Here is a 57671-nt window from a genome sequence, read left to right on the forward strand (position 1 = left end):
TGTCCCTGTGAGAGTAGGACATTGCCAGGCTGTTTTATTTTTTATAAAGTGTGTACTTTTTACTTGTTTTACATATACTATATTAGTGCACATAAACTTATAATTTTTATTGTCGCGGGGTGGAGCACGTTCGAATAATCTTCTTCGAATACTCTACAGCGCACCGATTGAGCCACATCTTGAATAGTCCTTATGAAATCGGGGCGGTCTTTCAAGCATAGGGCATGGTCAAAATAGTTTCTTTTTTATTGTCGCGGGGTGGAGCAGTCTGGTAGCTCGTCGGGCTCATAACCCGAAGGTCGCAGGTTCAAATCCTGTCCCCGCAATTAAGGTAAGTTATTTTCAAGAAAATCACTTGAAAAAACTCCGGTCTGGTAGTTCAGTTGGTTAGAATGCCTGCCTGTCACGCAGGAGGTCGCGGGTTCGAGTCCCGTCCAGACCGCCATCTATTTTTTAGAAGATACGAAACATTGTTTCGTTTTTTTTTATGCCCTTTTTGCTTATATAGCTAAAATTAGGTAAAATACATAATGAATGGACATCCTTAGGAGCTATCCTAAGGTTTTTTTTTACAAAAATAAGGTAGAATGTAGATAGTGATAAGCTATGTTAGAATAAAAGGTGATTATATGAGTCAGTTTGAAAAAAATACGATAGATCCCAGTGAAACGTTTGAACTTGCTTCTAAACTTGCTGTGTTGTTGCAGCCTGGAGATGTTATCTGTCTAGAAGGAGATTTAGGTGCAGGTAAAACCACTTTTACAAAAGGGTTAGCAAAGGGATTGGATATTAAGAAAACCGTTAACAGTCCTACCTTTACGATAATAAAAGAATATAAGGGCAGGCTGCCTTTGTATCATATGGATGTCTATCGGGTTGCCGATTCCTACGAGGATTTAGGTTTTGATGAATACTTTGAAGGTGAAGGGGTAACGGTTGTAGAATGGGCACACTTGATTGAGGAGCAGCTTCCGACGGAGTTGTTAACCATTTATTTGTATCACGAGGGTTCAGAAAAAAGAAAAATAGTATTCGTTCCTAAAGGGAAAAGATATGAGCAATTATGTAAGGAGATTTTTCTAAATGACCATATTAGCGATTGATACTTCTAATTATCCATTAGGGGTAGCGCTTATTGAAGAGAATCAAGTTCTTGGTGAATATATTACCAACTTAAAAAAGAACCATTCGGTCCGAATTATGCCAGCCATCCAGACCTTAATGAAAGATTGTGAAAGAGTACCGGCACAACTAACCAAAATTGTGGTTGCGAAAGGCCCAGGCTCCTATACAGGAGTCCGCATTGGTGTTTCTATTGCAAAGACGCTTGCCTGGTCCTTAAAGATACCTCTTGTAGGAATCTCAAGCCTTGAAATCATAGCTGCTGGCGCAGGAAGATACTTTGATGGTTATGTTTCACCCCTTATCGATGCAAGGAGAGGACAAGTCTATACGGGGCTTTATCAGTATCAAAATGGGCAATTTACTACCGTTAAAGAGGACCGTTTAGTTTTGTCAGCGGATTGGGCTGCTGCATTGAAGGAAGAACAGAAACCTATTTTATTTGTTGGTAATGACCTTGCTCTTCATCAAACTGTATTAGAGGATACACTAGGCTCAAAGGCTGTATTTGCCGCAATCACAGAGCATAATCCCCGTCCGTCAGAGCTTGCATTACTGGGCCGAGAGAAACAAGGGGAAGACATACATTCTTTCGTTCCTAATTATATCCGCTTAGCCGAGGCAGAAGCGAAGTGGTTAGAGGCGAATGGTAAAATCTAAAATGGATAGGATTAGAGAGATATGGTAGATTCTTTTGTTTTTCGCTATATGAGGGAAGAGGATATCGACCAAATATTAGAGGTTGAACATGCCTCTTTTGCTACCCCTTGGAGCAGAGAAGCTTTTTATAATGAAATATCTAATAACAAGTTTGCAGTATATATCGTGTTAGAAGAGGATCATAAAATAATTGGATATTGTGGTGCCTGGGTGGTCATTGATGAGGCCCATGTAACAAATGTGGCTATATTGCCATTCTACAGAGGCAAGAAGCTTGGGGAAGCATTGCTTCGGAAAATGATGACCGTTGCGAAGGAAATGGGTGCAAGGAGCATGACTCTTGAAGTCCGCGTGACGAACCATGTAGCACAATCACTTTACCGTAAATTAGGATTTCAAAATGGCGGCATTCGGAAAAATTATTATTCAGATAATCAAGAAGATGCCCTAGTGATGTGGGTGAATATATGAGCAAAGATCAGTGGATAATGGGAATTGAAACAAGCTGTGATGAAACAGCAGTTGCAATAATTAAAAATGGCAGGGAGATTGCAGCCAATGTCGTTGCTTCACAAATTGAAAGCCATAAGCGATTTGGCGGAGTCGTTCCAGAAATTGCCTCGCGTCATCATGTTGAACAGATAACGCTGGTAATTGAAGAAGCATTGGAGCAGGCGAATCTTACAATCCCTGAGCTGGATGCCATTGCTGTAACGGAAGGACCAGGATTAGTAGGAGCTTTATTAATAGGTGTAAATGCGGCCAAGGCTCTAGCGTTTGCGCATAATATTCCACTAGTTCCTGTTCATCACATTGCAGGACATATCTATGCAAATCGGCTGGTGACAGAGTTAAAGTTCCCTCTTCTCTCCTTAGTGGTGTCAGGGGGGCATACGGAATTAGTTTATATGAAAGAACAGGGCCATTTCGAGGTCATTGGCGAAACGAGAGATGACGCAGCTGGAGAAGCTTATGATAAGGTTGCAAGGACACTAAAATTGCCTTATCCTGGTGGTCCTCATATTGATAGACTCGCTCAGGAAGGCAGTGATACCCTTAAATTGCCTAGAGCCTGGCTAGAAGAAGGATCGTATGATTTTAGCTTTAGCGGCTTAAAATCTGCGGTTATTAATACGGTCCACAATGCAGAACAACGTGGTGAAACCATCGCTCCGGAGGATCTTGCAGCAAGCTTTCAGGAAAGCGTTATTGAGGTTCTGGTGAAAAAGACAGTAAAGGCTACAGAGGAATATGATGTTAAACAAGTACTGCTGGCTGGCGGTGTGGCTGCAAATAAAGGGCTTCGAAAGGCACTGGAAAAAGCGTACGCTGACAAAGCAGGTATTGAATTAGTGATTCCGCCTTTAAACTTATGTACGGATAATGCAGCGATGATTGCAGCAGCAGGAAGTATCATGTTTGATAAAGGAATTAGAGCAGATCTAACCTTGAATGCAAATCCAGGATTAGATATTGAGTTATATAATTAGAAGTCCTTCTGAGAAAGAAGGGCTTTTTTTGTGGATAACTTTTTTTGAAAAATTGGACTTCACAGAAAAATGTGGGTAAGTGCCTTTTAATTGTTGATAATGTGGATAAGTCGATCGTTTTTTGTGGATAATGTGGAAAAGTATCTGGATAGTTGAATCAATCAGTTCTAATATGTGTATAAGGCTGTGGAAAAGGGGGGCATCTATCATTGAAGTCGAAATTTATAGCATTTTGTCGATTCATAGATGAAAATGTAAGGGTAGATACTATATAGAATGGACGAATACATGAATATAATTAATAAACAGGAATTGTATAAATGGAGGATAAGAATGAGTAAAAAATTATGGATAAGCGTGTTAATGGGACTTTTTCTTGTACTTGCTGCATGCAGCCTACAGCCTGACACGTCACAAGGTGAAAAAGAGCCTAATGTGGTAAAGGAAGATGACAATCTAGACAAGGAACCTGATGTGGTAAATAAGGAAGACAATCAAGATGAAGAATCTGATGGTGTAGAAGGTGAGAACAAGCAATATGGAAATGAAGTATTTAATGAAGTAACCGTATTAAAAACAGGTGATCAGGTAGTAGTAAAAGGAAAGGCAAGAGTTTTTGAAGGTGTTTTTCAATATGCCGTCATTTCTGGAACAGAGATATTACGAGCAAACCATTATCAAACGGATGGTGCCCCGGCTTGGGGGAATTTTGAGATTACGATTGAAAAGGAGCTATTAGCAAAAGACAATGTTTCGATGGAGCTTTTCGTTTATTCAGCTAAAGATGGATCAAAAACAAACATTCTAACGATTCCTATTAAATAGTAAAGGGGCTTGGACATAATCATCAAGCCCCTTTTTTATTATTCCGCCAGTTCGGCCCATTCATCCATTAACTGTTCGAGTTCAGCTTTTGCTTTTTCATTTTTCAAGTTAATTTCCAAGACCTTCTCATGGTCCTGGAATACTTCTGGTTCACATAACTTTTCCTCGAAATCTTGAATGAGTGTTTCCAGTTCTTCTATACGAATTTCTATTTCTTCTAATTTTCTTTTCCGCTGCCGCTCGAGCTTTTTGGTTTCTTTATCCTGATGATAGTTATTTTTCTCTAGTACTTCCATTTGTGTCTGCCTTTTATTCACACTTGCAGCTTCTAAAGCCTTTAGCTCTTCCTGCTCAAGCTTTTTTTCCACATAATAGTCATAATCCCCGAGATATTCAGTACTGCCATGGGCGCTAAGCTCCACTACCTTAGTTGCAATTCGGTTAATGAAGTAACGATCATGTGATACAAAAATAATCGTTCCGGGGTAGTCGACTAAGGCATTTTCAAGAACTTCCTTACTGTCTAGGTCCAAATGGTTGGTTGGCTCGTCCAATATCAGGACATTTGCTTTCTCAAGCATTAGTTTGGCGAGGGCTAGCCTTGCTTTTTCACCACCGCTCAGGGTGGAGACAATTTTTAATACATCATCACCCGAAAAGAGGAAGTTGCCTAAGACAGTACGTATTTCCTTTTCACTAATTAACGCCCATTCATCCCAAAGCTCGTTGAGAACGCGCTTATTTGAGGTCAATTCAGCTTGCTCCTGGTCATAGTAGCCAATGGCTAAATTTGCACCATATAGAACCTTCCCGGAAAGAGCAGGGAGTTTTTTGATAATGGTTTTTAGAAGAGTAGACTTCCCAACTCCGTTTGGACCTACTAAAGCAATACTTTCACCACGGTAAGCCCGCATGGAAATATTCTCAGATACCTTTTGTCCATCATAACCAACCGCAAGGGAATCCACTGTTAGAACATCATTTCCGGTCTGTTTCTCAATTTCAAAAGAGAAGGTTGCAGATTTCTCATCCCCTAATGGGCGATCCATCAGATCCATTTTCTCAAGCTTTTTGCGCCGGCTTTGTGCTCGTTTCGTAGTGGAGGCACGGGCTAGATTGCGCTGGATAAAATCTTGAAGGTTGGCTACCTCTTGTTGCTGCTTCTCGTATAACTTCAAATCACGTTCGTAACTGGCTGCTTTTTGATCGAGATACGCACTATAGTTCCCGATAAATTTTTGAATTTGTTTACGCGAAATTTCATAAACCTGCGTAACTACTTTGTCTAAGAAATAACGGTCATGTGAAACGATTAAGATGGCTCCGTCATACCCTTGAAGATATTGTTCCAGCCAAGTAAGCGTATCAATATCAAGGTGGTTTGTCGGTTCATCCAGGATTAAAATATCAGGCTTTGATAAAAGCAATTTTCCTAACGCTAAACGCGTCTTTTGCCCGCCGCTTAGGCTGGAAATCATTAATGAGCTATCGTGAAAATTTAATCCATGTAAGATGGAGCGAATATCTGCTTCATATTGATAGCCGCCTTGTTCCTTGAATTTCACTTGCAGCTCGTCATATTCTTTTAGAATGCGCTCATAGCTGCTTGTATTCTCGATAGCAGCAGGGTCTGACATCTGCACCTCTAGTTGCCTGATGGCGGCTTCCATACGTCTTAATGATTCAAATACGGACAGCATTTCATCCCAAATTGATAAATGTGATTCTAAACCGGTATTCTGAGCTAAATAACCAATACTTACACCCTTTGGCTTAATAATCTCCCCGCCATCATGGGATAAATGCCCGGCAATGATTTTCAATAATGTCGATTTACCAGCACCGTTTCGTCCAACAAGTGCCACACGATCACGGGTTTGTAATTCTAGTTTTATATTCGATAAAATAAGGTCTGCACCATAGTATTTTGCTAATTGATTAACCTGTAATAATATCATTGTTTTCACCTCAATTACTCTAATAAGTGTACCTCATTCGGGGATTGTCGGCAATAAACTGCCTTGTTGTTGGGGAAAGTAAGGGGATAATCAAACATGAAATCATGTAATTTTTTATCATGAGTTCAAAGTTTCACAGACAAATTGTGAAAAATATAGTATGATTTTTGGTGGGAGGATACTGTTTATGTCTGAATTTACTCATTTTAACGAAGAAGGAAGAGCGAAGATGGTGGATGTTAGCGATAAGCCAGAAACCACTCGTACGGCACTTGCTCATTCCAGCATTACTGTTAGTAAAGAAATTTACGAAAAAATAACCAATAATGAAATGAAAAAAGGCGATGTTCTTGCAGTAGCTCAAGTTGCTGCGGTAATGGCAGCAAAAAAGACGTGGGATATCATCCCGATGTGCCATCCTATTCCTTTGACGGGGGTAAATATATCTTTCTCATGGGAAAAGGAACATGATATGGCTTTTACATTAAATATTGCAGCTTCTGTCAAAACAAAAGGAAATACAGGTGTGGAAATGGAAGCGTTAACAGCTGCTTCCACATGTGCTTTAACTGTTTATGATATGTGTAAGGCAGTGGATAAAGGTATGGTAATTGGAAAGACCTATTTGGTTGAAAAAACCGGAGGGAAAAACGGAGACTTCCATAGAACGGAATCAGTAAGGTAACAATTATTAACTATAGGGGGTGGGAGAATATGAGTAATGAAACAATGAAAATACCACAAGCGACAGCAAAGCGGCTGCCCTTATATTATCGATTCTTAAAGAATCTACATTCTTCCGGTAAACAGAGGGTATCGTCAGCAGAACTAAGTGAGGCAGTAAAGGTAGATTCGGCAACCATTCGCAGAGACTTTTCCTACTTTGGTGCCTTAGGGAAAAAGGGATATGGCTATAATGTCAATTATTTATTAACATTTTTCCGGAAAACGCTGGACCAAGATGAATTAACAAAAGTAGCGCTAATAGGTGTTGGTAATCTCGGTACAGCATTTTTAAATTATAACTTTTTAAAAAATAATAATACAAGAATTGAATGTGCCTTTGATGTCGATCCAAACAAGATGGGAACAACTATCCGGGATGTTCCCATCTATCCGATGGATGATTTAGAAGAGTACTTAAAGAATGATGATATTCATGTAGCCATTCTAACAGTGCCAGCACCTGTGGCGCAGATGATTACCGACCGCCTGGTAAATTCAAATATAAAGGCGATATTAAATTTTACACCTGCAAGATTAAATGTACCTCCATCTATTCGCGTGCATCATATAGACTTAGCAGTTGAACTGCAATCTCTAATCTATTTCCTAAAGCACTATCCAACTGATGATACAGAAGAATAAGAGTAAGGACCTTTTCAGCAGCCGAAAAGGTCTTTTTTGTCGAGAAAAAATAGAGAGTGTGAACTTTACTCGCGTAACAGTGTTATGTTACACTATATTTGGAAAGGGGTTATAAAGATGAATGAGGAGTTAATTTCAAAAAAAGATTTATTAGACTTGACCGGAATCTCTTATGGACAATTATATAGATGGAAAAGAAAAGACTTAATACCAGAAGATTGGTTTATTCGCAAATCAACGTTTACCGGACAGGAGACCTTTTTTCCTAAACAAAAGATTTTAGAGAGAATTGATAAAATTCAAACGATGAAAGAAAATCTATCCTTAGATGAATTGGCAGATATGTTTTCCCCAAATGTAAGCGATATAAAACTTGAAGCAGATGAATTAGTGAGACGTAACATTGTTTCTCGTCCTGTGATGGATTTCTATCTAGAAAATGAAAAGGGGAATCTTTCCTTTCCTTTTTCAAGGATCCTGGAAGTATTCATTTTAGAAAAGCTGCTGCAGTCAGGAGAAATTAATTTGGATGAAGGGAAAATGCTCTTGCAGGTATTGATTGAAAACAGGGATCAAATCAAGCAAAAAAGAACGGACTTGGTAATGACAAGAAAATTAGGGGTTACACAATGCCTACTGCTAATGAATACGGAAGGCTATCATTTTGATTCAGGAACGAAACTGGTTTCACATATTTCAATAAATGCATGTATGGAAGAAATCAAAGCGAGATTCGTATAAAGGGGAATGAACGATGGAAACGAAAAAACGAGGAGACCTCATCATCAATGGGCTTGGGTCATCTAATGGGGGACAATTTGAACGTGTTACCTTAAATGGTAAAGGAACGATTAATACTGATGTAGAATGTACCCAGTTTGAATGCAGTGGATTAGGGACAGTAAATGGGAATGTGGCAGCCGCTACAGCAAAGATTAGCGGGAATGGGAAAATAAACGGATCAATAGAAGGAGAATTCCTTTCGATTGATGGCACTGCAAAGGTTAAAAATCATGTGGCTGTAAAAAATTTAAAGGTATCAGGGAAAGCTTCTGTTGGCGGAAAAATCAAATGTGATGAGATAAAAATAAAAGGTAGAATGACGGTGGGAGAAGATTGTGAAGCGGAAACCTTTAAGGCAGAATCACAATTTACGATAGGCGGTTTGTTAAATGCTGATCTGATCGACATCACGATTTTTGCTGAGTGCAGAGCAAAAGAGATTGGCGGTCAAACGATTCTTATTAGACAAAAATCGCCATTTTTTTGTTTATTAAAAGCGTTCATTCCAACCCAACTAGAAACAGAATTAATTGAAGGCGATAGGATTGAAATTGAAAATACGAAGGCTGCTGTTGTCCGAGGAAACAACGTTACGATAGGTCCGAATTGCCTTATTGGTGTTGTAGAATATTCGGGAGAATTTTCGATGGATGAAAAAGCAGTGGTCAAAGAAGTCCGAAAGGCTTAAGGGGGGAAGAGAAATGGCAAAAATGCAAAATTTAACGATTAATGGGTCTGGCAGTTATCCTGGCGGTCAATATGACAAAATCAGCATTCGAGGAGAAGGCACGATTGTGAATGATATCGAATGCTCCGTTATTCATGTGTATGGAACAAGTGAGGCATTAGAAAGTGTTAAAACAGGGTCGATCAAAGTATACGGCGAGGCAGAGGTAAAAGGGAATTTACAGTCAGATGAAACGCTGATTATGGGATCAATGGAGGTTGGCGGCCGAGCTGGTTTAAAAAGAATTAAAATCCTTGGGATGCTGGAAGTGGGCGAGGATTTAACGGGAGAAGAAGCGAATATAAAAGGCAGTATATCTGTAAATGGGGACGTCGAATATGAAACCTTTGAATCAACAGGAGGGTTTGAAATCAAAGGTCTTCTTAATGCCGATAAGATAAAAATCTCATTGCGTTTTGGGCAAAGTTCAGCGGAGGAAATTGGCGGAGGGGTCATAAGTGTTAAGAAAAAAAGTTCTTTTCTTCCCTTTAGCAAAGATACAGGAACTCTAACCGCTAAAGTAATCGAGGGTGATGACATTTACCTGGAAAATACAAAAGCTGACATCGTTCGCGGTAAACGAGTAAAAATCGGCACTGGCTGCCAAATTGGGACAGTGGAGTATACGACGGAATTAGCACATGATCAAAGTTCCACGGTTAAAACAAAGATAAAGCTTTAGAGGAAGGGCTTTGTTAAAGACTGATGTGGAGTATTTTTCGAAAATACTTTATGAAGGACAAAACTCGTNNGACAAAACTCGTTGAGAAATTGCCTGATATGTCTTTCATCCTGGTTATGAAGGACAAAACTCGTTGAGGAAACTGTTGAAATGTCCTTCATCCTGGTTATGAGGGACAATTCTCATTGAGGAATCTCCTGAAATGTCCCTCATCCTGGTTATGAGGGACAATTCTCATTGAGAAATCTCCTGAAATGTCCTTCATCCTGGTTATGAAGGACAATTCTCATTGAGAAATCTCCTGAAATGTCCTTCATCCTGGTGATGAAGGACAAAATTCGTTGAGGAAACTGTTGAAATGTCCTTCATCCTGGTGATGAAGGACAAAACTCGTTGAGGAAACTGTTGAAATGTCCTTCATCCTGGTGATGAAGGACAAAACTCGATAAGGAAACTCCTGAAATGTCCTTCATCCTGGTCATGAAGGACAAATCTCATTGAAGAATCTCCTGATATGTCCTTAATCAATCTTTTATATCGCTATACAGATAATCAACAATGAACAATAAAACAGCCAAAGAAAAAGGCCTTTTCACCCACAATGTGAAAAGGCTGGTTTGTTATTTTTTTGGTTTTTCCTTATATCTATTGTGAAGGAAGATCATTCGTATACCTGAACCAAAGTCAAAGGTAGCCAATAAAACGAGCAGGTAGCTGAAAAATCCCCAGCCGTTTTGCTGAACATCCTCAATGGCAAAATAGGTAAACAAACCTCCTAAAACAAAATAGATAATCCCGGAAAACATAGGTGAACGTCTCATAGAAAGCCTCCGATAAAGTTTTGAATCGATTCTGCCTCACGAATGAATTCGTCTATCTCATCTTTGTAAACAGATTGAATCACGACAACCAATGTATTCATGGCGACATGGGCGAAAATCGGTACAATGATGTGTTTTGTTTTTACATAGAGAAAAGCAAAGGTAAAGCCCATTGCAGAATAAAGAAGAATATGCTGCGGTTCCATATGGGCAAGGGCAAAGATGACCGAGCTGATTAATGCTGAGAAAAAAAAGTTCAACCGTTTATGAAGAGAACCGAAAATAATTTTGCGAAAAACGATTTCCTCCAGAATGGGACCGATTACTGAACTGACCACCATAGCAAGGGGAAAGGATTCAATAATGGCAAGAATTTGCTGTGTGTTTTCTGAGCCCATTTCAACACCAATAAGCTGTTCAATATTAGCAGCAAGGGCTTGGGCGAATAAGGCGAGGAAAACACCAGATACAGCCCATACAGCAGAAAATCCAAATGAACCGCTTCTTTCATTCAGGCTAGGACTCTTAATTTCCTTTCGTAATAGGAAAAGAATAATAAGCAAGGCAATGGTAAAGCTGAAAATTAACCAGTAGGGGACAACTAAGCCTTGATTTATCCCTAAATAGCCAAATAAAAACATCATTCCCGGTATTCCTACAATGCTGGATAACTGCATGGCTATATAAACAATTAAAATAATCCAATATTCTCTTTTCAAATTGTTTTATCTCCTTTAGAGAAGCCTTCTTCTTATTTTAACCTATTCTCCATTTTACTAATAATCGCAGGCTCGTTTCAATTTTAATGATTTTATCTTTAGAGATATGTATATTCCTTTGAATGATTCGCATACTGGTTAAGGTTGTAAAAAAAAATTTAGCTTCATACTTGCAAATTTTCTATGCATTTATTATTATAATAATTGTGTTAGCACTCAAGTAAGGAGAGTGCTAATAAGTCAGAATTACATATCTATTTGAGGAGGTTGTTTGATTTGTTAAGACCATTAGGTGATCGTATTGTCATTGAGCTTGTTGAATCAGAAGAAAAAACTGCAAGCGGTATCGTGTTACCAGACTCAGCTAAGGAAAAGCCTCAAGAAGGAAAAGTTGTTGCTGTAGGTACAGGCAGAGTGCTTGAAAGTGGCGAACGTGTTGCTCTTGAAGTTTCTGTAGGCGATCGTATTATCTTCTCAAAATACTCTGGTACAGAAGTGAAGTTTGAAGGAAACGAATATTTAATTTTACGCGAAAACGATATCCTTGCTGTAGTTGGACAATAAGGATTTTTAAAAATCAATAATGAGTTTAAAAAATACGAGGAGGTTTTTTGAACATGGCTAAAGAAATTAAGTTTAGTGAAGATGCACGCCGCGCAATGCTTCGTGGTGTTGACGCTCTAGCAGATACAGTAAAAGTTACACTTGGACCTAAAGGACGTAACGTCGTTCTTGAAAAGAAGTTTGGTTCACCACTTATTACAAATGACGGTGTAACCATCGCGAAAGAAATTGAATTAGAAGATGCTTTTGAAAACATGGGTGCTAAGCTTGTAGCTGAAGTAGCTAGCAAAACAAACGATGTTGCTGGTGACGGTACAACAACTGCAACGGTTCTTGCTCAAGCAATGATTCGTGAAGGTTTGAAAAACGTTACAGCTGGTGCAAACCCAATGGGTATCCGTAAAGGGATTGAAAAAGCTGTTGCTACAGCTGTAGAAGGATTAAAAGCTATTTCTAAGCCAATCGAAGGCAAAGAGTCGATTGCACAAGTTGCTGCTATTTCTTCTGATGATAAAGAAGTAGGTAATTTAATTGCTGAAGCGATGGAGCGCGTTGGTAACGACGGTGTTATCACGATCGAAGAATCTAAAGGCTTCACAACTGAATTAGATGTGGTTGAAGGTATGCAATTTGACCGCGGATATACTTCTGCTTACATGGTAACAAACACAGATAAAATGGAAGCTGTTTTAGAAAATCCATATATCTTAATCACAGACAAGAAAATCTCAAGCATCCAGGAAATCCTTCCTGTCCTTGAACAAGTAGTTCAACAAGGCAAACCATTATTGTTAATCGCTGAAGATATTGAAGGAGAAGCACTTTCTACTTTAGTATTGAACAAACTTCGCGGAACATTCAATGCAGTTGCTGTTAAAGCTCCTGGCTTTGGTGATCGTCGTAAAGCAATGCTTGAAGATATCGCTGCATTAACTGGCGGTGAAGTGATCACTGAAGAGCTTGGCCGTGAATTGAAAACAACTACTATCACATCTTTAGGACGTGCTTCTAAAGTTGTTGTAACAAAAGAAAACACAACAATCGTTGAAGGTGCAGGCGAAACTGCTGCGATTCAAGCTCGTGTAAACCAAATCCGTGTTCAATTAGAAGAAACTACTTCAGAATTTGACCGTGAAAAATTACAAGAGCGCCTAGCTAAATTAGCTGGCGGTGTTGCGGTAATTAAAGTTGGTGCTGCGACTGAAACGGAATTAAAAGAGCGCAAGCTTCGTATCGAAGACGCTTTGAATGCTACTCGCGCTGCTGTTGAAGAAGGTATCGTATCCGGTGGTGGTGTTGCCCTTCTTAACGTATACAGCAAAGTTGCTGAAATTCAAGCTGAAGGCGATATCCAAACTGGTGTAAACATCGTATTACGTGCGATCGAAGAGCCAGTTCGTACAATCGCTCACAACGCTGGTCTAGAAGGATCTGTTATCGTTGATCGCTTAAAGCGCGAAGAAGTTGGAACAGGCTTCAACGCTGCAAGCGGTGAGTGGGTAAACATGGTTGACGCTGGTATCGTTGACCCAACTAAGGTTACACGTTCAGCACTTCAAAACGCTGCATCTGTAGCGGCTATGTTCTTAACAACTGAAGCAGTTGTTGCTGACAAGCCAGAAAAGAATGCTCCTGCAATGCCTGACATGGGCGGCATGGGTGGAATGGGCGGCATGATGTAATAGCTGCTCAATCCCTTGGTATATAAGGGTTTTAGAGTGATTTGCTAACAATATGCTAACATAATGTAAATTAAAAGAGGCTTCTCATTAGTTGACTAAACTTTTGAGAATCCTCTTTTTTTATTTTTTGTGTACCGTGGAGAAAGACATTTTGGTTATACACTTACTTACAATATAGTGATATAAGTTGTAAACTTAAATTATTATCAAAACATTAGAAATATTATTAATCTTTTAAATTGAAAATTCAGGGTTGATAACGAACGATAAATAGAATAAAATAAAAAATGTTCGTGTTATTTATCGGTATTCACGGTGGATAACACGTTTTTATTGTTTTTTTGAAATTAAACACAAATAATATAATAAACTAAACATATAATTCTTTGAGTTATGTGGAGTAGTGGAGGATTCCGATCCAAGAATAATAATTTGCTTCGGGAGATCTTACTTGATATTAAAGGGGTTGACAACATGATTTTCAAAAGCCAATACGAGGAAATAAAAAAGATTGCAGAAGATATATATTATCATCCGGAATTAGGCTATAAAGAAGAACGCACAAAAGAGAAGATTGTAGCTTCTTTAAAGTCTATGAATCCAAATATTGAGATGGAAGAATTCAGTACTACTGGCTTCAAAACGACGTTGGGAGATCAAGATAAAAAATTACATGTAGCTTTTATTGCTGAATTAGACGCGGTGTATGCCCCTTCACATATGTATGCGGATAAAAATACTGGTGCTGCCCATAACTGCGGTCATTACACACAGGTTGCCATTGCGCTTGCTTTATACAATTATTTGGTGAAGTCAAATGTATACAAGGATTTTGATTATAAAATATCCTTTGTCTTTATTCCAGCAGAGGAATATTTGGATCTAGCTTATCGTGACGAGTTAATAAAACAAAACAGGATCACGCATTATGGGGGTAAACCGGAAGCAATGTCACTTGGTGTTTTTGATGATATTGATTTAAGCATCTGTGTTCATGCTATAGGCGGAGAATTTGCGAAACGAACGATTAACACCAACTGTGATTTAGCTGGGTTCCTGTATAAAAAATATAAATTTATTGGAAAAGCAACCCATGCAGGTTTTGATCCGTTCTCTTCAAAAAATGCGTATAATATGTCTACCTTATTTAACGTAGCTGTAGGGTTGAGCCGTCAACAATTCAATGATACAGAAAAGGTACGAATCAATCCGATTGTGATGGAATCAGATATGTCTACGAATGTTATTCCAAACGCGATTACAGTAGGGACAGATTTGCGCACTTTATCCGTTGATTATATGAAGGATGTTGCAGTTAAACTAGATGATGCTGCAAGGGGAAGTGCTCTAGCGTTACAAGGAGATGTAGAAATTTCTACACAGATGGGGTATTTACCTTTTAAACAAGATCGTTATTTATCAGATTTTGTATGGAAAGCATTTGAAGAAAATAATGAAATTGAAGTGCTGTATAATGATGACCCGATCAGTGCAGCTGGAGATATTGGAGATCTATCTTATATGATACCTTGTATTCAGATTGGATACAGTGGCTTTAAAGGAACGATTCATGGAGATGACTTTATCGATATTGACCCTCCATTTATATATGAGATTTTCCCGAGATTTTTAGCGCAGGTTTTTGAAAAAATGAATGGAAACATTGATTCTTCAAGATTGTATAAAAGAAGTTATGAAGAATATAAGAATTTAATAGATGAAATTATGGATAAGAAAGGAAACGAAAATGAATAAGAATTTTATTTATCTCATTATATTTGCGCTAGCAGTCATTACAGCTTCTGAGATGATTGGGTTCCAAAGTGTTCAGCTTGGCACTTTTTCAATAGGCTTATTGCCGCTTGTATTTGCCATTATCATCACGATGGTTTTAGGAATAAATGTTTTCCGCAAAGGATTTTGGAAAAAAGTCTATAGTAAAGAAAACGTTGAATTTGCTGGGAAGTACTTAATTTTCTTAATGCTGCCTCTTATGGCGAGATATGGTGCAGATGTTGCTCCAAAATTAGGTGAAATTCTACAGATTGGCTGGGTATTCATCACTCAGGAAATTGGAGCCCTAGGAACCGTTCTATTAGGCCTGCCGGTTGCACTTATGCTGGGGTTACGACGAGAAGCAATTGGAGCCACACTAGGAATTGGTCGTGAAGGGGAACTTGCTTATATTTCAGAAAAATATACGTTGGATTCAGATGAAGGAAGAGGAGTTTTATCTTTATATATCATCGGGACATTATTTGGAACAATATTTTTCAGTGTTTTTGCTCCATTATTACTCAAGTTTGGTTTTAGTATTGAAGCCCTAGCTATGGCATCAGGTATGGGTTCAGGGAGTATGATGAGTGCCGCTTCCGCTTCTTTAGTTGCACAAGTTCCAGAAATGGAGAGCACCATTTTAGCCTATGCATCCGCAAGTCAATTGCTTACTAGTTTCCTAGGTACTTTTACAATGGTATTTCTTGCGGCTCCATTACAGAAATTTATTTACAGACTTTTAGTCAGAGGTGATAAAAATGCAAAACGCGCTGCGTAATTCATATATTAAATATGGTTTAATCATTTTATTAAGTCTTTTACTTATCGTATTTACTCAGTTTATTAAACATTTGAAAAATCCAGAATCTATGGCAGTTACCGGGATGACGGTAGCGGGACTGATTGCATTATGGGTCTTCTCTATGATTGGAATCTTTATTTCGGAAAAGCTCAAAACATGTTCAATTAATTTTCTAAGAGAATTTCCTGTATTAGGCTGGGTGGCTATTACTTCGCTAGTCATGTGTTTGATCTCTGACTTTTTTGTGCAGGCTATTCGAGCGGTGGATTTCCTTTCTATCACAACACCCATTCTTACTTTTGCTGGAATTTCTGTTGCAAACCGTTTGGTAGATTTAAAGAATACTTCTTGGAAAGTTGCCATTGTTGCTGTTTTCGTATTTAGCGGAACTTATATTGGCAGTACATTGATGGCGCAACTTGGATTATTTTTGGCAGGAAGGTAATAAGCATATGTTATTTGCTTTTGACAGGATTTTATAAGCCGGTATTCAAGGGTCAATTCGTTCTTTCTTATTTTGCATTTTCTAAGTGAAATTAATGTCCATGTGTAGTATTAATTGCAGAAAATGTGAAGAGAATTTGTGTTAGTAAAATGCTAACATTTTGCTAACGCAATCAAATGAAAAACGGTAAATTCACATTTAAGATATTACAACGCCGATTTAGAAAAATTTGATATATCACACTTTTAGCACACATGGTTAAAGATATTACACACCCTCATCTTACGGGCGGCATGATGTAATCTATCCCTCGAACCCTTGATATATGAGGATTTGTTGGTAAGATGAGATTAGTTTGCTAAAATTGAGGATATTAACGGAGGCTTCTCATGAGTTCGCTGAACTTTTGGGAAGCTTCTTTTTTCATTTCTTTGGTAACGTGGAAATAGACGTTTTTGGTGTGACTAAAAATGCATTTAAAAAAAGAGGTCTAGGAATATGTCTAGACCTCCTTTTTATGAATATAGAGATAGTGGTTAATTATATAAAAATTTAACATATATTATTTATTATTTATTAATTAATCTAGTTTTGGATGATTAGGAATGAATTTCACTCGTAATAGGCTACTGCCATACCCTATGAATCCTCCAACAATAGCAGGAATAATCCACCCTAGTCCGACCTCGTACATAGGAAGAATTGCATTAAAGAAATTATTAATAGATGAAAGGTGTATACCAGCTCCATTTAATCCATCAAAGAAACTAATAATAAATGTTAAAAGTAAGCTTCCTTGATAAACTTCAGCTTTCCCTTTAAATATAGAATGAAAAAATGTTAGGAAAATTAATACAATAGCTAATGGGTAAATAGCTGTTAATACAGGCACAGAAATAGCAATTAACTGTGTTAGTCCAATATTAGCAACTATTGCACTAAAAATAGACAAACTAATAGCAAATGTTTTGTAAGATACCTTTGGGAATAGTTTATGGAAGTATGAAGAACAAGCTGTAACAAGTCCTACGCTTGTTGTTAAACAAGCTACTATCATCATTAATCCTAATAATATCCCACCATAAGCTCCAAAATAGTAATCCGAAACTTTTGCTAAGACGGCACCTCCATTATCTAAGCGGCCAAGTTTTTCTACACTTGAAGCACCCATATAAGATAGAGATGTATAAATAGTCGCTAGGATAACAGCAGCAATTGCAGTTGCTTTTCCACAAACAATCATAATTTCCTTTTTTGTTTTTGCGCCTTTTTCTTTAATAGCATTGATAATAATAATACCAAAAATAAAAGATGCAAGAGTATCCATCGTTAAATATCCTTCTCTAAATCCATTAAAAAATGGTTGAACTGCATAATGCTCACTAGGTGCTTGGAAATTACCAATTGGATTAACAAAAGCAACTACTACTAGGATTCCAATAAACCCTAGTTTGATTGGCGTTAATATTCTCCCAACAATTTCGACAATTTTCGCAGGATTGAGCGAAAAAAGGCACGTAATGGTAAAAAAGATGATTGTGAATATAAGTAAAGGTAAGGGACCTGAATTATCCGACAAAAAAGGTTTGACACCTATCTCAAAAGAAACACTTCCTGTTCTTGGGATAGCAAATAAAGGACCAATTGCTAAATAAAGAACGGTTGTGAAAACAACAGCAAATAAAGGATGTACACGACTCGCTAACGACTGTAAATCTTCCTTCCCCGAAAATCCAAATGCTAACACACCAAGTAACGGCAATCCAACTCCTGTTACTAAAAATCCTGCATTAGCTGACCAGATATTTTCACCTGCTGATTGCCCCAGCATCGATGGGAAAATTAAATTTCCCGCCCCAAAGAAAAGAGCAAATAGCATTAAACCAATAACTACTATAAATGAAAACGGTATTTTATTAGACATGTTAAAACCTCCATGAAAATAACTAAAATTTACTATTTCAGGAAAATATTAAATTTTCCGAAAATTATATAATATTTAGATATATGAGATTTTATCATTATAACCAGATGAAATTATTTTTTCAATATAATTTTTAAGTTTTTATTATACACCCTCATGACTAGAGGGTTATCAAATATTAGCTGATTTAATTTCTGCTAATTCACGAAAAAATGAAATTGAAATAGATTTCTTTAAATAGTCATAAGTTTTTTAATATCCTTTTTTAAAACTACCATGCAGGAAAGGAAATAGAAATATACATTAAAAGAGCGCAACTTGAAATAACTCAAATTGCGCTCTTTGTTTTATAAGAAGTCTTTTTCTTCCTGCTAATAGAAATGACGGCAGTAATGAATGATAAAATGATGAATATTCCACCTACAAAAGGATTTACTTCGACTGAGAGTGTATCTACAATTCCAGCTCCAATCACTGAACCAACAGCAACACCTAAATGAAGAGCTGAATTATTCAAGCTTTGCTGAATTTCCGATGTTTCAGGCGCTATTTCAATCAAATAAGATTGCATGGCCGGTGAAATCGCCCAACTAAGAATCCCCCAAATGATAATGATGATGAGAAATACTGGAAAGAAATCTGTTGAATATGGAAATATAAAGAATAAAGCACTAAAAACGACTAGGGCAATAACCATTGTTTTTCTTGATCCCAATAAATCTGCCATTACACCGCCAAGACCTCCACCAACTACAGCAGAAAAACCAAAAATGAAATAGATGACACTAATCCAAGTAGCATTAAAATCAGAGGTTGCTTCTAAATAAGGCTTAAAATAGGCATACATAATTGTATGGCCAGTCATATAGAGGAATGTCGTTGTTAGCCCTAATGTGATCTTATGATTTTTAAATGCTGCAAGCTGCTGCCTCAACGGAATTTGAGGTTTCGGTTGTATACTTCCCATTAATACATGAACGCCAATAATTGATAATGCTGTTAAAATAGTTATAAGTACGAATGGAGCTCTCCAGCCAAAACTATCTCCGATGATAAGCCCAAGTGGTACCCCTAAAACTAACGAAGCACTTACTCCCACAGAGACGATCCCAATGGCCCTGCCTTTATACTGTTCTCCTACTAAGCTAGGAGCCATAACTAAACACAATATGATTAATAGCGCTCCACTTAACGCTAAAATAATTCTTCCTATAAACAAAATAGAAAAAGTAGGTGCAAATACTGTTACGATACAACCAATTAAAAAGATGTACAAGCAAACTAATGTTAGCCGTTTTCTTTCTATTTTAGCTGTCATGACAAGTAAAATTGGCGCTGCAACTGCAAAAATGACAGCAAAAACAGTGATCAGCAAACCGGCTTGGCCGATGCTTACATGTAAATCCTCTGCAATCAAATCTAATATCCCGCTAATGATCAGTTCAACCAGACCTATAATAAAGGATATGATCATTAAAAAATAAATACGCTTATCCATGTTGTCTCCTTCCTAATTATATCCCACACTATATACTATCTTTTGATGGGATTGTACTCAAGAATAAGATAATAATGTCTCGAATAACATTTTGTTGCATTACGGTGAACGGTATCATAAGTAATAGATAACTTAGAACCAGGCATAAATAATAACAGGTTCGATATTAATGTAAGGGCCCCTAAAGATTCAAAGGGCCATACATTAAAATTGCTTATACTTTTCTTTTGCAATATTCAGGAATGTAAGGGCTGGGGAAGACAAAGATTCCCCCTTTTTATAACTGGCCACTACATGATTCTTATAAACTGGGTTTCCTAAAGTGTAGAAAATAGAATCAGTAATTATATTATCCCGGGTAACCACACTCTCAGGAATAATGGTTAAACCAACCCCTTTATTTGCTAACCGGAATGCACTTTCGATATTCTGTGTTTCAATTACGATATTAGGATTAATGGAGTATTCTTTGAATATTTCATCTGTGAGTCTTCTTAAACCAAGCCCTTTTTTAAGTAAAATAAATTTTTCCCCGTCCAGAAGATGGGGATTAAATGGAATATGGGCAATTGGTTTCTTATCAGGATTATAATGCTTATGGATAGGGGGAATCACAAGATATAGTTTTTCTTCATAAAGGATGTCATAGACAATTTCCTGATTAAATATAGGAAGCATGTTTAAACATATATCAATTTTCCCCTCTAAAAGCAGAGATTCCATATCAATCGCAGATTCCTCAACCAGCTCAATTTCAATTCCAGGGTAATTCAAGATGAATTCAGGTAAAATATTATAGAGAGTGTGAGAACCTAATATAGGGTTTATACCAAGCTTTAACTGCCCTTTTTCCATATTAGAGATTGACTCAATTTCATGATGCAATTTTATATATGTCTGTTCTATTTCATTCATATAAGATAAATATCGTTCCCCTGCATATGTTAACGTTAAAGGATTTACTCTCCGGTTAACTAACTCAATTCCTAGTTCATCCTCCAAATTCTTAATATATTTGCTAAGGTATGGCTGTGATATATATAAGGCCTTGGCAGCATGTGAGAAGTTCCCGTATTCAGCAATTGACTTTAAATATTTTCCAGAAAGATCTTTCATCTTTCTATAGCCCCCTTATATAACCTATTTATCATATTTACTATTTCTAATAGGATAGTGATATGTTATTTGGCTTAAAAATACTATTATAACAAAATAAGCACGAAGGCAATTATTATCAATTAATAACCTATCAGGTATACATACCATAACCTTTTTAGTATTTCTAAATGTGAATATTTTGTGACATACTATAGTGGAATCGTTAGGGAAAAACATTTTACTAATATTTTGGGGGAATTAATACAGTATAAAAAACAAAGTCAATGGGAGATATCATTAGCATTTATTGCATTTATGACTATAGAGGATTTTAATTTTTAGGAATGATTATGCTATTAGAAACCGATTATTAGGGTAGGAATTTAAAATTAACTAGTTTTTTTACCATATATCTCGACTCCGAGATATATGGATTAAAGATAAATAAATAGAAAGATTTCAGGAAATATTAACATAAAAATATAAGGGGAAGATAATTATGGATATCATTCAAGTCATTGGTATATTACTTGGAATAATAGTAGTCATTTATGGAGCAATGAAAGGCTTTAGTATTTTGATAGTTGCTCCAATTGCATCGATTATCGTTATCATAACAAACCAGCTAGACTTTTTCACTTCCTTAATTGGAAAAGAGAATTCCTATATGACGGGTTTAACAGATTTTGTAATAAATTTCTTTGCTGTCTTTCTTTTAGGAGCAATTTTAGCTAAATATATCGATAAGAGTGGAGCTGCTCAATCTATTGCACAAAAAATTCTTGAAAAAACAGGAACAAAAAATCCTTTTTCAGTATTAGTAGCACTACTCATCATTACGGCTATTTTAACGTATGGTGGAGTTAGTTTATTTGTAGTTATATTTGTACTTATTCCGCTTGCAAAACCATTATTTAAACAATTAAATATTGCTTGGAACCTAGTAACAATTCCAATTCAGCTTGGTTTAGGTACGTTTACGATGACCATGTTACCTGCTACACCATCTATTCAAAATGTTGTCCCTACGGCCTATCTTGGTACAACCCTTACGGCAGCACCACTTTTAGGGATTATTGGAGCGGTTGTAGCAGCTGCCTTTGGTTTATGGTATATGAAATTTACTTTAAATAAAAGTATAGCAAACGGAGAGACATTTGCTGATTTTAATGTGAAAGAATCGGATGAAGAATTACAAAAGGAAATCCCATCCTTTTTCTTAAGTATCATTCCCATTTTACTTTTGATTGCGATTATCATCGTTGGTAGTGTATTAAAAGTACCAAATATTATTGTGATCGGATTAGCTGCTGCTGTTATTGTCTCAGCCATTTTATTTAAAAAATATATCCCAAGCCAAAAAGCAGTGATTAATGAAGGAGCAAGCGGTTCTATTATGCCGGTATTCTTCACTTCATCAGCCGTAGCTTTTGGTGTGATTATCACCTTTTCTCCAGGCTTTAAGTATATTTCTGACTTTATTTTAAACATGCCGGGTAATCCGCTTATCAGTTTATCCGTTGCTTCCGCTCTTTTTGGCGGGATAACAGGTTCTGCATCAGGAGCGTTAGGAATTGTTATGCAAGCATTCGGTCAAAGTTACTTAGATATGGGGCTAAACCCTGAAGTAATCCATAGAGTATCAGCGGTTGCATCATCAGTGATTACACTTATGCCGCATAATGGTGCAGTATTAACTTTCTTAGCTTTAACAGGACTTACTCATAAAAATGGTTTTAAGTATCAATTTATCGCAGTAACGGGTGCAAATTTGCTGGCGCTATTTGCAGTGTTAATTACAGCCATTATTATTTATTGATATTAAAAAACTTCCTTTTGAGGAGGTGGATTAAAAGAGAAGGTTCCACACAATTAAGTAGTTAATCATTTTTTTTACTAAATTATCATTTAAATAAAACATTCGAAATGTAGGAGGAAATAACAATGACAACTCAAAGGGAACGTACAGTAATCGTAACAGGTGCCGCTCAAGGAATCGGCTATGCTATCGCAGAGGAATTTGTAAAAAATGGTGACTTTGTTGCAGTCCTTGATTTAAATGAAGAAGCAGCAAATGGTGCAGCTGAAAAATTAGGAAATGCAAAAGGATACAAAGCAAACGTAGCAAATGAAGAAAGTGTGAAATTAGCAGTTGAACAAGTTATTGCAGACCGTGGAACAGTAGACGTACTAGTGAACAATGCAGGTCTTCAGTTTATTTCACCTACTGATGAATTCCCAGAAGAAAAATGGGATCTAGTGGTGGATGTTATTCTAAAAGGGACATTCTTAGCAACGAAACATGTACTTCCTGCAATGAAGAAGCAAAAATATGGTCGTATCATTACAATTTCTTCAGGACACGGTAGAAGACCTGATAAATATAAATCTGCATATGTTGCAGCAAAATACGGACAAATTGGGTTTACAAATGTAGTTGCAATGGAAAATGCTGAATACGGTATTACAGCTAATTCAATTTTACCTGGACCAACTCGTACAAGCCTAATTGAAAAACAATTACCAGTACTTGCAGAAAAAGGTGGAACTACAGTAGAAGAAGCATTGAAAACACATATTCTTGGCAGCCAATGGTTAGGACGTTTACTCGAACCTTCAGAAATTGCAGCAACAGCTCTATTCTTAGCTTCAGACGGTGCAGCAGCGATCACTGGCGAAGCACTTGGTGTTACTGGCGGAGAATAATCATCAAAGACCAGTTGGACACCTAAAACGCCGCATCCTCCTAAAATTAGTTATTTGGTTCAGAATTCACCGAGTGGGTGTTATATCCCTAGTGGGTTTGAACTTGATATAACTGCAGGGGAAGATTGGTAGGGGGTAATTTGTCTACTTGTTCCACATTCTTTTTTCTATAGTAGAAATACAAGAGTTTTTCTCGACTATAAATTTTTCCGGGAAACAGGCAAAAACACGGTTTGAAAGGGTTTACTGCACTTTTAACCAAACGATTAATTAGTATTACAACGTGTCTGTATTTGTAAGATTGTGCATTTATCTAGTTTCTATTGTCAGTTTTAAAGATAAATCCTAACAACAACAACTTTTTTACGACAATTTATTCACATGAAAACAGTCCAAAGTCCTTTTGATAAAAAGGTTTCCCCGCTAGTTAACCAAACGATTAATTAGTTGAATCAGTTTTAACTAAACGATTGATTAGAAAGCTTTAAAATGCTGTCAAAACGGGGTTTAAACCTCATTAGTTTTAAGGAAATTGTCGAGAAAAGGTTCTAGTAAAAATGGTGGAAGGGTAACAAAAGGCTAACCTTTTCTTGAATAAGGGTATTAATTAGAGGCTTCCATGAGTTCTTGAACTTATGGGAAGCCTCTTTATTCATCTTTTGTTAGTTCAGGATTTAGCTCAGCTATTTTCAATAAGCGTCTCATACGATTCTCTAATTTTATATATATATCGGGTAACCAGGTAGTTCCTAATCAAATAATCATCAATGAGTTTTTTGATAATCATCCAAGGTCAAAATAAAATCCACCAGCACATCCTGATATTCTCTCACAGAATCGATAAAAACCATTTCGTTCTCCCCATGCCAGTCGCTGCCAACGGGGCCAAATTCTACGGCTGAACCTCCGTACTCGTTGAAAAACTGTCCATCGTTGGAACCATGCTGACCGAATATGGTTACTTTTTCGAGCTGGGTGATTCGTTTGATTGATTCGCCCAATGCTTCTACATAAGGATTATCTGCTTTTGTTTTGACCGGATTATTACAATTATGGATTGTTACTGTACTGTCTGTTATTGCCTGAATCTGATGAACAATATCCTCCGGAGACTGGTCTGGCAGATATCTGATATCCAGGAACATTTCGCATAGATCCGGTACCTTATTATAGACGGTTCCTCCTTGGATCTTCGCGAGATTGATAGATGGCTTAGTAAACATAGGGGAGCTTTCTTGTGCAAAAGGAAGCTCTAAAATTTCTTCAAAGAGATTAATAGCTTTGGTTATTGCATTCGTGCCTTCCCATGGACGACTCCCATGGGCTGATTTCCCCTGGATGGTAATATCGAGCTGAAGCACGCCTTTAGATTGGATGGCAATCCCCATATTTGTTGGTTCACCGCAAATAATAAAATCTCCCAAATAGCCATTTTCTGTTAAATATTTGGTCCCGTTGATGCCGCCGGTCTCCTCATCTGGAACGATTTGAAGCATGACCCTGGAAGTTAAGTCCCTGTCTTTCAAATATGCTGCTGCTACCATGAAAGCAGCCACTCCTGCTTTCATATCCACTGCACCGCGGCCATACATTTTTCCATCTTTGATATAGGGTTGGAACTGTCTTTCCTCCGCTCCAATGACATCGATATGTCCGTTTAATACAACCGTATGATCACCTTGGCCTATTTCACAAACGAGCATGTGGAACCCATTATTCTCTAGTTTTTTTACAGGGATACCTTGATCTGTTAACCATTGTTCACAATAGGCAATCGCTTGATTCGCACCTGCTTTTGTAGAACTATCTATTTTTATTAATTCTTCTAATAGGGGGATTGGATCGCTCATTTTATCCCTCCTCAATTTTTAAAAGTTTGATCCAACGTTTTCCATTCATTGTTCCTCTTGAAGTACTTACATTACCTTTTGTTTATTTATTGAAACAACAGTGTCATGTCGGGCTAGCTCGATATCAGGTTTTTGACGCAGCCAATCCTCTTGTAACTGTTTACCAGCGGTTAGAGCAATGATTGCCGATGGAATATCCGCTCCTGCTGAATGGGTAAAAGCATAACCGCCGCCAAAGCGGGGGTTGATGTCAATAATGTAATAATCAGTACCATTGAAATAGACATCTGTGTTCATATAGCCTGCATGGCCAAAGCTTTGACCTAAACGCTGTGCGATTTCTGTTAATTCCGGGATATTTACCGTAATGCACCGATCGATATCTCCGCCCCTCATACCTAATTGCTTCCGAGCGAATGAAGTAAGAAAGCGGCCATTTAAATCATTAAACATATCCAAACTAAATTTATCACCTTCAATCACTTCCTGAATAATGACATTGTCCTCCGGGTCTCTGGATGTGGCGCCATCCAATGGACTTTCTTTAATCTGTCGAACGACCTGCTGATAGGCAAAATCCATATCCTCTAAATTATCGATAATTTCAACACCGATTGAGGCTGAACCGTTACGGGGCTTCACAATTAACGGAAAGGATACTTCTTGTTTTTCCAATGCCTTCTTCGCATCTTCAACATTCAAGTAGGAAAGTGGACTCTTAACGCCCAACGGATCAAGCAGCTCCTGGTACTTTCCCTTGTCCCGTACCTTTTTGACAATATCTGAATCCGGCGCAAATACGGATACACCTAATTTCTCCAGTTCCTTTTTGTGTGCAGATATTTGGGGCACTTCCCAATCATTCAATGGGACAAGACAGTCCACATGATGTTTCTTACAAATCTCCATTATTTTTTCCATATAATCTGAATCCGTTTGCTCTGGAATGACATAGTTTTCGTCCCCTGCTTGGAGCGATGGGGCATTATATTCAGGATCAGTAGCAATTACTTTCCCATCGATGCCAGCATTTTTTAAAGCATCCTGAAAAAATCCTACAAAGTCTATTCGTCTTGCAGTTGATGTCAATAAGATATTCAATTTATTCCACTCCTCACTGTTTAAATCAGTTGCTAGAAAACAAGATACTAATATTTACCCGCCATGTTAAAATTTAACCCTCTTTTCTAGTAATATAGAAATGAAAGTATGCTAACTTTTATCAAACGATCTATCATATCAATGTTGTTGCTCTTAAAATTCTCTCATGCCTAACCTTCCATAAAGGTTTTCTCTGGATTAATTGGATTACAAAAAAACAGGAGTTTGGTCACGAGTAAAGGTTTAATACTTATTATTTAAGGTTATATAATACAAAACGATATATCTGAGGTGAAAAGTATGAGTAGTAAAGATAATAAATCACCAAAAGAGAAAAAACAAAATGCTGCTGAAAAGTTAGAAGGTCAGGAATTTGTTGATGAAATACCGTTAGAAGATTTGAAAATCGAGATGGAAGATGAAAGGAAAAAATTTAAGACTAAGGATGATTCACAAAGTGAACGAAAGTATAATAGAAATTATATTAGGGAATAAAACCCTGTTAGATCAAAGTTTTAAATGATAAACTGACAAAGTTGTCAGAGAATTTGTCCGCGTAAATCTATAATAGAAAAAGAAAGTTATTGGAGAAGGCCTTTCATCAGTATACTAAACTGTTGGGAGGTCTTTTCTTTCTGGAAAAAGGGTCAGTCCCCCAGTCTGCTAAAATGCAATGTAGCGGGGGACTGACCCTAATAGATATACTCCTTAGAGACCATCCATTAAAATCTATCAGTATTCAAACTATTGCTGCCAGTAGTAGTTTCATTGACCGAAGCTTCGCCCTCTTTGGTCACCTCTGCTTCCTCACGCTTAATATTTTCTGTTACCTGTTGGGTTTCCGTAACTTGTTTCTTGCCAATCACCAATTCTTCAGCAACGACTGGTTTCTTCGTCACTTCTACTTTCTCCTCGACAATTGGTACGCGGATGGTTTCAGCATCGCCTATTGGTGTGGTTGTGTCTGCATCAGTATTGTCGACTGACCGTCTCTCTACATAGACCTCTTCATGCGTTACTGGGACATTTACTGTTTTCTGTTCTTCAACCACATCTTTTTTCACCTCTACCTCACCTGTCTGAACACGCTGTTTATTCACATCCAACTGCTCTTCGCGCAGCTCTAGTGATTGCTCCTTATCTGTTTCGAAAGTATCTTCAAGACCAGTTTTATCACGAGCAAAGTCTTCTGTAGAGATACCGTTGGCAGCACTATCAGTCGCTACTCCTTTTTCTGCGAGAAGCAGAATCATTCCGGAATTGATATCTTCTTCATATTTAAGCGCATCTGCTTGATTAATACCTTGAGCAATCAAATGATCATAATAGGTATTTCTGCCGTCATTTTGGGCAGTAATATTCACAAATGGGGTAAACAGGCTTGTTAAGAACCCTAGGTGGTCTTCTGATGGTGAATTATCCCTTGTGGTTATCTCCTGAGAAGTTACCCCTGTTTCCTCTTCGATGGTAGAAGGGACATCTACTGTCTTAGCAATAATAGAAAAGTCTTTTACGGAATATCCTCTGTTTTGGAATACCTCAATGGCCTTAATTACTTCATCGCTGGAATCATAAACTCCTAAAACTATTTTACTCATAGTTATAGCCTCCTTTTCCCTTTTGTTTGCTGATAAAAGCGTACAAAATATACATACCCGGTTTAACACCATTGGAAACAAATTTTCTCTGTCTGGTCAAAACAGAACCGACTGTGGTTGTTGCAGAAGAAGGAATTATAGACCGTCTAGCAATATTGGGGTGGGTCTCGTCAGATGTCTTTAACAAAACGGAAAAGATGGAAGACACAAGGCGAATAATCCGAGCGTTGGGTACAGGAAGCCTAAGTAAAAAAATATCTGAGGAGGATTTTAACTTATATGAAAAAGAGGATTTGTTCCACCTATTTTAGAAAAACAGGTGTTTTCCTCGACAATTTATTTTCTTGGAAAAGGGAAAAAGCTTAGTTTAAAAGGGATTACTACACTTTCAATCAATCGATTAGTTAGTATAAAATTTGTTTCTTATTGTTAGATTATATATTTCGTTAGTTTCTATCGTCGGTTTTTAAGTTAATTCTTAACAACACAACTTTTATACGACAATTAATTCATTTGAAAACAGCCAAATACATGTTTGTTTAAAGGGTTTGTCCACTATTCAATCAAACGCTTAATTAGCTAAATCAGTTTTAATTAAACGATTGATTAAAAAAGCTTGAAATGCTGTCAAAACTAGGTTTAATCCTCCTTAGTATAAAAAAATTTGTCGAGATGAAGTTTATTCCTTAATTAAGGGTCTTGAGGACAAACCGATATGAGCGGGGAGAAGGATTAGTCCCTAATCAAGGGTCTTGAGGACAAATCGGTATGAGCCGGGAGAAGGATTAGTCCCTAATCAAGGGTCTTGAGGACAAATCGATATGAGCTGGGAGAAGGATTAGTCCCTAATCAAGGGTCTTGAGGACAAATCGATATGAGCTGGGAGAAGGATTAGTCCTCAATCCGGGGTCTTGAGGACAAATCGGTATGAGCCGGGAGAAGGATTAGTCCCTAATCAAGGGTCTTGAGGACAAATCGATATGAGCCGGGAGAAGGATTAGTCCCTAATCAAGGGTCTTGAGGACAAACCGATATGAGTGGGGAGAAGGATTAGTCCTTAATTAAGGGTCTTGAGGACAAACCGATATGAGCGGGGAGAAGGATTAGTCCCTAATCAAGGGTCTTGAGGACAAATCGGTATGAGCCGGGAGAAGGATTGATCCCTAATCAAGGGTCTTGAGGACAAACCGATATGAGCCAGGAGAAGGGTCTAGTAATTAGTGGTGGAAAGCTTTTTGCTGGTATCGATAGGTATCCCGAAACAACATGGGAAAAGTGCAGGAGAAACTGCCGCTAGCGGTGAGTGGGTAAACATGATCGAGGCTAGTATCGTGGGTCCAACTAAAGTTACTCGTTCAGCACTTCAAAATGCTGCATCTGTAGTGGGTATGTTCTTAACAACTGAAGCAGTTGGTTGCCGACAAGCCAATAACTTTTTTCTAAAGAAAAGACTACTCCTAAAAACAAGGAAGTAGTCTTTTCATGTTGTTGAAATTAGCACAAAGCCCTGGCAAATTTTAATGTTCAGGATTTTATGCTTATAATGTGCGTTCCCAGAAACGGCCCTGTGCTACTCCTTCTATGAATTTAGGAATATCAGCCTTGGTTAAATCATAAACACCAGGTGCATCTAACACCACACGGCATCTTTCTAGGGCTGTGTAATCTTCAACGGCCATTGCCAAAGGTTTGAAGTGTTTATAGGTAGTTTCAATAAAATCTAATACAGACGGATCAGCTTCGGAACTCGTACTAATCAATATTGCTGCATCAAAAAGACTTGAATCTGCCGTATCAAACGTATCTGTTACTTTTAGAACAGGACTAATCGTATACATCTTTTTTGCCACAATACTATAATTGATATTATATTGCGCCAGCGTTCGAATCCAATCGGTTAATTTTTCATCATCGGGCTCACCATCTAACAAAATGGCGGCACATTTAGTAGCCGGTTGCTTCACTGTGTTTGCCATACTAAGGGCAGGAGACTTTTTATCCGATTTTAATTCAAGATTTTCCTGAGGAAGTTCTGCTCCAATATTGCCTGCGACTTCTTCCGCCACTTGCCGGTCAATATGATTTAATAGCGCAACCGCGTTATTTTTAACCATTTCCGATTTACATTTCCCTAGCTCAAAGCTTAATGCATCCTTTAAGTGCTTTTGTTCAAATGGAGCTAAACTGTTGTAGAATAACTTCGCTTGAGAGTAGAAATCTAGAAAACTGTCACTTCGACCTCTAATTTTACGACCATCGATTTTTTCCTGATAAGATTCATAGCCCCCTAGTTCAACCGGTGCCGGTTCTGGCTGATTGGCATTTAAACCGTTCCGATGATAGCTTGTTTGTCCTTTATGGATCACCATCTGATGCATTCCATCCCGCTGATTATTATGAAATGGACAGACAGGCTGATTAATTGGAATCTGGTGGAAATTCGGACCTCCCAGGCGGGATAGCTGTGTATCTGTATAGGAAAATAAACGTCCTTGTAAGAGAGGATCGTTTGAAAAATCAATCCCTGGTACGACATGACCAGGATGAAAAGCGACTTGTTCTGTTTCGGCAAAAAAGTTTTGAACATTACGATTCAAGGTCATTTTACCCACAATCTTTATGGGGACTTCTTCTTCTGGCCATAATTTTGTCGGATCTAAAATGTCAAAATCAAAGTTGAACTCATCTTTTTCAGGTATAATTTGCAAGCCTAACTCCCATTCCGGAAAATCCCCTTTCTCAATCGCTTCATACAAGTCTTGGCGATGGAAGTCAGGGTTTTTACCTGCAATTCTCTGTGCTTCATCCCAGACTAGTGAGTGTACACCAAGAAGAGGCTTCCAGTGGAATTTGACAAAATGTGCTTCGCCATCCGCATTAATCAGTCTGAAGGTGTGCACACCAAAGCCTTCCATCATACGTAGGCTGCGCGGAATGGCACGGTCACTCATGGCCCACATGACCATATGGGCCGATTCATGATTTTGGCCAATGAAGTCCCAAAACGTATCGTGAGCGCTAGCCCCTTGTGGAATTTCCGTATGTGGTTCGGGTTTAAGAGCATGTACAAAGTCAGGGAACTTAATCGCGTCTTGAATAAAGAAAACGGGCATATTATTACCGACTAAATCAAAGTTACCTTCATCCGTATAAAATTTGGTCGCAAACCCTCGAACGTCACGAACCGTATCGCTAGACCCTCTCGAGCCCTGTACCGTTGAGAAGCGGACAAAAACCGGTGTAGTTTTGGATGTGTCAGTAAGAAAATCAGCTTTTGTATATTCAACTAGAGATTCATAAAGCTGAAAGTCTCCATGTGCCCCTGCACCACGGGCATGAACAACCCGTTCAGGGATTCGTTCATGGTCAAAATGTGTCATCTTTTCTCGAAAATGAAAATCCTCCATCAATGTAGGCCCTCTTAACCCAGCCTTTAATGAAAACTCATCTTCAGATACTTTTAGCCCTTGGTTAGTAGTTAAAGGAGCAGTTTTTTCATTGTTAATGGTAAAGCTACTTAATTGAACAGCCTTCTTATTATCCATAGAAATCCTCCTCACGAAAATATGTAACCACAAAATTAAAAAAAGAGCATGTAAAGGAATTACACTCTCCATTCGGTACCCTTTTTAAAGGAAAGTGAAACCTAGTAATATAATCCTTATGTTTCAAAATCTCCATGGTGGATATAGTAATATACATCACCATTAAGGAGGTTTTTTAACGTGAAAAATCTACTTCAAAATCAGGTTGCTGTTGTTACAGGGGCTGGCTCAGGGATAGGAAGGGCTTCTGCTTTGAAGCTTGCTCAGAATGGAGGAAAAATTGCGTTAGTAGATTTGCATAAAGAAAACGTGGAAGAGGTCAAAAAACAAATTGAAGATATGGGAAGTGAAGCGCTTGTCTTGGAAGCCAATGTTTCTCACCCGAAGGAAGTAGAGAACTTCTACAAAAGAATCATTGATCAGTGGGGAAGACTCGATGTTGTCTTTGCTAACGCGGGGATTAATGGGGAAGTGGCGCCTATAGAAGACTTGGAGCCGGAAGAATGGGACTTAACCATCTCCAATAATTTAACGAGTACCTTTTTAACGGTAAAATATGCAATCCCGCATTTAAAGACAAATGGGGGAAGTATCATTATTACTAGTTCCATTAATGGGAACAGAATCTATAAAAATATTGGCATGTCCGCATATAGTACATCAAAAATTGGTCAGATGGGCTTTGGAAAAATGGCAGCTCTTGAGCTTGCCAACTATGGTATTAGAGTCAACATAATCTGCCCAGGAGCTATTGAAACAAATATCAATAAAAACACATGGAAAGAGTCCGAAAAATTAAAAAAGGTCGAAATCCCCATTGAATACCCGGAAGGGAACCAACCATTAGAGCACAAATCCGGAAAACCAGAACAAGTCGCCGACCTAGTACTATTCCTCGCTACCAACCTATCAAACCACATCACCGGAAGTGAAATCTACATTGATGGGGCGGAATCGCTTTTATAGGTGCCTGTCACCACAAAAAGACAAAACACACAAAATGTCCACGTACAGCGGACATTTTGTTTTTGCATTTAGGATTGCTTGAATTCCCCATTTATAGTTTGCATTACTCGCTTGGATGGTAAGCCCAAACGGATACGCTGCCGCCGTTAACTGGGAAAGTGGCATATCCATCTTCTTCGATGGTAATTTGGTCATGCCTCGAGTTTGTTAGGTCTACCCATGTTTCTCCAACTTTCCTTTCTCCAACGTACATCCTTTTCTCGCCATCCTCTCCATTGGAGATGACGACTGCACAACCAGAGTTCGTAAGTTCTTTCACACCCAGCCGAACCCAGCCAATGGTATTTGGATGGTCGAAGTAATCATGCTGTTCCCCGTATGCTTTATCGTATCTGGCAAAGAGGAGGCGGTCCAGGATTGCCTTTTTTCCTTCTGCCGGTTCTGGACCTCCGATTCCGTAGTAATCACCATAGAAGAGACATGGATTTCCATCTTTTCTTAGGAGAATCAGGGCATACGCACTTGGCTTAAACCAGTCCTGAACCCACGATTCAAGGGATTCTTGGGGCTGAGTGTCATGATTATCAACGAATGTAACAGCATTTTTAGGGTGGGAAGCTACAAGGGTATCCTCGAAAATACTGGTTAGATCAAAATCACTGCCTTCGATGGAGGCTTTATGTAGCTTATAATGCAAAGGGACATCGAACAAATCTATTCGATAATCGACATGGTCAAGGTATTTTTGACATGCATGAAGCTGAGGTTTCCAGACTTCTCCGACAAAATAAAAATCATCGCCTCGATGTTTACGCATCTCCTCTACAAACTCGCTAATGAAATAGTGATTAATGTGCTTGATTGCATCAAGCCTGTATCCATCGCAGTTAAGGGTATCCGCAAGCCATTTTCCCCATTCTATCATTTCTTGTTTTACTTCAGGATGTTCATAGTCAATATCTGCAAGCATTAGATAGTCATAATTTCCGTTTTCATCATCTACATGTTTACTCCAATCCTTGTCATCGGCAAGAATTTTAAATATTCCTGATTTCCCTGTCTTTTCATCATAATCCGTACCGGTAAAATGCTCATACCTCCATTCAAAAGGAGAATATTTTCCTTCACGTCCTGGAAATGTAAATTTTGTCCAAGCTTCAATTTCAAAGGGTTCCGAAATTTCTGCGGTCCGGTCCTCTTGGTCCACTTCAATAACTTTAATCATTTCCGTCTCGTCAGCACCTGCTTTATGGTTCATAACAACATCTACATACACTTTAATCCCGACATTTTGACAGTCAATTATTGCTTCTATCAGTTCTTGTTTCGTCCCATATTTTGTCCGAATGGAACCTTTTTGACTAAACTGACCCAGGTCGTATAAATCATATGAGGCGTAGCCATTATCATCAGGTGAGGTCGCTTTTGTTACTGGTGGTATCCAGATGGAGGTAATTCCTTTTTCTTTTAATTCTGGCGCCATCTCCTTCAAACGCCTCCAGTGGCTTCCATCTGGCTCTAGATGCCACTCGAAAAATTGCATGATTGTGTTGTTTCTTTCCATGTTCCAATCCTCCTCGTTTATTAATCAATAGGTATATCAATACTTACCCAGTTTGATACCAAACGAATCCTGCAAAAAACTAATGAGGCTGGGACAAAACACTACTCTATTTAATAATCAACCAGTTAAGGTTGAAAAGGTAGATGACTATACAGGTAAATTCACTTTGCGTAAAATATGTATGGGCGCGTTCGAGGCTTAGGAAACATTTTCATTGTGCCAAAACATATTTATGAAGGTGGTACCAATTATTGCTAACAGCCCACAAAATGCTCACCCAGTTGGTACAGGACGATACAAATTTAAGAGTATAAATTTGCTAAACCAATCTGCGCAGAAGCTGATCAACACTTAAAACAAGTGGATGATGACATTATGTGGTCTGTCATTTATTTTAATGAAGGGAAGGAAGGTATTGTGGAAAAGGTTAAGTTAGCTTTAAATTATGCCCTTATGCTTGAAATGATAAAGGCTAAAGGTTATGACAGTACAACAATAGTCGCACTCTTGAATGAGGGAGATGAAAAAATACTTGGCAGTTGTGGTGATGGAATTCCAACATGGAAAACGCTGGTCGATTATTACCACATGGATAAAGCGAAATTTCACAAGGTCCTTAAAGAAGGATATGAAATTACATTCTTGACAAAAGGTGCTCTTAAAACCCTTTTATCCATAAAGTTTGGAATGAAAGAGGGCGTAGATTTTGTTGATACTGGTGAATTCCTTGATCAAGTTAAGATTACATCAGACAACCTTAAATCGCTGCGTGGAATCATCTCAAAAAACTGGACGATAGTTTTAGAGGATGAAAAGTCTAATGAAGAAACATACTTAATTAAAATTGAGCTAACCTATAAACCTGTCTTTAATATATAGGTCCTGTTAAATTTTAATGGTGATAAATGAGTGAATTAAAAGTAAATTCTATTAGTGAATGTTTCCCTTGATAGATAGTTTTAGCAATGGGTTATAATGTAACATTCAATCAACTATATGATTTAGGAATTGACCTATTTTTAAAAGGTATATATAACGGTTATGAAAGAGTTTATAACAGTAAAGAATAATTGATAGTGTTTTTTTATTCAAAGGATTCATTTAAATTTAATCAAATGGAGAGTTGGTTAGTCATTTTTTCTGAGATTTTGGACATCCTCTTAATATGTAGAGTACTAAGGAGGAAAGCAGATGACGGAAGTTAGGAATTTTGAAGTTGAACAAATACTTAGTGGCCACCCAGAACACCAAAGACACGAATTCTCTTTTAAGGTTGATGACAATGAGTTTAAAGGTCATTTTCAAGAGGGTGAAATTACGTGGATGCATCCCTATCCAAAACAAATACTAGGTGAGGAAAAAGAAGCGAAAATTGAAAACAAAATCCGTGAATTGTTGGGAGAGCATGGGGTTCCAGGTGGGATTGATGACATTGAAATGACGCAAGCGTTTGAAGACCGACTACATGAGCGCCGCCAAGTCACTCTTAAAGTGCAAGGACACGAGTTCAAAGGGTTTGTTCACGAAGGAGAAATCCAGTGGTTTCATCCTCAACCAAAACAAAAGCTTAATGAAGAGCATGTTGAAGCGATTGAAACAGAGATTCATGAAAAAGAATAGGTCAGGAATTGACAGTTTACAACGTTAAGGGAATAAAACGTTGACTTATAAGTAGTGTAATCTAGCCCACTCTTTTTTGAGAAATGGATAAGTGCATTTTCCACTATCTGAGAAATAGTCATGTAAATAATTTATATCTATAACAAAAAACACTTCCTATAAAATTTAGGGAGTGGTTTTTTGTGTTGTTTCTTTGCATGTTCTTTTCCCCCAGTTCGTTAATCTAAAGTATTTGAATATTTACCCAATTTGGTAGAAAAAACTAGTAGGGGCAGGGGGTTAAATTACTTGGACCTATAGGGTATTTACTTGATTGTTCTAATAGCAAATGAAAAAAATGATGTTTAATTTAATAGGGGGCGGGAATATAAAGAGTGCAACTGAATTCTAGTAAAATTAAGGAGGAATTTTTCTATGGCTAAGAATACCAAGAACAATCGCAGTGAAGACAATAATGGTAACATGACTGTCGAAGAAGCGGGACGAAAAGGTGGAGAAGCCACCTCCTCAAACCATGATAGGGAGTTTTATGAAAGAATCGGGCGAAAAGGTGGAGAAGCTACCGCTGCAAATCATGACAGAGATTTTTATGAAGAAATCGGTAGAAAAGGCGGCGAAGCCACTTCAGAAAACCACGACAGAGAGTTTTATGAGGAAATTGGACGAAAAGGCGGCGAAGCCCGCGCCAAACAACGTGACAATAATTAAATACGTGAGCAACTCTCATCAAAGTTAATCCGACATATTTTCCAAAAAGGGTGCCCCATACATTATGGGACGCCCTTTTTGCGTTGAATCAAATCAATAAGCTAATTACATAGAAGGCGTTCTTTTTTTTATTCCAAATGATCCCATTTTGAAGTGCTTTTTCCTAAAATACGTGCCGAAATGACAGTTGTATTGGCATTGTTGAATAACCGGAGATTCTCCGGTTAGATTTAGAATGGAGCTCATTTCGGGGTATATAAGGGGAGGATTTCTTATTATGCAAAGCAAAGTCTCCCATTTTTGAATTTCTCGAGCCAATAGGCGAAATCCCTAAGTCTATTCAGGCTATTTTTTAAGCGGATTTTTCCAAAACGGAACCCGGCTTTTATTCAGAGAACGCCTACTTGTTGCTACGGAATTTTTTTTGATATATATTCATATAGTTATAGAAAACTTCATTTCATAAAATTTGTGAATAGAAGTCTTCCACACTAATCAATTAGCGTAAAATCTCAATAGAAAAATTAAATGAGAAAGCAAGGGGAAAAATTGAACTATAAAAAAGGGGAAAACTGGATTGAGCAATTAATACAGTCAACTATAAGAGCAGTTGGAATAGAAATTGAACTGAAGCAAGAGCATACTGGGGTGAATATGAGCTATAATTTTATCCTTGACCATATAGGATATGATGTTAAACGTATAGAAGAAGCAATAAAGGAAATGCAGGCTCAAGTTTCACTTAAATCGTATATTAAAGCTTTCACCCTACATGAGTTAGGGCATGCGTTGGACCGGAAAGCTTTAATGGATTCACTGACAAAAACGCTTGAATTTTACGAGATGAAAAAAAACCATACAATATCCGAACAATACAGTGATTACGATCTTCTTAAAATGATAATCGAAGAGCATGAGATGAATATCGCGTTTGAAGAAACGGCTTGGGCAAATGCTGAAAAGTTGAATATGGAATACGGTATTGTTGACTGGGAAAGCTTTGAAAAAGTAAAGAATCAGGGAATGGCAACTTATTTGAATTTATTTTCAAAAGATTTACAGATATACAATAAGCTTATATCGGAGCAACAAACCGAGCAAATTGCTTAATGACTATAACCTGTGAGGTTCTGTTCCTTGAAATTCACAAGGACAAAACTTTAACTTGACAGAATGTTTGATAAATAGTAACATTACTACCATAAATTAATTGCTAATTATATCTCAATATAAATAGATTACTTTAGCATAAGGTTAATAACATCAAAATTGACACTATGAAAAGGTAAATCTATAAAATGAGGGTAAACTCTAAATATACTTCCATATTGGAAGAAAGAAAATATTAAATAATTAGGTAGACTAATAAAAGGCCAGATTGGGCCAGTTAAAAGTAAACCGACAATTTTCAAAGTTTAATGGTTTTGAACCATTATACTTAAAAATTGTCGGTTTTTTTGTTTTTAAAAATTAAACAGATAGGAATGTAGTGAAATGAAGGGAATCGGTCAAGGTCATATTCTCAGAATGATGGTTTCTTCTATACACCGATGGGGGGAAGTAAAATGTTAATTTCTCTGCCAGAAATATTTTTTGCATTGCTTGCCATATCGGTGCTTAGCGGGTTATTCCTGTTATACCCCAGGGTTCCGCTGTCTTTTGTTCAGTTTCACGTCGGTATTACCCTGCTGCCCCCGGTTGTTGCCCTGCTGGCCCTTGTTACGAACAATGAGACTATTGATTACGGCCCTTGGCGGCTTGATTCTTTATCATGGCTGCTGGCTTTGTTTGTCCTTACCATCGGTTTTATCGTGCAGCGCTATTCTGTTCGTTACTTACTTGGTGATCGTTCTTATCGAAAATATTTTGCTCTGCTGACGATTACTACTACTGCTGATTCGGGTGCCTGGCTAAGTAATGACCTTCGCCTGCTGCTGGTTTGCTGGGGGGTTACACTCCTAGGACTGACTTTGCTTATAAAATTAAAAAAAGAGTGGAGTGTTGCTAGAAACGCTGCAAAGCAATCCGGCCGTCTGTTTGCACTAGGCTGGCTTATTCTGTTGGGAGCTGTCATCTGGATTACCCAAAGCACGGGGCATTGGCAGCTGTCGCTCGTCCTCACCAAAAGCAGTCTTGCACAGCTTGAATCATGGGAAAGGACTTGTATTAACCTGCTGCTAATCTTGGCCGTCGTGATTCCGGCAGCACAATGGCCTTTCCAACGCTGGCTGTTAGATTCAGTAGTGGCTCCAACTCCTGTCTCCGCAGTAATGCATGCAGGATTAGTGAATGCAGGCGGAATTATCTTGACTCGATTTTCACCGCTTTTTAGCGGAGATATAGCCCAAATTGTTTTGCTGCTATTGTCCTGTGTTTCCGTCATGATAGGGACCGGAATTATGCTGGTTCATGTTGATTATAAACGGCAGCTAGTCGGGTCTACGATTGCTCAAATGGGGTTCATGTTAATCCAATGTGCATTAGGTGCATATTTGGCAGCCATTATCCACGCTGTCTTACATGGTCTATTCAAATCAACCCTTTTCTTACAAGCTGGCTCTGTGCTTCACGACCACGAGAAGCCAACCTCTGGGACGAACCAGCCAACATCATTGTTATGGACAATTACTGGCGGGATTTTAGGTCTCCTGGTGGCAATTGGTCTTTGGATGTCTTCTCCTGGAGAGGGATATCGATTGATAAGCGCTCTTACCTTAGGATGGTCAGTATCATTTTCCTGGACCCATCTCGTGGCTTTTGGATCCGGACGTATCAGGCGCATAGCAGGATTTTCTTTGTTTGCAGGAGCCGCAATTGTATACAGTTTGGTACATGACGCTTTTTATGGTGTGTTACAAGATACAATCCCGAAAGGAATTCAGCCACCGGCACCAGCGGCCATTTTGCTGCTGATTACCTTATTGGCCGGAAGTGCTGCGGTTGTATGGCTGGCTCGTCATCGTTCATCAACTGCCTATGCTCTCATTTATCTTTGGCTTGTACGATTAGGTGAGCCTCAAAATGATTCGGTCGAAAGTCATCCTAAGCATTTGACACAATCAGTCTTTAAAGGAGGTCATTTACGATGAATACAACATTAGCAAAAACATTACATTGGGAAAAGCTGCCTGAAACCCTCGATATTGATCTCAATGACTTGGTGAAATCCGCGAGCAGGGTCATTGTACCGCTCGGTCCTATTAACACATTTGCAGCACGCAACCCCTGGGTAGGGTTAGAGGGACAACCGTTTGAAAAAATGGCACGCTGGCTCAAAGATACTTGTGATGTAGATATCTACCCCAATGACTCCGTATTTCAGTCAGCACGAGATCGAGGAGAGATTCATCAGGACTTTTTAGAAAAGGGATTTCAACATTGGCTCAACTCACAATCTTTGGAGTTGCCGCGTGTGGCCGCAGAGCGGTTTTGCCGGACTGCACTTTTACAGAATCAACCATATTCAAGCACTTTGGAAGCACCTGAGTTAAAAAGCATGGCAAGAAAACTAAATCGTTTTACATCCCAAATGACAGAAAAAAATTGTGTTAAAACCTATAGTCAGCGCTTGGAACAATTGGGAAGGGTGAATGCAGCACACGAGTTAAACCGCCATATGATCAAGTGGTGTAAATTGTATTTGGATAAATCCCAGGCTGTCTGGTCGATGCCTAATCGGGAAGAAGGTTTCTATCATGCGTGGCGGAAACTAGTCCAGCATGACCCGGCACTTAGCCGTAAGGTACGTAAACAACTAAGTGAGTTGCCGGTAGAGGCAGAGGCTACCTTAATGGAAGTTTTGCTTTTGCTGGAAATTCCTTTCTCAGAAATTCAGGACTATTTTGAAGCACATTTCCTTGCTTTGCCAGGCTGGGGAGGGATGATGCTTTGGCGCTCACAGCAATCAGCCGAAGAAACTTCACTCCTGCTGGACTATTTAGCTGTACGAATTTCGATGGAATGGGCTTTGGTTAAACCCTGTCTTCCCTTGCCTGAAAAAAGAAATGATAAAGTAAATCTAGAACCATTAATTGCAGCTTGGGCGGAATGGGGGAACCTGCCAATCAATGCTTGGTTACAGTTATCCTCTACAGAAATAAAGGCACGTTTGGCCCTTGCGTATCGTTTTGATAAGACTCTACGCAATCGGCTTTTGCTTGAAGCATGGGAAAAAACATATGAAGACCAGTTGAGGACGATGATTACATCCCAAAGGTCTGCTGTAGCTGCAGAAGATGTAAAGCAGGCACTCGCTCAATTTGTATTTTGTATTGATGTGCGTTCAGAGCCTTTTCGCCGCAAACTTGAAAAGGCAGGAGATTTTGAGACCTATGGAACAGCAGGCTTTTTCGGATTGCCGATTGAAACCTGCGACCTAGGCAGTAACCACACGCATGACTCTTTGCCGGTGATGTTTAAACCGCAATACAAGGTAAAAGAGATATCACCAGATTTTGAATCCTTTCAACAACGGCATCAGGTAGTCAGTACACTCGGTTATACATTTAAAACGATGAAAAATAATTTGGTTTCCAGCATGGCGCTTCCGGAAATTAGCGGTCCCTGGCTCAGCCTGCAAACGCTGGCCCGCAGCTTTATGCCTCGGAGTGCAGGCCGGACAATAAGTAAATTGCTCGAAACATGGCTGCATAAACCATCCACGGAACTCTCACTTGACTATATGCAAAAATCAGAAACAGGTCTGCCAATTGGCTTTTCCATGAAAGAAAAAGTACACTATGTACGGCAAGCACTAAAAATGATGGGACTCACCGACCAATTTGCACCACTAGTGGTTATTTGCGGACATGGAAGTCACAGCACGAACAATCCATATCGTTCCGCACTCGACTGCGGTGCATGCGGGGGAGCATCAAGCGGATTTAATGCACGGGTGCTGGCAGCCTTATGTAATCTTCCAAATGTAAGGAAGAGCCTCGAAACAGAGGGAATTATCATTCCGAAAGATACTATTTTTGCAGCCGCGGAGCATATTACCACTCTTGATGAATTACGTTGGCTTTATGTTCCGGAACTTTCAGTGAAAGCTAAGGAAGCATTTAAACGGATTCAAGCCGAGCTGCCAACGGTGAGTGAGGAAGCCAATGCTGAGCGGATTCCGCAATTGCCAAATCTCGGAACTCTTCTTAAGAATCCGAAGGCTGAGGCGCAGCGTCTTTCAGAAGATTGGAGTGAGGTTCGACCGGAATGGGGCTTGGCACGTAACGCTGCGTTTATCATTGGGGAACGCAGGCTGACCCAAGACTGCAATCTGGGAGGAAGAGTTTTCCTCAACAATTATAACTGGAAGAAGGATAAAAACGGTGCCATTCTCGCCAACATTATTTCCGGGCCGGCAACGGTGGCTCAATGGATTAACCTGCAATATTATGCCTCCACTGTAGCCCCTCATTATTATGGCAGCGGGAATAAAATAACCCAAACCGTGACAGCAGGTCTCGGGGTCATGCAGGGTAATGCAAGTGACTTATTATCCGGACTACCCTGGCAGTCTGTTATGAAATCGGACGAAGAGGCCTATCATGAGCCACTGCGTTTGCTGGTGGTCATCCAAGCACCGAGGGGTTATGTGAAACGGATGCTGGACCACGATCATGCCTTTCATCAAAAAGTGAAAAACGGATGGATTCGGCTTGCGTCCATTGATCCGGAAGGACACTGGGAGAGTTGGTCTTAACCTCTTTCCCGGTTTTTATATATGTCCATGTGTGAAGGCTGCTTTTCTTTCCGGCGCTTTTCTAACAATGACAAAGCTTTCCTAAGAAAGTCGTCACATGGGCGGAAAAGATTGTTTTTTAGAATATTATAGGCAATATTTGGCCATCAATGAATGTAACTTTGATAAAAGGAAAAGGGATCTGTATGGAAAAAACAAAAGGAACACTTGAAGCTGAAATAAGCAAAGCTTTAACACATTGGGAGAAAAATTATCTTGGACGAGGCTCCGTAGCTGTTAAATCGGATATCTTACGGGATATGGTGATTGTAATACTCCGCGGTATACTAACTGCTGCTGAATATACAGTATGTCAGGATAAAGAAGGATTGTTATCAGTAAAAGAACATCGCAACAGTTTAGTGGAATCCGGTTTGGATGATTTAAAAGAAATTATCTTAACGATAACAGGGGAAGAAGTAGTAAGTTTTTACACCGATATTAGTACACAAACTGGAGAACGAGTAATGGTCTTTAAGCTTTCCAGTGACCTGCAAAGCAAATTATCTTAAAAACAAAAGGATATGTTGTGACTCGTGTATTTTTCATATAAGGAAGAGTCGGGAAACTTATTTGGAACAAAAATCAAAACATATATGGGGTGAATTTGATGTCTAGAGATGAAAAGAAAAAAGTACTATTTGTGATTGGAATGGATCAGAAGTTAGAACGATTCATTAAAGAAGAAACCAATGTTAATTCGGAAAACATGATCATCTTACAAACATATCAGCCAGTCATTTCACACCCCTTCGATGATCTAATGAGGGACATCATTATTGCTGTGTTTCAGGATAATGTTGAGGAAATCGTTGTGGTCTCCACAAATGATTATCACAAGAATACTAGGGATATACTGAACAAAATATATAAAAACAAAGAATTACAGGACAAGATTCAAACATTAGATTATCTTTTTAAAAATTGCATGCCGGAATTTCCTGAGGGCACGGTAAGTGTATGGCTGCATGGAGGCAATACTTTAGCGGAGAGCGTACGAAAATCTGTCAACATCATACGCAATCATCCGCTGCTGCCGTCACATGTTAAGGTCAAAGAATTATATATTGAACAAGCGAATAAAAGGCTATCAGAAATTGTCTAAGAAACTATTGCTTATGTATATAATGAAATAAAAGTCTTAATTCCTCCAATCTATAGGGATTAAGACTTTTTGTTTTATAGTTTAATTATAGTTGCAGTAATTAAAATAAATTGACTAATAGTAGTGATAATGTTTTTACTAATTCTAGGCATTTTAAAGCTAGTGTGGCCCGCTAAGATTGGTTTGAATGAGCAGTGGTATTGCAGCAAATCCATTTTTGGCTTGGAATCAATAAGCAAAAAAATTGCAGGAAGAGCCTAGGTTTATAATACATATGAAGAATGGCAGAGGCAGCTGCCATTTTGGTCAGTGAGTACGATAAAGCGGACGATTCGCTCTTTAGAGAAAAAGAGTCAGTCTCCAGTCTGCTGGTTTGAAGTTGCTCCAAGGACAGGGGGGTGGGAAATGATTAGGTTTATTAATAATAAGTGTTCGTGAACAATTAAGGTATCAGTTATATTGAAAAGCAGGTAATACGGGAATTCAGGGTATAAATTAAAAACCTAGATTAAGGAGTTGGAAGCAATGAGCAAGGGGAAAGAAAAAGCGGGTGAAAATATACCAACACTCGATTCAAAATATATTCAGCAGCATTTGGCAAATGAAAGGACGTTTTTAGCCTGGATTCGAACTGCTATTGCCATCATTGGGGTTGGATTCTTAGTAACAAATCTACATATTAATATGAAAGAAAGCCTCTCCCCAGCTGGGGATATACTTGCAAATATGATAGGAATTGCTTCCGTTGGTATAGGCATTATAACAATCATAATGGCAACCATTGTTTATCTAATAAAAATCAATACGATTAATAATCAAACATATACAGCATCAAGGAAATACATTATTACTCTAAGTATATTTATTATTGTAATTGCCCTGTTATTTGGTTCTTATTTCTTACTTTTATAATATAAAATCCATTTATTTTCCTTCTTATTTGTAACACAGTTTTATGCTTTAATGTTAAGAAAAACAAAAAATGAAAAGAAGAATCACCAGCATCCCATGTATTGCCGATTAACTCTGGACACGTGGAGTGTGTGTACACCGCCAATAGATTATCTTTTTGACTTTGCTACCATTTTGCTAATGCAATCCAGTGAAAAACAGTGATATCCCGTAAAGATGTTACAAACAGAATTTAACAAAATAGGGATAAACCGACCGCGCTTTTCGTACACATCATTAAAGATATTACACATTCTCATCTTACGGCGGCATGATGTAATATATTCATCCCAATATTTATAGTAGCAACTTCCAAGTGCAGGGAAGTAGTTCTTTTCTTTTTTACCGAGAATAGTAAGAGTATTAATGACAATAAGTTTAAGAAGTGCATGGGATTTTTTCTTTGCGCTCTGCCTGAAACAGCACCTGCCGCTGCAACTAACCAAATGGATCAAGAGCAGAAGCCATAGTATCCCCAGTAAAAGCACCTACACCGGTTCCTGCTGCCTCAGTTTTGTTATCCTCACGTTTGCGTTTGTTGATATCAGCAATCTATTTCACTCCTTTCTCTTTTTATAGGGAAATGCTATTGTAAACCTTATCCTTGATAAAAAATTTCTGAAGTGACGACAATTCATTTAAGATTCGTTTTTTAATAGGGTGTTTCCCTGGCTGAATTAAAAATAGGCATTCACCCAGACTTATCTAAGTGAATATCTTATTGGTAAAGCTTTCAAGGGGGAATCGGAGTGGGGTACTATGTTAATGTAGAATCAGGCGTAAAATTATATGTGGAAGATATAAATCCCGAGGGCAGTAAGACGATCGTGTTTTTACATGGCTGGCCGCTAAGCCATAAACAGTTTGAATATCAATTTGATGTTCTTCCCTTCATGGGTTACCGCTGTATCGGAATTGACTGGAGAGGATTTGGAAAGTCGGATAAGCCAATAAGTGGATATAGTTTTAACCGATTGGCGGATGATATACGTACAGTAGTGGATGTACTTCAATTAAACAATTTTATTCTTGCAGGTCATTCTACAGGTGGAGCGATCGCAATTCGATATATGTCCCGACATAATGGTTATGGAGTATCCAAACTTGTCCTAGTTGACGTTGCAGCTCCTATAGGATTTACTACTGAAACTGCGACTAAATTTCTTACTCAAGCGTTAAATGACCGTCCTAAGATGATGCTAGAAGTGACAGACAACTTTTTCTTTCAATATATAACAAGCCCATTCTCTGAGTGGTTTATTCAAATGGGCTTACAAGCAGCAGGTTGGTCAACGGCAGCGATCATCATTACACTAAGAGACGAGAAGCTTTATGGAGATTTGCCAAACATACATGTCCCTACCTTAATCATCCATGGTGTTCATGACAAAGTTATTCCATTTGCACAGGCTCATGAACTAAATCAAACCATAAAAAATTCACAGCTTGTTCCGTTCCAGTACAGCGGTCATGGTCCTTTCTGGGAAGAACGTGACAAGTTTAACCAATTATTAAGGCAATTTATTGGTTGATAGTCCTCTTCAACTAAAGGAAGCAAGTTTCGAAAACCAAGCTGCCCAATTGGTGGCTTTTCTTTTTGAAGTAACGGGCATGAGAGTTACTTAGTAGTGTTTAGTTGAGGCGGCAATGAGATACTGAAAAAACATTTAGAATGGTTCTTTTTACGAACAAATTACTTAAAATAGGCTTTTGAAGTAAAAAAAAGGATAAGCTCTTTTTTTGAAATAATATACAGAATTAGATATACTTGAAGAGTATGATGATTTTTTAATAGACCTGGTCTATTAAAATACAAGTCTAAGATTAACTAATCAGGAAGGTGGAAGTAAATAGTGAATACATTAGTAGCTCAAGAAAGAAAAGATTTTAAAAGATCTACTCTGAAATCGTTGAGAAATGATGGGGGAATCCCTGGGATTGTTTATGGAAGAAAGATTGATACTAAATCTATTTTTATTAAGAACAAAGAATTACGAAATGTGATTAAGGACGTTGGTAGAAATGGTATTATATCGCTAAACGTTGATGGGAAATCAGAAGATGTTATATTAAGAAGTTACCAAAATAACCCTGTTACAAAGGATATACTTCATGTGGATTTCCTTCAAGTTGATAATCACACTGAAATTGATACAAGTGTTAGTGTGATTTTAAAGGGAACATCTAGTGGAGAAAAAGTTGGAGGAGTTGTTAAACAGTTTCTTCACGAATTAAATATAACAGCAAAAGTTAATGATTTGCCTGATAGTATTGAAATTGATATCACAAACTTTGAAATCGGTCATACCGTTCAAATAGCAGATATTAAAAAAGAGTATAGTAACTGTACCTTCAAACATGAGGATGAAGAAGCTATCATGATGGTCGACTATGTGAAAGTTATAACAGAGGACGAAGAGGATGCTAAAGTTGAAGCACCGACAGTTTAGTCTCTGTTATATATTAAAAAATAATAGAAATAAGTTAAAGAAATAGGCATCAACTTACGAAGATTAGCACTCCACGCTAAACTTCATTATCTCTGACAATATTTCATATTTTTTAATACTGTTTGTCTTTTACCATTAAAAGTATAAATAAAACGAAAAACTATGTCAATATTTTTTTTAAGCACTTTTGATCTTATTAATCGTCTTTGGCTTAAGCATTTATTGTTCTTCTGCTAACGGTTTTAAGTAATTGGATTGAAAAGCTGATATAGCGGATTTTTAAAGAAGCTTCTCATGAGTTGAGCAAACTTGTGGAAAGCTTCTTTTTCCATATCATGTGTTACAATGATGATATAATTTTTGTTCGATACAATCATATTAGAGTGAGAGTGAGGGGCGGAAAAAATGTACGCTGGTCTAGCATATTTTGTTTCCCTTTTTGTCATTGTGATATCAGTATTTACCACACTTTTTGTTAAGAATGAACTAGAACGATTATTTCGAGAAAAAAGTGTGCTTCCTTTTCATATATGCAATGTCGTTATTATCTTAATGGTTTCTATGTTGGCACATACTGTAATGACGAAATATATCATTGGGAATGAAGTCAATTGGTTCTTACAAACAGTAATCCTTATGCTCATTATCCTGCCAATTTATTTATTAGGGCACTTTGCATTTGAAAAGTATAAAACAATTTATCGAAAATACATACCCACAGATAACAGAAAAGTGGTTGTTCTTAATGAAAAGTACTTAAAAAAGAAAAAACCATCTTCAAGACTCAAAAATTATAATTCCTTTTCCAAGGAATAGTAAAACCTACACACACCTATATGCGAACGCAGATAATGGCTGTCGAGACTTTCTCGACAGCCTAAAGCCATTATAGAACCTCGTTATCTAGATATAAAACTATGAGTGTCTATTCCGAAGGCTTCCTTATCATCCTAACTATTCAGTTTAAGGTATTTCCTCCCCTTTTGTGGATAGATTCCTTCGGTTTGAAACCACTCCCAAAGTAAGGTTCCGCTTTTTCGTCCAATACATCCGCTCATAATAAGTCCAGGAACGATTATATAGGTGGGCAAGCCTTTTACGTAATAGGTTATATTGGTGTTAAATTCCTTTAAGACAGTAATCTGGTCAATGATACTTGTAACCTCAAAGAGGCTATCCCATCTTTTCGTACATTCCTTAAAACTCTGGTTAACTATTTCAATTTGTTTTTCGGGGCTAAAATCTTTCTGATGGAGTTGTGGAAAGTCTCTCAAAAAGAGTGTATTCAGCACTTGCTCACATAATTTCAGGTCGGAAATTGCCTCTTTTGAATACTTATCAACGACTGTAAACCATGTTGTGCCAACGCGCTTATCAAGCCACTGAATAAACATCTTTAATTGGGAAAGGAAGGTTTCTACTTGTTTTTCATCAGGGGTAAGTTTCATAACATGAGGCAATTGGGTGAAAATCAGTTCTTCCCAGAATGGTCGCTTGCATTTTTTCCATGAGGGTGGACAGTTATCTTCCAAAACGTCGGTCATGTAGTTAGATAAGATACGGAGAAACTCATTGCGGTTTTTGTCGTGGGGGAGTTCAAGTTTATAGTCAATTAAATCCTTCCCATAAAATAAAAAATGACCTCGGTGCCTCATGTTAAATTCAGCGCTTAACTTCAAATTTTTTAAAATATTTTCCCGTTCTTTTGGATTTTCAAAGTGCTTCATTAATACTTTCACTTGCGGTTCTTTCTCTTCAAAAATATTCTTCGTATTGTTGTTGTTCTTCATTCAATCAACCTGCTTCCATAGTGAATTGTTTTTCGGATTAGAAAAGAGGGGTTAATGGAGGATTTTACTAGGACTACTCATAGTATATCGTTTTCATAAACGTTTAATTGGTTGATTTATGTTACTTTTGTGAATAGATGCTTTTTTCTATGCAATCCAATGAAAAAACTTTATTCGTCCCCATGCTCAAAAATTATTGCATGCAGTCGTAAACTCATCGATAGTTTTATTAAATAGAGGGAATATTACCTGATAGAATCAACTAGGAGTTGAGCTTTCATTAAATAATGATACAAACTCTACAAGGCTTTATCGAAGGGATTTATAAAAATAGTGATAGGAGGAAAGGATTAAATGATTGAAGATAAAAAGGTGTCCGAACATGACGATATCCCTTTAACAGCTTCGGAAATCGGTTTTCTTTGGGCGCAATATGTAAACGATACCTTAGCAACTTGTGTGATGAGTTATTTTAAAAATACATGCAAAGATAAAGAGATCCTTCCGCTTATCGAAAATTCCTTAAGCATAGCACAAAATGACGTTACGATAATTAAGGATATTTTTTCAAAAGAGAATCATCCTATTCCAGTTGGTTTTACTGAAGAAGATGTAAATCTGAATGCACCTAGATTGTTTTCTGACGCATTTATCCTTATGTATTTACAAAAATTAGAGGTAATTGCAATGGAAAGTATTGGTATGGCAATTGGTGTTTCGGCACGTTCAGATGTAAGTGATTTTTTTAGAAATTTACTCATATCTGTTTCTGAATTACACGATAAGGCAAGAAAGGTTATGTTATCAAAGGGTGTATATATTAGACCACCGCAAATACCGATGTCAGATAAGGTTGATTTTGTAGAAAAACAAAGGTATCTATTTGATTTTTTAGGTCATAAACGCCCCCTAACAGCAATTGAAATTACACATCTTTTTATGGGTATCCAATCGAATACTTTAGGGAAAGCAATGATGGTGGCTTTTGCACAAGTGTGTAAAAATGAAGATGTAAAACAATTCTTTTTGGATGGAAAAGAAATTGCTAATAAGCATATGAAAAAATTTAGTTCAATATTGAGTACCGAGGACATTACAGTACCTATGGGGTGGGAGGCCTTTGTTTTGGATAGTACAGCTGCACCCTTTTCAGATAAATTAATGATGTTTCATACTACTTATTTGATTGCCCTTGGGATAGGAAATTATGGTGTTGCGGCTGGTACAAGCCAAAGAATGGATTTAAGTGCTACATATGTACGCCTTGCCGCTCAAATTGCATTATATGCTGAAGATGGTGCAAACATAATGATTAAACATGCATGGCTGGAAGAACCCCCAAAACAAATCGACCGTCAAGCACTTGTTAAACAACAAAAAGAAAAGAAATGATTTTTCTATATTATTGCCGATTTTAGCAGAAAAACGAGCAAGTCGTTTCAATGTTTAGAATGGAAGGCAGTCATTACCGCCAATTCCAGGAGTTAAACCTCGTCCGTTAGTTTAGGTTTAAAGCAGACAATATTGTTATTAATTTAGCCAAGAGTAATTCAAAGGTTTGGCGTCAGGCTTCATCCAACTTGGATGGTGCCTGGTACTTTTTTGAGTAACTATCAATTTTTATTATGTAACCTTATTTGCCTGGTTTAACAAGTTTTTTCTTCGACAATAAATTCTTACATAAAACCGTTAAAAACTCGATTTAAAAGGATTTACTGCACTTTTAACCAAACGATTAATTAGTGCCACAAGGTGTATAAATTTGTAAGAATGTGTATTTTTCTAGTTTCTATAGTCAGTTTTATAGATAATACCTAACAATAACAAATTTTATACGACAATTAATACACATGAAAACAGCCAAAGGTCCGTCTCGCAAAAGGGTTTCCCCGTGATTTAACCAAACGATTAATTAGTTGAATAAGTTTTAACTAAACGATTGATTAAAATTGATTTAAATGTTATCAAACTTGTGTTTAAACCTCATTTGTTAGGCGGAACTTGTCGAGAGGAGGACTAGTAAAAAGGGTGGCTTTGATTAGAAGTAGTAATTGATCAATAGTTATAACCACTTCCTATTAAAATAAGGGAGTGGTTATTTATTTGATTACTTTTAAGCCTAACGGAATTAACAGAATTATAGTAAAATAAATAATAGATTAATAAAATACTGAAATAGGTGGGGTACTGATGAGTGAAAAGGTTACTGTTTTAGGTGCAGGTACAATGGGGCATGGAATTGCTCAACTTTATGCACAGGCAGGATATGATGTTTTTTTATATGATATAAAAGCTGAATTTTTAACTAGTGCGGTCGAAAGAATTTCAGCGAATTTAGATATGTTAATTCAAGAGGGAGTTATTGGTGAAAAGAATAAAGAAAGCGCTCTATCCCGGATTTTTACAACCACGAATTTAGAAGTTGCTGTTAAGGATACATCCTTTGTTACCGAGGCTGCTTCAGAGAATTTAGAGATTAAATTTAGCTTGTTCAAACAATTGGAAGAATTGATCGAGGATGATACTGTTATTGCCTCTAATACTTCGACATTTTCACTAAGACAATTATCAGAGGGGATTCAGAGCAGAGACAGATTAATAATTACCCACTTCTTTAATCCAGCACAGATTGTTCCGTTAGTGGAAGTGGTGAAGGGACCTGATACGGCACAAGAAATTATTGATCGAACTGTAGAAGTTCTGAAAAATATAGGGAAAAAACCAGTAGTTTTGAAAAAAGATATCCCTGGTTTTATTGCCAATCGCTTGCAAGCAGCTCTTGTCCGTGAGGCTTTTTACTTACTAGATGAAGGGATTGCTTCCGCAGAAGATATTGATTCAGCCATTACAGATGGTCCCGGATTCAGATGGTCATTTATTGGTCCATTAGAAACCGCTGATTTTGGAGGACTTGATATTTGGAAGAGTGTAGTTGAAAATCTTGCCCCAGAATTATCAGAAGAGGTAAAGATTCCAGCTTTTGTTGAGGAAAAGGTTCAAAGTGGAAAGCTAGGAACCAAAACGGGCAGCGGGTTATTTACATATGCAGACGAGGAAGAAGTACAACAGAAAATCAAACGAAGAGATGAAAGTTTTGTTCGATTAGCTAAAATAAAGAACACATAAACTTTTTTAAAAGAAGGCAACGAATCAATTGTACTGCACCCCAAAAGTTAAAGTAAATCTAATTATTGGGGGTCACCTCAAATTGGTGTTGCCTTTTTGTGTCTTGTTAGTTCTAGCTTTCTATGAATTGTTATAAAGTCATTATTCCTTCATTCGTTAATTGATTTGAATGTTGTTTTTTTATAATAATGACAAAAAAACTTGCTAATAAACAGAAAACTCCTGCCAAGAAGAATGCCCAGGAATAAGTGTTGAAAAATCTATAGATTAAACCTCCACCAAAAGCAGCTACTGCAGCACCTGCCTGATGAGATGCAAAAATCCAACCATAAACGACCCCGCTTTTTTTCGTTCCGAAGATTTGTCTTGAGATACTAATCGTTGGTGGAACCGTTGCAATCCAATCTAATCCGTAAAACACAGTAAAGATCATTAGCATAGTAATGGAACCTTCATTTAATGCAAAAGGAAGGAATACAAGAGAAGCCCCTCTTAAACCGTAATACCAAAATAAAAGCCAGCGATTATCGAAACGATCTGACAGCCATCCGGATAGAGTGGTTCCTACTAGATTAAAGATTCCCATAAACGAAAGAAACGAAGCTGCTGTAACTAAAGGGATTCCAAAACTAATACAGAAAGAAACAAAATGTGTACCAATTAACCCGTTTGTTGAAAGACCACAAATAAAGAAACTACCAGCTAACAACCAAAATTCTTTCACTTTTACAGCTTGGAATAGACCTTTGAAGGCTATAACAATAGGATTTTCCTTCCGACTTTCCTTGCTCTCTTGTATTTCTTGATCAAGTCCATAGGGAAGAACACCAGCATCCTTTGGTGTGTTTTTCATAAATAAAAAGATTATGATAATCATAATGATACTAAGGATCATAATTAAACCCATTGCTGTGCGCCAAGATTCATTTTCTATCATAGCGGCTAAGACAGGAAGTAGAATTAACTGACCTGTTGCTGTACTTGCCGTTAAAATTCCTACAGCAAGTCCTCTTCTTTTGACAAACCAATGATTCGCCACATATGGACTTACTACCGTTAAAAAAAGACTCGCCCCCAGTCCAATAATAACGCCCCAAATAATAATTAACTGCCATGACTGGTTCATAAAGAAGGTTAGTATGATACCGGTCAGCAAAGTTGTCATTGACATGAGCATCATTTTTTTTAACCCAATCACTTCTAATAATGCTGCCATGAACGGGCCTGATATACCATATAAAAAAAGACTAATGGCAAAAGCGAGTGCAATAACAGATCGATCCCAGCCAAATTCTTTTTCGAAAGGGTCTATAAAAACCCCCGATGATGACATGGCAATACCAGCTACAATAATGGAGAAAAATGTTATGGCAAGAATAAACCAGCTATAGTGTATATGTTTCAAAACTAGACTCCCTCCGTTGGAACCAGGGGGACGGTTCTAATGGCTTTGGTTATGACACTAACCTTTAATGGGACCATGAGAACCGTCCCTCCGGCATTCTTTTTCTTAATATTAACCGGTAACTAATTATTAGTAAAATTGAAGTTTATGAAGTTATCCATTGATTTTTTTGATACTATAGACATGAGAAAAGATAAAAGTGGGTGAAATGATGGAAATACGCCATTTTGTAACGTTTAATAAGGTCATTGAAATGGGCAGCTTTACACAAGCTGCAGAACATTTAGGTTACACTCAATCCACGGTGACTTCTCATATTCAGGCGCTTGAAGAGTATTTAGGCGCACCTCTGTTTGATCGGCTGGGTCGAAAGGTGAAATTGACTGAAATTGGTAAGAAGCTGTTACCCTATACACAGGAAATTTTAGATACTTATGGAAAAATCGAAAGCATTACTAGTGATGAAAAGGATATTAGAGGGACGTTAAAGATTGCGGCTCCTGAGTCTCTAACAGTATACCGCCTAGAACCAATATTAAGAGATTATCGAAAGAACTTTCCAAATGTAAGCATCCGCTTAAGTAATGCCTCTTGCGGAGATAACAAGAGAGCAATCGTTGATGGTAGTGCAGATGTTGCGTTTGTCATGTTACCACTGTTTGAGGATTCAGATTTAGTCATCCATCCGTTAAGGAACGAACCGATTGTTCTCGTTGGAAGTCCTGATTGTCCCCTGAATAGTTTACCTAAAAGTTACGAAAATCAGAAGCTTAGCGAGTGTTTAATTACGAACGAGAAAGAAGGAAGTTATCGAAGAATATTTGAAGAGTTCCTACGTGAGAGAGGGATTGTACCTTCAAACATCATGGAACTTTGGAGTATTGAGGCGATAAAGCGTTCTGTAATGAGCGGGCTTGGTATTGCTTATTTACCTTTAATGGCTGTACAGGATGAGATCAAGGAAGGAAAGTTAAAAATTATTCCTTGCGAGGCTGATTTAAAACAGATATACTCTCAAGTCGTTTATCACAAAAACAAATGGGTTTTCCCTGCATTATCAAGTTTTATAGATATTACTTTGAAACATGCAAGAGACTGGTAATGTGTGGAGGCTACTTGCTGAAGAGATTGTGAAGGTTTCTACTTAAACTGCTTTTGTTGAACAAGAATAAATAAGAAAAATCCCTGATACCTGTATATGTTAAGCGATACTCAAAAATTTTATGCTAACATTTTGCTAACGCAATTTAATGAAAAACGGTAAATCCACATTAAAGATATTACAACTCCGATTTAGAAAAAACGTATTTACCGCACTTTTAGCACACATGGTTAAAGATATTACACACTCTCACCTTACGGGCGGCATGATGTAATTAGGGATTTAAAACCCTATTATATCAAGGTTTCGAATCGTTGATTAAAAGGCTTGTCCGCGGAATTGTCCGCATAAAAAAAAACCGACTATTGGAGAAGGTTTTTCATCAGTTACTGAACTGGTGGGAGGCCTTTTCTTCCATATTGGCGGTCATATGAGCATAGTCACTCTTAAATTTTATCATCTTCTTTGAGTTAATTTAGTTTCCATCTTTTTAATCTGTCTGCTGTTTTTCCATGAATTGATAAGGTGTGAGAACGCACTGCGGAAAAATGGGAGCGGGTCATCCCAGGCAAAAAGAGCATATTCTTTTTTACCTTTCAAATTTCTTAACCATTGACTCCCAGTCAGGTCCCCTTTTTTTCTTTTTTCTCTTGAGGATAAATAGTGGCGAACAAGATAGACCCATTTAATTCCTTCTGTTTGCGTAAGTTTTGGTTCTGGATTTTGTTTTGTGAGCAATAAATAATATAAATAGGATAAATCTACTCCGCAGCGACCTGATAGGCTGTGCCACAGCCACGTTCTTGCATTGATTTCAATAAACTTTAACTGACCGTCGCGCGGATCCCGTTTAAACTCTGCCACTGAAAGTCCTTTAAAGCCAAGTGCTTTTAAAAAGGATACTCCCCTTTCAATAACCTCTTCATCTCTAACGCTTTTTACCAGCGCACCAGCTCCAAAATAAGCAGGAAATTGATTTAACTTTTGTCCCATAAATAAGCCTATTAATTGTAAGTTATCATCAAATAATGTGCCTACCTGATATATTCGTTCCTCTTTACCCGGAATCAATTCCTGTAGCAGTAGTTCACCAAATTGCTGATAGAAAGGAAACTCCTTTCTAAGTTGGTCAGCATTTTCCATTATGATCGCCTTTTTGCTTAATTTTTTACGGAACTCATGGCCAAATACTGGCTTTAAGATACAGGGAAAGCTCATATTATGAATATGTTGATCAAGTTCAGCTTCATTGTTGACAATGAAAGTTTTTGGACTTGGGATTTGATGTTTTTCCGCCAATTTTGCTGTTAACCGTTTATCCAATACAGCCTCAATTAAATCATGGTCAGGCAGGAGAAAATGATAGTAATTTAAAAGCTCATTACGGTGCTTTGAGATGAAATATACAAACTCGTCCGATCCTGCAAAGAGAGCCGGCTTCTTTGGCAAGCGCTCGCTAAATTGTATGAGTAGCGCAAGTAAATCCGACTCTCCCGTTTTAGGATCGGGACAAATACCACAAGTTGCATAACGAGTTTTCCCAATTTTGTACTTCCTTTCCGTATCAAAAGCATAGATAGGTATTCCTCGTCGTCGTAAACTGCGGATGATGCCAATTCCATTTGCGCTTAAATCTAAAACAACAGCTGCGGTATCATGATTCATGATACTCCCCTTCCTTTAAAAAGATTTGAAGACTTCAAGAATCTTCGTTACCATTCTTTCTGTTGTCAAATGTTTATGTGCATATTCCTTTGCATGATCTTATTTTGGTTTATAGTATTTAAAAGTTTCGCTTAACCCGGCTTGCAAATCAAAGGAAGGCTGCCAGCCTAAAATAGATGCAGCTTTAGTATTATCCAATTGACTATACCGGATATCTCCCTCCCGTGCAGGCTTGTAGACAGCTGGAATATCTTTAGCAATTGTTGTAATCATCTTGTAGAGGTCGTTAATGCTTGTTTTAGTATTACTGCCAATATTAAAGATTTCATTTGCACCGTTATTAATGGCTAATACATTAGCCAAAGCAACATCTTTTACATACACGAAATCTCTGGTCTGTTCTCCATCTCCAAAAATAAATGGAGATTTGTCCTTAATTACTTTCTTGAAAAATATCGATATGACTCCTCCCTCACCTTTTGAGGATTGGCGAGGACCATAAACATTGGCATACCTTAGAATGGTGAATGGGACTTGATGTAGGCTATTAAAGGCTTGGACATACATTTCTGAAGAAAATTTCGAAATACCATAATAAGATAGAGGCTGAATGGGGGATGTCTCCTTAATGCTTATATCATCTTTTTCACCGTATACAGCACAAGACGAGGAAAAAATAAATTTTTTCACGTTGTACTTATGGCAGCAGGTCAGTAAGCGAATCGTACCAAGAATATTTTGATGTGCATCCCATACAGGATCTTTTATGGAGCGGGAAACATCCACTTGAGCTGCGAGATGGATGACAACATCTGGTTTTTCCTTTTTAAATACATCTGATATTTGTGAAGATGTGATGTCAACTTCATATAGCCGGATATTTGGTGGAACAAATTCCCTTTGACCCGTGAGGAAATTATCTACTATAAACGGTTCATGACCGGTTTGAGATAATAAATCGACAACATGAGAACCAATGAATCCAGCTCCCCCTGTAACGAGAATCTTCACAGGTTCTCACACCCTTTTTGACTATCAGAGAAAGACCATAGCTTCTTTCTCATCATTGTAAAAAGAGCCTCTACTTTTTCTCCAGTAAACTCTTTATCCATTCTCATCTCCCCATCTCTTTGTTTTTGATGAAATAAAAGAAAATCATGAACAATAAACCTATGTGAGGAGGAAATTGATCTGTTGTGAAGGTAGATCGTTCATTTCCTCTTCATCATTTCCAAACCCTCCTAATAATTTCGAAAGACTCTGCATATTCCGCTCCTACTGTCATTCCTCTTACACGTGCTAAATATTTTACTCCATCATACGAACGTGGATGTGGAAACGGTCGCATCTCAACATCATAAGCCTTAAGTGACTCAATCTTTTCATCTATGGTGTCGGATATATCAACAAAATAATTTGGTTTAAATTCTTTATCATTTGTATGTTGACTCCATTCACTAGAAGAAACCGTTTCAAAACAAAGGATTTCAACCGGCCTTTTACCAGGAAGCGGCCGCGCTGCTGTTAATACCGCTTGAAATAGTATTTGGTGATCACGGTTGATATCCCCATAATGATGTGTAAAAATCATGGATGGCTCATTTTTGATTAGCAGATCTTCAATTTGTTTATTGACTTCAACAAGAGGGACTTTTTCCAATAAAAGATTAGGATATTCCCAAAAGATTACATTTTTAACCCCTAGGTTCTCATTTGCCTTTAAAATACACTGCTTAAT

The 57671-nt window shown here is 37.8% G+C and carries 50 protein-coding genes, 2 tRNA genes and 1 pseudogene (1 of these 53 running past the window's edge); 37 read left to right on the forward strand and 16 right to left on the reverse strand.

Annotated features, from left to right (window positions below; all coding sequences use genetic code 11):
* Positions 1-252: 252 nt before the first annotated feature.
* From V7108_RS24260 to V7108_RS24290, 7 genes are all read left to right on the forward strand, one after another.
* Positions 253-326, forward strand: a tRNA-Met gene (locus V7108_RS24260).
* 42 nt (positions 327-368) lie between these two features.
* Positions 369-445: transfer RNA gene (locus V7108_RS24265), tRNA-Asp, on the forward strand.
* A gap of 184 nt (positions 446-629) precedes the next feature.
* Positions 630-1103, forward strand: a complete 474-nt coding sequence (gene tsaE / locus V7108_RS24270; protein WP_335518352.1) for a tRNA (adenosine(37)-N6)-threonylcarbamoyltransferase complex ATPase subunit type 1 TsaE — start codon at positions 630-632, stop codon at positions 1101-1103.
* Positions 1084-1782, forward strand: a complete 699-nt coding sequence (gene tsaB, locus V7108_RS24275) for a tRNA (adenosine(37)-N6)-threonylcarbamoyltransferase complex dimerization subunit type 1 TsaB (protein ID WP_335518354.1) — start codon at positions 1084-1086, stop codon at positions 1780-1782. Before tsaE ends, tsaB begins: the two co-directional genes overlap by 20 nt.
* A gap of 21 nt (positions 1783-1803) precedes the next feature.
* Positions 1804-2253 carry a ribosomal protein S18-alanine N-acetyltransferase gene (rimI, locus tag V7108_RS24280; RefSeq protein WP_335518356.1) on the forward strand — a complete coding sequence of 150 codons (450 nt, stop codon included), beginning with the start codon at positions 1804-1806 and terminating at the stop codon, positions 2251-2253.
* Entirely contained in the window at positions 2250-3272 is a 1023-nt protein-coding gene (gene tsaD, locus V7108_RS24285) for a tRNA (adenosine(37)-N6)-threonylcarbamoyltransferase complex transferase subunit TsaD (protein WP_335518359.1), read from the forward strand. The genes rimI and tsaD overlap by 4 nt, the downstream gene beginning before the upstream one ends.
* Positions 3273-3605: 333 nt before the next feature.
* Entirely contained in the window at positions 3606-4097 is a 492-nt protein-coding gene (locus V7108_RS24290; protein ID WP_335518362.1) for a Gmad2 immunoglobulin-like domain-containing protein, read from the forward strand.
* A 38-nt stretch (positions 4098-4135) separates the two neighbouring features.
* Here V7108_RS24290 and V7108_RS24295 read toward each other — a convergent pair whose 3' ends face one another.
* Positions 4136-6055 (reverse strand): ABC-F family ATP-binding cassette domain-containing protein, encoded by a 1920-nt coding sequence (locus V7108_RS24295; protein WP_335518365.1) that lies wholly within the window; start codon positions 6053-6055, stop codon positions 4136-4138.
* Positions 6056-6242: 187 nt separating this feature from the next.
* On the opposite strand from V7108_RS24295, the gene moaC reads away from it, so the two are divergent.
* The 5 genes from moaC (at position 6243) to V7108_RS24320 (ending at position 9615) form a co-directional block, all read left to right on the forward strand.
* Positions 6243-6740, forward strand: coding sequence for a cyclic pyranopterin monophosphate synthase MoaC (moaC, locus tag V7108_RS24300; protein WP_335518368.1), 498 nt, complete (start codon positions 6243-6245; stop codon positions 6738-6740).
* Positions 6741-6769: 29 nt separating this feature from the next.
* Positions 6770-7423 carry a redox-sensing transcriptional repressor Rex gene (locus V7108_RS24305; protein ID WP_335518370.1) on the forward strand — a complete coding sequence of 218 codons (654 nt, stop codon included), beginning with the start codon at positions 6770-6772 and terminating at the stop codon, positions 7421-7423.
* A 117-nt stretch (positions 7424-7540) separates the two neighbouring features.
* On the forward strand, positions 7541-8164 hold the full coding sequence (locus V7108_RS24310; protein ID WP_335518373.1) for a YhbD family protein: 624 nt from the start codon (positions 7541-7543) through the stop codon (positions 8162-8164).
* A 13-nt stretch (positions 8165-8177) separates the two neighbouring features.
* Positions 8178-8894, forward strand: a complete 717-nt coding sequence (locus tag V7108_RS24315) for a polymer-forming cytoskeletal protein (protein WP_335518376.1) — start codon at positions 8178-8180, stop codon at positions 8892-8894.
* A 13-nt stretch (positions 8895-8907) separates the two neighbouring features.
* Positions 8908-9615, forward strand: a complete 708-nt coding sequence (locus V7108_RS24320; RefSeq protein WP_335518378.1) for a cytoplasmic protein — start codon at positions 8908-8910, stop codon at positions 9613-9615.
* A gap of 620 nt (positions 9616-10235) precedes the next feature.
* Here the strand turns inward: V7108_RS24320 and V7108_RS24325 are convergent.
* Both V7108_RS24325 and V7108_RS24330 read right to left on the reverse strand, forming a co-directional pair.
* On the reverse strand, positions 10236-10436 hold the full coding sequence (locus V7108_RS24325) for a YdiK family protein (RefSeq protein WP_335518383.1): 201 nt from the start codon (positions 10434-10436) through the stop codon (positions 10236-10238).
* Positions 10433-11155: a CPBP family intramembrane glutamic endopeptidase gene (locus V7108_RS24330; protein WP_335518386.1), complete on the reverse strand. Its 723-nt coding sequence runs from the start codon at positions 11153-11155 to the stop codon at positions 10433-10435. Before V7108_RS24330 ends, V7108_RS24325 begins: the two co-directional genes overlap by 4 nt.
* A gap of 276 nt (positions 11156-11431) precedes the next feature.
* Between V7108_RS24330 and groES the strand changes: the two genes are divergently transcribed.
* The 5 genes from groES (at position 11432) to V7108_RS24355 (ending at position 16424) form a co-directional block, all read left to right on the forward strand.
* The gene (gene groES / locus V7108_RS24335) at positions 11432-11719 is read left to right on the forward strand and encodes a co-chaperone GroES (RefSeq protein ID WP_283863119.1); all 288 of its coding nucleotides are present in this window, start codon (positions 11432-11434) and stop codon (positions 11717-11719) included.
* Between the two features lie 53 nt (positions 11720-11772).
* Positions 11773-13401 (forward strand): chaperonin GroEL, encoded by a 1629-nt coding sequence (gene groL / locus V7108_RS24340; RefSeq protein ID WP_335518809.1) that lies wholly within the window; start codon positions 11773-11775, stop codon positions 13399-13401.
* A 474-nt stretch (positions 13402-13875) separates the two neighbouring features.
* Complete coding sequence (locus tag V7108_RS24345; RefSeq protein WP_335516196.1) at positions 13876-15156, forward strand: M20/M25/M40 family metallo-hydrolase; 1281 nt, start codon at positions 13876-13878, stop codon at positions 15154-15156.
* Entirely contained in the window at positions 15149-15955 is an 807-nt protein-coding gene (locus tag V7108_RS24350; protein ID WP_335516194.1) for a DUF3100 domain-containing protein, read from the forward strand. Before V7108_RS24345 ends, V7108_RS24350 begins: the two co-directional genes overlap by 8 nt.
* The gene (locus tag V7108_RS24355) at positions 15936-16424 is read left to right on the forward strand and encodes a hypothetical protein (RefSeq protein WP_335516192.1); all 489 of its coding nucleotides are present in this window, start codon (positions 15936-15938) and stop codon (positions 16422-16424) included. Before V7108_RS24350 ends, V7108_RS24355 begins: the two co-directional genes overlap by 20 nt.
* A 580-nt stretch (positions 16425-17004) precedes the next feature.
* Here the strand turns inward: V7108_RS24355 and brnQ are convergent.
* The 3 genes from brnQ to V7108_RS24370 all read right to left on the reverse strand — a co-directional run bounded on the left by brnQ (position 17005) and on the right by V7108_RS24370 (position 20962).
* Positions 17005-18348: a branched-chain amino acid transport system II carrier protein gene (gene brnQ / locus V7108_RS24360; protein ID WP_335569648.1), complete on the reverse strand. Its 1344-nt coding sequence runs from the start codon at positions 18346-18348 to the stop codon at positions 17005-17007.
* A gap of 328 nt (positions 18349-18676) precedes the next feature.
* Positions 18677-19846 (reverse strand): MFS transporter, encoded by a 1170-nt coding sequence (locus V7108_RS24365; RefSeq protein WP_335569649.1) that lies wholly within the window; start codon positions 19844-19846, stop codon positions 18677-18679.
* Positions 19847-20050: 204 nt separating this feature from the next.
* Positions 20051-20962 carry a LysR family transcriptional regulator gene (locus V7108_RS24370; protein WP_335569650.1) on the reverse strand — a complete coding sequence of 304 codons (912 nt, stop codon included), beginning with the start codon at positions 20960-20962 and terminating at the stop codon, positions 20051-20053.
* 481 nt (positions 20963-21443) lie between these two features.
* Between V7108_RS24370 and V7108_RS24375 the strand changes: the two genes are divergently transcribed.
* Together V7108_RS24375 and V7108_RS24380 are read left to right on the forward strand one after the other, a co-directional pair.
* Entirely contained in the window at positions 21444-22763 is a 1320-nt protein-coding gene (locus V7108_RS24375) for a GntP family permease (RefSeq protein WP_335569651.1), read from the forward strand.
* A gap of 125 nt (positions 22764-22888) precedes the next feature.
* On the forward strand, positions 22889-23650 hold the full coding sequence (locus V7108_RS24380; protein WP_335569652.1) for an SDR family NAD(P)-dependent oxidoreductase: 762 nt from the start codon (positions 22889-22891) through the stop codon (positions 23648-23650).
* 764 nt (positions 23651-24414) lie between these two features.
* Here the strand turns inward: V7108_RS24380 and V7108_RS24385 are convergent.
* Together V7108_RS24385 and V7108_RS24390 are read right to left on the reverse strand one after the other, a co-directional pair.
* Complete coding sequence (locus V7108_RS24385) at positions 24415-25500, reverse strand: M20 family metallopeptidase (RefSeq protein ID WP_335569653.1); 1086 nt, start codon at positions 25498-25500, stop codon at positions 24415-24417.
* Between the two features lie 66 nt (positions 25501-25566).
* A complete protein-coding gene (locus V7108_RS24390; RefSeq protein WP_335569654.1) occupies positions 25567-26601 on the reverse strand; it encodes an ATP-grasp domain-containing protein in 1035 nt (344 codons plus the stop codon).
* A gap of 300 nt (positions 26602-26901) precedes the next feature.
* Between V7108_RS24390 and V7108_RS24395 the strand changes: the two genes are divergently transcribed.
* Positions 26902-27096, forward strand: coding sequence for a hypothetical protein (locus V7108_RS24395; protein ID WP_335569655.1), 195 nt, complete (start codon positions 26902-26904; stop codon positions 27094-27096).
* 227 nt (positions 27097-27323) lie between these two features.
* Here V7108_RS24395 and V7108_RS24400 read toward each other — a convergent pair whose 3' ends face one another.
* Positions 27324-28199 carry a YsnF/AvaK domain-containing protein gene (locus tag V7108_RS24400; RefSeq protein ID WP_335519431.1) on the reverse strand — a complete coding sequence of 292 codons (876 nt, stop codon included), beginning with the start codon at positions 28197-28199 and terminating at the stop codon, positions 27324-27326.
* 1235 nt (positions 28200-29434) lie between these two features.
* Between V7108_RS24400 and V7108_RS24405 the strand changes: the two genes are divergently transcribed.
* Positions 29435-29674, forward strand: coding sequence for a hypothetical protein (locus V7108_RS24405; protein WP_335569700.1), 240 nt, complete (start codon positions 29435-29437; stop codon positions 29672-29674).
* A gap of 63 nt (positions 29675-29737) precedes the next feature.
* Here V7108_RS24405 and V7108_RS24410 read toward each other — a convergent pair whose 3' ends face one another.
* Positions 29738-31744: a catalase gene (locus tag V7108_RS24410; RefSeq protein ID WP_335569656.1), complete on the reverse strand. Its 2007-nt coding sequence runs from the start codon at positions 31742-31744 to the stop codon at positions 29738-29740.
* Between the two features lie 180 nt (positions 31745-31924).
* Here V7108_RS24410 and V7108_RS24415 point away from each other — a divergent pair, with 180 nt between their 5' ends.
* Positions 31925-32710 (forward strand): SDR family oxidoreductase, encoded by a 786-nt coding sequence (locus V7108_RS24415; RefSeq protein ID WP_335519437.1) that lies wholly within the window; start codon positions 31925-31927, stop codon positions 32708-32710.
* Positions 32711-32813: 103 nt separating this feature from the next.
* Here V7108_RS24415 and V7108_RS24420 read toward each other — a convergent pair whose 3' ends face one another.
* Entirely contained in the window at positions 32814-34274 is a 1461-nt protein-coding gene (locus V7108_RS24420) for an alpha-amylase (RefSeq protein ID WP_335519440.1), read from the reverse strand.
* Between the two features lie 417 nt (positions 34275-34691).
* Between V7108_RS24420 and V7108_RS24425 the strand changes: the two genes are divergently transcribed.
* From V7108_RS24425 to V7108_RS24480, 12 genes and pseudogenes are all read left to right on the forward strand, one after another.
* Complete coding sequence (locus tag V7108_RS24425; protein ID WP_335519442.1) at positions 34692-35153, forward strand: hypothetical protein; 462 nt, start codon at positions 34692-34694, stop codon at positions 35151-35153.
* 312 nt (positions 35154-35465) lie between these two features.
* On the forward strand, positions 35466-35894 hold the full coding sequence (locus V7108_RS24430; protein WP_335519445.1) for a hypothetical protein: 429 nt from the start codon (positions 35466-35468) through the stop codon (positions 35892-35894).
* A gap of 414 nt (positions 35895-36308) precedes the next feature.
* Positions 36309-36599: pseudogene (locus V7108_RS24435) on the forward strand (KGG domain-containing protein); the annotation flags it as partial.
* 552 nt (positions 36600-37151) lie between these two features.
* On the forward strand, positions 37152-37712 hold the full coding sequence (locus V7108_RS24440; RefSeq protein ID WP_335569657.1) for an integrase: 561 nt from the start codon (positions 37152-37154) through the stop codon (positions 37710-37712).
* Positions 37713-38152: 440 nt separating this feature from the next.
* Entirely contained in the window at positions 38153-39691 is a 1539-nt protein-coding gene (locus tag V7108_RS24445; RefSeq protein ID WP_335569658.1) for an NADH dehydrogenase subunit 5, read from the forward strand.
* On the forward strand, positions 39688-42300 hold the full coding sequence (locus V7108_RS24450) for a DUF2309 domain-containing protein (RefSeq protein ID WP_335569659.1): 2613 nt from the start codon (positions 39688-39690) through the stop codon (positions 42298-42300). The genes V7108_RS24445 and V7108_RS24450 overlap by 4 nt, the downstream gene beginning before the upstream one ends.
* Before the next feature lie 185 nt (positions 42301-42485).
* Positions 42486-42851: a DUF2294 domain-containing protein gene (locus V7108_RS24455; protein WP_335518428.1), complete on the forward strand. Its 366-nt coding sequence runs from the start codon at positions 42486-42488 to the stop codon at positions 42849-42851.
* Between the two features lie 98 nt (positions 42852-42949).
* Positions 42950-43444: a carbonic anhydrase gene (locus V7108_RS24460; protein ID WP_335518425.1), complete on the forward strand. Its 495-nt coding sequence runs from the start codon at positions 42950-42952 to the stop codon at positions 43442-43444.
* A gap of 525 nt (positions 43445-43969) precedes the next feature.
* Positions 43970-44356 carry a YidH family protein gene (locus tag V7108_RS24465; RefSeq protein ID WP_335518422.1) on the forward strand — a complete coding sequence of 129 codons (387 nt, stop codon included), beginning with the start codon at positions 43970-43972 and terminating at the stop codon, positions 44354-44356.
* A gap of 788 nt (positions 44357-45144) precedes the next feature.
* Positions 45145-45927: an alpha/beta fold hydrolase gene (locus V7108_RS24470; protein ID WP_335569660.1), complete on the forward strand. Its 783-nt coding sequence runs from the start codon at positions 45145-45147 to the stop codon at positions 45925-45927.
* Between the two features lie 321 nt (positions 45928-46248).
* Positions 46249-46845, forward strand: coding sequence for a 50S ribosomal protein L25 (locus V7108_RS24475; RefSeq protein ID WP_335569661.1), 597 nt, complete (start codon positions 46249-46251; stop codon positions 46843-46845).
* Between the two features lie 405 nt (positions 46846-47250).
* Positions 47251-47661, forward strand: a complete 411-nt coding sequence (locus V7108_RS24480; protein ID WP_335569662.1) for a hypothetical protein — start codon at positions 47251-47253, stop codon at positions 47659-47661.
* A 134-nt stretch (positions 47662-47795) separates the two neighbouring features.
* On the opposite strand, the gene V7108_RS24485 is transcribed toward V7108_RS24480, so the two are convergent.
* The gene (locus tag V7108_RS24485; protein ID WP_335569663.1) at positions 47796-48635 is read right to left on the reverse strand and encodes a hypothetical protein; all 840 of its coding nucleotides are present in this window, start codon (positions 48633-48635) and stop codon (positions 47796-47798) included.
* Between the two features lie 354 nt (positions 48636-48989).
* Here V7108_RS24485 and V7108_RS24490 point away from each other — a divergent pair, with 354 nt between their 5' ends.
* Both V7108_RS24490 and V7108_RS24495 read left to right on the forward strand, forming a co-directional pair.
* Complete coding sequence (locus tag V7108_RS24490; protein WP_335569664.1) at positions 48990-50027, forward strand: DUF3231 family protein; 1038 nt, start codon at positions 48990-48992, stop codon at positions 50025-50027.
* Between the two features lie 798 nt (positions 50028-50825).
* A complete protein-coding gene (locus V7108_RS24495; RefSeq protein WP_335569665.1) occupies positions 50826-51761 on the forward strand; it encodes a 3-hydroxyacyl-CoA dehydrogenase family protein in 936 nt (311 codons plus the stop codon).
* 130 nt (positions 51762-51891) lie between these two features.
* On the opposite strand, the gene V7108_RS24500 is transcribed toward V7108_RS24495, so the two are convergent.
* Positions 51892-53166 carry an MFS transporter gene (locus tag V7108_RS24500; protein WP_335569666.1) on the reverse strand — a complete coding sequence of 425 codons (1275 nt, stop codon included), beginning with the start codon at positions 53164-53166 and terminating at the stop codon, positions 51892-51894.
* A gap of 211 nt (positions 53167-53377) precedes the next feature.
* Between V7108_RS24500 and V7108_RS24505 the strand changes: the two genes are divergently transcribed.
* Positions 53378-54268: a LysR family transcriptional regulator gene (locus V7108_RS24505; RefSeq protein WP_335569667.1), complete on the forward strand. Its 891-nt coding sequence runs from the start codon at positions 53378-53380 to the stop codon at positions 54266-54268.
* A 456-nt stretch (positions 54269-54724) separates the two neighbouring features.
* Here the strand turns inward: V7108_RS24505 and V7108_RS24510 are convergent, their stop codons facing one another.
* The 3 genes from V7108_RS24510 to V7108_RS24520 all read right to left on the reverse strand — a co-directional run.
* Positions 54725-55933, reverse strand: a complete 1209-nt coding sequence (locus V7108_RS24510; protein ID WP_335569668.1) for a carboxylate--amine ligase — start codon at positions 55931-55933, stop codon at positions 54725-54727.
* 99 nt (positions 55934-56032) lie between these two features.
* A complete protein-coding gene (locus V7108_RS24515; RefSeq protein ID WP_335516999.1) occupies positions 56033-56944 on the reverse strand; it encodes an NAD-dependent epimerase/dehydratase family protein in 912 nt (303 codons plus the stop codon).
* Between the two features lie 214 nt (positions 56945-57158).
* A protein-coding gene (locus tag V7108_RS24520; protein WP_335516996.1) for a PIG-L deacetylase family protein crosses the window boundary here: on the reverse strand, positions 57159-57671 show its 3' portion. It continues 144 nt past the right edge of the window; 513 of the gene's 657 nt are visible here — the last part of the coding sequence; the start codon falls outside the window, past its right edge — the gene reads right to left on this strand; it ends in the stop codon at positions 57159-57161.

This window comes from Neobacillus vireti (genome assembly GCF_036962345.1).
Classification (GTDB): Bacteria; Bacillota; Bacilli; order Bacillales; family Cytobacillaceae; genus Neobacillus; species Neobacillus vireti_A.

Coding starts and splice junctions, on each gene's coding strand:
- tsaE (WP_335518352.1), top strand. CDS start 630: ATGAGTCAGTTTGAAAAAAATACGATAGATCCCAGTGAAACGTTTGAA.
- tsaB (WP_335518354.1), top strand. CDS start 1,084: ATGACCATATTAGCGATTGATACTTCTAATTATCCATTAGGGGTAGCG.
- rimI (WP_335518356.1), top strand. CDS start 1,804: ATGGTAGATTCTTTTGTTTTTCGCTATATGAGGGAAGAGGATATCGAC.
- tsaD (WP_335518359.1), top strand. CDS start 2,250: ATGAGCAAAGATCAGTGGATAATGGGAATTGAAACAAGCTGTGATGAA.
- V7108_RS24290 (WP_335518362.1), top strand. CDS start 3,606: ATGAGTAAAAAATTATGGATAAGCGTGTTAATGGGACTTTTTCTTGTA.
- V7108_RS24295 (WP_335518365.1), bottom strand. CDS start 6,055: ATGATATTATTACAGGTTAATCAATTAGCAAAATACTATGGTGCAGAC.
- moaC (WP_335518368.1), top strand. CDS start 6,243: ATGTCTGAATTTACTCATTTTAACGAAGAAGGAAGAGCGAAGATGGTG.
- V7108_RS24305 (WP_335518370.1), top strand. CDS start 6,770: ATGAGTAATGAAACAATGAAAATACCACAAGCGACAGCAAAGCGGCTG.
- V7108_RS24310 (WP_335518373.1), top strand. CDS start 7,541: ATGAATGAGGAGTTAATTTCAAAAAAAGATTTATTAGACTTGACCGGA.
- V7108_RS24315 (WP_335518376.1), top strand. CDS start 8,178: ATGGAAACGAAAAAACGAGGAGACCTCATCATCAATGGGCTTGGGTCA.
- V7108_RS24320 (WP_335518378.1), top strand. CDS start 8,908: ATGGCAAAAATGCAAAATTTAACGATTAATGGGTCTGGCAGTTATCCT.
- V7108_RS24325 (WP_335518383.1), bottom strand. CDS start 10,436: ATGAGACGTTCACCTATGTTTTCCGGGATTATCTATTTTGTTTTAGGA.
- groL (WP_335518809.1), top strand. CDS start 11,773: ATGGCTAAAGAAATTAAGTTTAGTGAAGATGCACGCCGCGCAATGCTT.
- V7108_RS24345 (WP_335516196.1), top strand. CDS start 13,876: ATGATTTTCAAAAGCCAATACGAGGAAATAAAAAAGATTGCAGAAGAT.
- V7108_RS24350 (WP_335516194.1), top strand. CDS start 15,149: ATGAATAAGAATTTTATTTATCTCATTATATTTGCGCTAGCAGTCATT.
- V7108_RS24355 (WP_335516192.1), top strand. CDS start 15,936: ATGCAAAACGCGCTGCGTAATTCATATATTAAATATGGTTTAATCATT.
- brnQ (WP_335569648.1), bottom strand. CDS start 18,348: ATGTCTAATAAAATACCGTTTTCATTTATAGTAGTTATTGGTTTAATG.
- V7108_RS24365 (WP_335569649.1), bottom strand. CDS start 19,846: ATGGATAAGCGTATTTATTTTTTAATGATCATATCCTTTATTATAGGT.
- V7108_RS24370 (WP_335569650.1), bottom strand. CDS start 20,962: ATGAAAGATCTTTCTGGAAAATATTTAAAGTCAATTGCTGAATACGGG.
- V7108_RS24375 (WP_335569651.1), top strand. CDS start 21,444: ATGGATATCATTCAAGTCATTGGTATATTACTTGGAATAATAGTAGTC.
- V7108_RS24380 (WP_335569652.1), top strand. CDS start 22,889: ATGACAACTCAAAGGGAACGTACAGTAATCGTAACAGGTGCCGCTCAA.
- V7108_RS24385 (WP_335569653.1), bottom strand. CDS start 25,500: ATGAGCGATCCAATCCCCCTATTAGAAGAATTAATAAAAATAGATAGT.
- V7108_RS24395 (WP_335569655.1), top strand. CDS start 26,902: ATGAGTAGTAAAGATAATAAATCACCAAAAGAGAAAAAACAAAATGCT.
- V7108_RS24400 (WP_335519431.1), bottom strand. CDS start 28,199: ATGAGTAAAATAGTTTTAGGAGTTTATGATTCCAGCGATGAAGTAATT.
- V7108_RS24410 (WP_335569656.1), bottom strand. CDS start 31,744: ATGGATAATAAGAAGGCTGTTCAATTAAGTAGCTTTACCATTAACAAT.
- V7108_RS24420 (WP_335519440.1), bottom strand. CDS start 34,274: ATGGAAAGAAACAACACAATCATGCAATTTTTCGAGTGGCATCTAGAG.
- V7108_RS24430 (WP_335519445.1), top strand. CDS start 35,466: ATGACGGAAGTTAGGAATTTTGAAGTTGAACAAATACTTAGTGGCCAC.
- V7108_RS24445 (WP_335569658.1), top strand. CDS start 38,153: ATGGGGGGAAGTAAAATGTTAATTTCTCTGCCAGAAATATTTTTTGCA.
- V7108_RS24450 (WP_335569659.1), top strand. CDS start 39,688: ATGAATACAACATTAGCAAAAACATTACATTGGGAAAAGCTGCCTGAA.
- V7108_RS24455 (WP_335518428.1), top strand. CDS start 42,486: ATGGAAAAAACAAAAGGAACACTTGAAGCTGAAATAAGCAAAGCTTTA.
- V7108_RS24460 (WP_335518425.1), top strand. CDS start 42,950: ATGTCTAGAGATGAAAAGAAAAAAGTACTATTTGTGATTGGAATGGAT.
- V7108_RS24465 (WP_335518422.1), top strand. CDS start 43,970: ATGAGCAAGGGGAAAGAAAAAGCGGGTGAAAATATACCAACACTCGAT.
- V7108_RS24480 (WP_335569662.1), top strand. CDS start 47,251: ATGTACGCTGGTCTAGCATATTTTGTTTCCCTTTTTGTCATTGTGATA.
- V7108_RS24485 (WP_335569663.1), bottom strand. CDS start 48,635: ATGAAGAACAACAACAATACGAAGAATATTTTTGAAGAGAAAGAACCG.
- V7108_RS24490 (WP_335569664.1), top strand. CDS start 48,990: ATGATTGAAGATAAAAAGGTGTCCGAACATGACGATATCCCTTTAACA.
- V7108_RS24495 (WP_335569665.1), top strand. CDS start 50,826: ATGAGTGAAAAGGTTACTGTTTTAGGTGCAGGTACAATGGGGCATGGA.
- V7108_RS24505 (WP_335569667.1), top strand. CDS start 53,378: ATGGAAATACGCCATTTTGTAACGTTTAATAAGGTCATTGAAATGGGC.
- V7108_RS24510 (WP_335569668.1), bottom strand. CDS start 55,933: ATGAATCATGATACCGCAGCTGTTGTTTTAGATTTAAGCGCAAATGGA.